The sequence below is a fragment of the Butyrivibrio sp. INlla16 genome, assembly GCF_900104155.1.
Classification (GTDB): Bacteria; Bacillota; Clostridia; order Lachnospirales; family Lachnospiraceae; genus Butyrivibrio.
Genome location: NZ_FMYB01000039.1, coordinates 1 through 42951, shown reverse-complemented (window position 1 = coordinate 42951; position 42951 = coordinate 1). Strand labels below are relative to the sequence as shown.

The window sequence follows — 42951 nt, the reverse complement described above, 5'->3', positions numbered from 1 at the left end:
TATGGCTGGTCATAAACCTTGCATCGCTTACCACATATAGGGCATTTCCATTGCTGCCCTTTGCGAGGATGAATCCTGGCTATAAGAACCTTTTCATCATAGTGGTTCTTTGAGACTTTGATATCATCAATAATCGTATCATTGACATTTAAGAGTTCCTTGAATAAAGTAGTAGCTGAAGTCATCTGGATCCTTTCCTTTTGTGTTTCTTAGTCAGCTACACTTTAAGGAAAGCCAGATGGCTTTTCAAGTATATATTGTTATGTTGTTAAGGTGCGTAGGCTTCCACACATATGCCAGAGGCCTCTTAATTTATTATATATATGGAGATATGTGCATAATTTTATCTCGTTGAAGGGAGTTTTTAATTCATGAAGTTCGTTTGTTCCAAATCAAATCTTATTGCAGGATTGCAGATTGTATCCAAGGCTGTTCCCAATAAGACAACAATGTCAATTTTGGAGTGCATTCTTGTAGATGCAACAGAGGGAGTAATTAAGTTCATCGCTAATGATATTGATCTTGGAATTCAGACAGAGCTTGATGGTAATATTATCGAGAGAGGTTATATCGCTATTGATGCAAAGATATTCTTTGATATCATCAGGAAGCTTCCTGACAGTGATGTTACCATAGAAGCTGATGCAAACGGTAAGGTTACCATAAGCTGTGAAAAGGCAAAATTCAGTATTGTAGGAAGAAATGCCGATGATTTCACCTATCTTTCCAATATAGAGAGAATAGACGGAATATCAGTATCTCAATATACTCTGAAAAATATTATTCAACAGACTATATTTTCTATTGCGGAAAACGATGCCAATAAAATGATGAGCGGAGAGCTTTTTGAGATAAATCAGGATACACTCAAACTGGTTTCTCTTGACGGACATCGTATTTCTATCCGAAAAATTAAACTTCAAAACAGTTATGAATCAAAGAAAGTAGTAGTTCCCGGTAAAACTTTGTCTGATATAAGCAAGATTATATCTGATAGCACAGAGAATAATGTTGATATCTTCTTTACAGATAAGCACATTTTGTTTGAGTTTGACAGAACTATTGTGGTTTCAAGACTTCTTGAGGGTGAGTATTTCAATATTGATCAGATGCTTTCAAGTGATTATGAGACCAAGATGACAATATCAAGAAAAGAAATGCTCGATTGCATCGACAGAGCTACTCTTCTCGTAAAAGAAGGTGATAAAAAGCCAGTTATCATCTCTATTACTGACGAAAAAATGGAATTGAAGATAAATTCAACCATTGGAAGTATGGATGAAGAGATTGATATAGAAAAACAGGGTAAAGATCTTATTATAGGCTTTAATCCCAAGTTTTTAATTGATGCCCTCAGAGCAATTGATGACGAAAGTATTGATATTTATATGGTTAATCCCAAAGCTCCCTGCTTCATAAGGGATAAGGATTCAAATTATATTTATCTTGTACTTCCTATTAACTTTACAACAGTGAGCTAAAAAAATGGAAAAGATAACAGTTAATTTAAGAGATGGAGACGAATATATAAAGCTTGGACAGGCTATGAAAAAGGCCGGTCTTGAGGAATCCGGTGTTGATGCAAAAGTTGATATTCAAAACGGTCTTGTGAAAGTAAATGGTGAAGTTGAAACAAGACGTGGACGTAAGCTTTATAGCGGAGACACCGTTGAGTACGAAGGTGTTCAGGTACAAATTGAGAAATGATAATAAAATCATTAGAACTTACAGATTTTAGAAACTACGAGAATTTAAAAATTGAATTCAGCAGCGGAACCAACATTCTTTATGGTGATAATGCTCAGGGAAAAACAAATATTCTTGAAGCAATCTTTCTTGCTGCTACTACTAAGTCTCATAAGGGAAGCAAAGACAAAGAGATAATTTCCTTCGGTAAGGAAGAGGGACACATCAGAACCATTATTGAAAGAGATGGCGCTTCGTACCGTGTGGATATGCACCTTAGAAAAAGTAAATCCAAAGCGATTGCTATAGATTCACAAAAAATTAGAAAAGCTTCCGATCTGGTAGGAAGATGCAATGTTGTATTTTTTTCTCCAGAAGATCTTAGTATCATAAAAAATGGTCCGGCAGAGAGGCGAAGATTTATGGATATGGAGCTTTGCCAGCTGGATCAAATTTATTTAGAGAATCTTGCAAAATACAATAAGCTTATAACAGAAAGAAATAAAGTATTAAAAGATATGTTTGAACATCCTGAAAACAGTGTTTTACTGGATGTTCAGGATAAGCAGCTTCTAGAATACGGATCTGTAATAATAAAATCCAGGGAAAAATTCATAAAGGATTTATGCGAAATAATAGATCCAATTCACAATAAGCTTACCGGTGGAAGAGAAAAACTGAAAATTTACTATGAACCCAATGTAACTGCTTCGGAATATGAAAATAAACTGGCTTCATCGAGACAAAAAGATATTTATCTGAAGCAGACGACAGTAGGACCTCATAAAGATGATTTTTCATTTAATGTAATTACAGAAAATGTTCCCGAAGAAATAGATATCAGAAAATACGGATCACAGGGACAACAGAGGACAGCCTCGTTGTCGCTTAAGCTCTCGGAAATTGAAATTGTAAAAAAATCAAAAAAAGAAAATCCTGTTCTCTTACTTGATGATGTTTTATCGGAGCTTGACAGCAACAGACAAAATTATCTTTTAAACACAATTGGAGATATTCAGACAATCATTACCTGTACAGGATTAGATGAATTTGTTAACAACCGTTTTGAAATAGATAAGGTATTCAGAGTTGTGAACGGAAGTATACCTGAAGAATAAGAGGATAAAAATGAGTAACGAAGGAAACAATTACGGTGCGGATCAAATACAGATACTTGAAGGACTTGAGGCAGTAAGAAAAAGACCCGGAATGTACATTGGTACAACTGCAGCAAGAGGACTTCATCATCTGGTATATGAGATTGTTGATAACTCAGTAGATGAGGCACTTGCCGGATTCTGTGATCATATTGAAGTTAATATAAATGCAGATAATACTATTACTGTCATGGATAACGGACGTGGTATTCCTGTTGATGTTAACCATAAATCAGGACTTACCGGAGTTGAAGTAGTATTTACAATTCTTCATGCCGGCGGTAAGTTCGGCGGTGGCGGTTATAAAGTATCCGGAGGACTTCATGGAGTTGGAGCTTCTGTAGTTAATGCCCTCTCCGAGTGGCTTGAAGTTGAGGTAATGAGAGGCGGCAAAATATATCAGCAGCGATATGAGAGAGGTAAAGTTTGTTTTCCTCTTAAAGAAATCGGAACAACAGAAGCAGAAAAGTCAGGAACAAAGGTATCTTTTAAACCTGATGCTCTTATTTTCAAAGAGACAACTGTCTTTGATTTTAATGTATTAAAACAGAGACTTAGAGAAATGGCGTTCCTTACAAAGGGACTCAGTATTACTTTAAGAGATTATCGCGTAGCTGAGGGAGAAGAAATTATCGAGCAGAACTTCTGCTACGAAGGCGGTATCAAGGAATTTGTGCAGTATCTCAATAAGAGTAAGACTGTTCTTTATGATCAGATTATGTATTTTGAGGGAAATAAAAACAATGTTCAGGTGGAAGTTTCTCTCCAGCATAATGATTCTTTTAATGAGAGCACATATACATTCGTTAATAATATAAATACTCCTGAGGGAGGAACTCATCTTGAGGGCTTCAAGGTTGCACTTACGAAGACCTTTAATGATTATGCAAGAGAAAAGAAGATGCTCAAGGATAATGAGGAAAATCTCACAGGTGATGATATCCGTGAGGGTCTTACCTCAATTATCAGCGTAAAAATTGAAGATCCTCAGTTTGAGGGACAGACCAAACAAAAGCTTGGAAATTCTGAGGCAAGAGGTGCAGTTAACAGTATTGTTTCTGAACAGCTTACGTATTTCCTTGAACAGAATCCTCAGGTTGCCAAGGTTATACTCGAGAAAGCTATTCTTGCTCAGCATGCAAGAGATGCTGCAAGAAAGGCAAGAGATCTTACAAGAAGAAAATCAGCCCTTGATGGACTTGGACTTCCCGGAAAGCTTGCGGATTGTTCCGATAAGGATCCCAAAAATTGTGAAATTTTCATAGTTGAGGGAGATTCCGCGGGCGGATCCGCAAAGACTGCAAGATCAAGAGCAACGCAGGCTATTCTTCCGCTCAGAGGTAAAATTCTGAACGTTGAAAAAGCAAGAATAGACAAAATATACGGAAATGCTGAAATTAAGGCAATGATCACTGCCTTTGGTACAGGTATTCATGATGATTTTGATATCGAAAAGCTTCGTTACAATAAAATCATTATTATGACTGATGCCGATGTTGACGGTGCTCATATTGCAACACTTATGCTCACTTTCCTTTACAGATTTATGCCTGAGCTTATTAAAACAGGCCATGTTTATCTTGCTCAGCCTCCGCTTTACAAGCTTGAGAAGAACAAAAAGGTCTGGTATGCATACAGTGATGAAGAATTAAATAAAATCCTCAACGATGTAGGACGAGATCAGAATAATAAGATTCAGAGATATAAGGGACTTGGAGAGATGGACCCCGAACAGCTTTGGGAGACAACCATGGATCCCGACAGACGAGTACTTCTTCGTGTAAATATTGATGAGGAAGCTGAATCTGATATTGATGTTACGTTTACAACACTTATGGGTGACAAAGTAGAACCCAGACGTGAATTTATTGAGAAAAACGCGAAATTTGTTAAAAACCTTGATATTTAAGAGGATAAAAAATGGCTGATAACAATAACAACAATAATAATGGTGAAAACCTTTCGGATGATGTATTCGATCAGGTGATCACCGACAGAATAAAGGAAGTAGATCTTCAGAAAACCATGGAGTCGGACTATATCGACTATGCCATGAGTGTTATCGCATCCCGTGCACTTCCGGATGTAAGAGACGGACTTAAGCCTGTTCAGAGAAGAATTCTCTACTCCATGATCGAACTTAACAACGGTCCCGACAAGCCTCATCGTAAATGTGCACGTATTGTCGGTGATACAATGGGTAAATTTCACCCCCATGGTGACAGCTCTATTTACGGATCTTTGGTAAATATGGCTCAGCCCTGGTCAATGAGATACTGCCTGGTCGACGGACATGGTAACTTCGGATCTGTAGATGGTGATGGCGCAGCTGCCATGCGATATACAGAGGCAAGACTTACCAAGATATCAATGGAGATGACGGCTGATATCAATAAAGATACGGTCGATTTTACACCTAACTTTGATGAGACAGAAAAAGAGCCTGCTGTACTTCCCGCAAGATTTCCGAATCTTCTTGTAAACGGAACTACAGGTATCGCTGTTGGTATGGCAACGAATATTCCACCTCACAATCTTCGTGAGGTTATTGCTGCTGTTGTAAAGATGATCGACAACAGAGTAAATGAGGATAGAGCTACAGATATAGAGGAGCTTCTTCCGATTGTTAAAGCACCCGATTTTCCTACAGGTGGTATAATTCTCGGCACCAGAGGTGCAGAGGAGGCTTATAGAACAGGAAGAGGAAAAGTAGTTGTTCGTGCGGTTACAGACATTGAGGCGATGCCCAATGGTAAGAGCAGAATCATTGTTACTGAGCTGCCTTATCTTGTTAATAAGGCCAATCTTATAGCAAAAATAGCCGAGCTTGTAAAACTTAAAAAGCTAGATGGTATCACAGCTCTTCGCGATGAATCAGACCGTGAGGGTATGAGAGTTGTTATTGAACTGCGACATGACGTAAATGCAAACGTTATGCTCAACAGACTGTTTAAGCATACACAGCTTCAGGATTCTTTTGGAATCATTATGCTTTCACTTGTAAATAATGAGCCCAAGATACTTGGACTTGTTGATATGCTTCATCACTATATCGTCCATCAGGAAGAAGTAGTGACAAGAAGAACCAGATACGATCTAAACAAGGCTGAGGAAAGAAATCATATTGTTGAAGGATTGCTCATAGCCCTTGATAATATCGATGAAGTAATCAAGATTATTCGCGGAAGCAAGACTGTTCAGATAGCAAAAGAACAGTTGATGGAACGCTTTGGATTATCTGATGCTCAGGCACAGGCTATCGTTGATATGCGTCTTCGTACTCTCACCGGCTTGGAGAGAGACAAGCTTGAGCAGGAGCACGCAGAACTCTTAAAGAGAATCGAAGAATTGAAGCTTATTCTTTCAGATAAAAAGGTTCTCCTTGGAGTAATAAGAAAAGAAATCACAGAAATTTCCGATAAATACGGTGATGATCGTAAGACACAGATCGGACATGATGATTCCGATATCAACATTGAGGACATGATTCCAAATGTTAATACGGTTATTGCTATGACAAACGTAGGCTATATCAAACGTATGTCTATTGATAACTTCCGTGCGCAAAACCGCGGAGGTAAGGGAATAAAGGGAATATCCACAATTGAGAACGATTATGTGGAAGACCTTCTTATGACTACAACTCACAATTACATTATGTTCTTTACTAACAAGGGTCGTGCATACAGACTTAAGGCTTATCAGATTCCAGAAGCATCAAGAACATCCAGGGGAACAGCTATTGTTAACTTACTCCAGCTTTCTCCCGAAGAAAAGATAACTGCGACTATTCCGATAAAGGAGTATACAGAAGAAAAGAATCTGTTTATGGTTACTAAAAAGGGAACTGTAAAGAAGACTCCTATAATGGAATTTGCAAATGTAAGAAAGAACGGCCTTACAGCAATTAATCTCGATGATGATGACGAACTTATAGAGGTTAAGACCACAAAGTCCGATTCGGAGATATTCCTTATTACCAGAAACGGAATGTGCATCAGATTTAAGGAGACAGATGTTAGACCTACCGGAAGAACATCAATGGGTGTAAGAGGAATTATGCTCGGCGACCAGGATGAGGTTGTTGGAATGCAGCTTAATTCCCAGGGTGATTCACTTCTTATAGTTTCTGAAAAAGGATTTGGAAAGAGAACCGAGCTTTCAGAATTCCACATCCAGCTTCGCGGTGGAAAAGGTGTAAAGTGCTATAAGATTACTGAGAAGACCGGTAATGTAATAGGTGTAAAGGCTGTTAAGGATGAACATGAGATCATGATGATAACTGACAGCGGAATACTTATTCAGCTTCGAATGGAGGAAATAACCATTCACGGAAGAGTGACCTCCGGTGTCAAGATGATAAATCTTGACAAGGGTGTCAGTGTAGTAGCAATTGCGAAGGTACGCGAAAAGGTATCAAACGGTGACGAAGAATTTGAAAATATCGAAGATGCCATGGAAGAGATACCCGAAGGCGAAGAAATAGTCCCGGATGATGATTTTGATGATGAAGAGATAGAAGAATCCGAATACAGTGCTGAAGATACAGATGAAGAGTAAATCTTATGAGAGTTGGACTTTTAATATCCGAATTTAAAGACAATAATACATGTAATATTTGTCTTGGAGCAGATGCGGCTGCCAGGGACTTAGGGGTAGAGCTTGTCATTTTTCCCGGTAAAGTAATGATTACTGATAAGAATTATAGCGAAGAAAGAGCTTATGATTATCAGTATCAGGCAGTTTATGACTATATCTATGAAGCCGGTTTTGATGGACTTATTGTGGATATAGAGCATATCGGAAATAAAGCTCCTATTCTCAAAAAGGAAGCATTTTTGAAGCAATTCGGTAAAAAACCGCTTCTTACTCTTTCGAATATGGAAGGCTTCGAGTGCGTATCCTATACAAAGGATACAGATTCCTATGAAAAGGGTTTTCTTGCAATTGAACAGATTATCAGGAAAATATCCGGTAATGAAGTAAAAGCAAAAAGGCAGAAAATAAACAGCCTTTCAAAGGAATCCATAATTAATATTATAGGAAAAACGGCACGTTTCTCAGAGATTGCATCACAGGCTAATTACTCTAAAGAGAATTATGATGAATCTATAAAGAAAATGGAAAAGTGCTTTGATAACATAGAAGTATTTTTCCTTGAAAATCCTCAGATATGTTCCTTAAAAAAGGGATGGAATGTGCCCAAACACTGTAAAAGAATAATAATTATCAAAGACGGAAAGGCCGGAAAAAAAGAGAAAATCAAGGATATGGAGACATCTGATATTTTTGATCTATCGGAAATAAAAGGCACTAAGGTCATTAGAAACATATTCAGAAAAGATAAGCAGTACGGATTCTTTATTATGGGATTTGATGACTCTTTCAGAATAGAGAATTACGATGATCTTATTACCGGAATTATTCTTAGCTCAATAAGAATAAATTTCCTCAAAAAATTCCTGTATGACACAGAGAAAGAGCTTACACAGTGTCAGGAAGAACTTGCAAGAGATGGTTCGGTCCTTGATCATATCGGTGATGAGGACTATCTTACAGATCTTCCGAACAGAAGAGGATTTTTTGCAAAGGCTTATGATCTTCTTAAATCCGATTTCAAAGAAGGAACCTATGCCGTAGTTGCATATATTGATATGGATTCACTTAAAAATATCAATACAATTCACGGTCATGATGAGGGAGACAATGCTGTTAAAAGGGTTGCCGAAATCCTTAAGGAAGTGTTCGGTGAAAACAGTGTTTGCGGAAGAATAAGAGGAGATGAATTCGCTGTAATAGAAGTTACGACAGAGGAAGAAAAAGCTGAAGAACTTCGTACAGAGATGGCCAGACAGAATAACAAGCTTCTTATGGATAATACTAAATATCTGAATCATCTGATTTATTCAATCTGCGAATTCGATTATGAGGAAAGCCTGTCTCTTAGAGAAATGCTGAAGGAAACGGATGACAATCTGAAGAATATGCGCCGTATGGAGACCATAGGAAAATAAAAACAGTTAAGTATATTTTTAGAATTTACAAGGTTGTGAAAATAACAAAAACAAGATAAAATGTGCTTAATTGGAGTATTACGGACAATTATTTACGAGGATAAACTATGGGAACAGATGCAAATGGATTAGATCCTGAACAGCAGGCATTATTAGCAAGCATAATGGGAAAATCTTCACAGCAAGGTGCGGGGAATTTTAGTATGCCTGCAGCTACTCCTGCAGCGGCAGCAGCTCCTCCGGATCCTGCAAACAGCAGTAAAATGCTTAGTCAGTCAGAGATAGATGCACTTATTGCGTCAATGAATAAATAATACAGGTTAAGCCTCTCTTTTTAGAGAGGCTTATTAGATATAGTGGGGAATTAATATGTCTAATCAAATACCAAATACAGAAGAACCGCATTATAAGCACCAGATAAGAAGATTCACCGGTACAATTAAATGGCTGGTGCTTGGTGTGATAGTGGGAATTATTATAGGGGCAGTCGGGGCTGCCTTTTTCCATGGAATAAGGATTGTTACGCAGTTCAGAAAAGCACATAGTTTTATGATTTTTCTCTTGCCTCTGGCAGGTCTTATAATAGTTTTTCTATACAGACTGTCAAAAGAGTATGAGGACACAGGTACAAATCTTGTTATAACTACTATCTCAGCGGGAGACCATCTTCCTAAAAGAAAGATACCTCTTATTTTTATTGCAACTATACTGACTCATCTGTGCGGTGGTAGTGCCGGAAGAGAAAGCGCTGCCTTGCAGCTTGGAGGAAGTATAGGGCACAATTTTGGTGAGCTTATCGGACTTGATGAGGATGACTGTAAAATAATTACAATGTGCGGAATGAGTGCCGCTTTTGCAGCACTTTTCGGGACACCAATGGCGGCAGCATTTCTTGCTATGGAAATTGAGGCTGTTGGAGTAATGTATTATGCAGCTCTTATTCCATGTGTATTATCTGCTCTTGTTTCCAGCAGTCTTGCTTCATATCTTGGTACAGTACCGGATGTGTTTACTGTGAGCATAGTTCCGGAGTTTACTGTGGATAATGCTGTAAAGGGATCTGTACTTGCAGTTATATGTGCACTTATAAGTATTCTGTTTTGCATAGTTATGAAAAAGAGCGGAGAACTCTACAAAAAATATTTTAAGAATCCATATCTTAGAATTTTTGTAGGTGGATGTCTCGTAGTATTATTAACACTCCTTGTAGGAAATAATAACTATAACGGTGCGGGAATGGATGTTATAGAGCTTGCAACCAAGGGAGAAGCGCCATATCCTGCATTTGCGCTTAAGATGCTATTTACGGCAGTCACTATGGGAGCCGGATATAAGGGTGGTGAGATAATTCCGGCACTTTATATAGGTGCAACCTTCGGATGCTTGTATTCTCAGATATTCGGATTTAATTCTGCACTTTGCTCAGCAATAGGGATGGGAGCACTTTTCTGCGGAATTACAAATTGCCCTATTTCATCTCTTCTTTTATGCTTTGAAATGTTTGGATATAACGGAATGCCATATTTCCTTTTAACGATAGCTCTAAGCTATACCTTTTCAGGTTATTACGGAGTTTACGGATCACAGAAAATTATGTATTCTAAGTTCCATAACAAGTATATTAATCATAAGACCAGATAAAAAATATTAGGGGTATGAGTATGTCAAAAAAATTAGTGTCCTGGAATGTAAACGGGCTTCGCGCCTGCGTATCCAAGGGAGAGTTTCAAAAGTTTATGGAAGAGGAAAAGCCTGATGTAATAGGCCTTCAGGAGACAAAGCTTCAGGAGGGACAGATAGAGCTTGACCTTCCGAGCTATCATCAGTACTGGAACTATGCTGAGAAAAAAGGATATTCCGGAACAGCCCTGTTTACAAAGGAAGAGCCGATAAACGTAACCTACGGAATAGGAATAGAAGAACATGACCATGAGGGCAGAGTAATTACTGCCGAATATCCGGACTACTATTTCATAACAGTCTATGTTCCAAATGCCAAGGATGATCTCTCAAGACTCGAATACAGATGTGTTTGGGAGGACGATTTCCTTAAATATATAAAAACTCTTGAGGAAAAAAAGCCGGTAATATACTGCGGTGATCTTAATGTTGCTCATAAGGAGATAGACCTTAAGAATCCCAAACCCAATAGAGGACATGCCGGATTTACTGATGAGGAGCGCGAGAAATTTGATAACGTTGTAGCTTCTGACTTAATTGATACTTTCAGATATTTTTATCCGGATCTGGAGGGAGCTTATTCCTGGTGGTCTTACAGATTTCAAGCAAGAGCTAAGAATGCGGGATGGCGTATAGACTATTTTGTGACATCCAAGTCGCTTGAAAACAAGCTTGCAGATGCTGTTATTTATAAAAATCAGATGGGATCGGATCATTGTCCTGTGGGATTATTACTGAAGTAATTATAATATAAACTCTGCGGAGAAATCCGCGGAGTTTTTGACCTTAAACCTAAAACACCCTATAATTATATCATGTCATTTAATTCATTTTCTTTTATTTTAATATTTTTACCCGTAGTCCTTATTATTTGGTACGGATTAAACTATTTTGAGAAACGGAAGCTGGCGGATTTATCCCTTATTGCGGCTTCTTTAGTTTTGTATGAACTTTTTTCAACTAATTTTGTCATTATTCTTTTAATATCCTGCATCGGTACATTTGGTATTACAAAGCTGATGACAAAATATGAAGGATTTTCCAAGACTTTTTTAGCTACGGGAATAATCGGAAACCTGTTACTTCTCGGATATTTTAAATATACAAACTTTTTTCTTACAAACATTTTTGCAGTATTAGGAAAAGAATTATCCGAACTGAAGATTATTTTACCTATAGGAATAAGCTTTTATGTCTTTTCTCAGATAGCTTTTCTGATAGATTCATACAGATATAGTAAAGGGACTGACAACAGAGAGTCTTTTGACATGGAATCGGTATCACTGTCAGAATACATTCTTTACATCACTTTTTTTCCAAAAATAATTCAGGGACCCATTGCCCTTCCGGGAGAAATGATATCCCAGTTCAGAGACGTCGAAAAGAGAAAGCCCTCAGCTGAAAACTTCAGAAAAGGCATAGAACTTTTTACGATAGGTCTTTCAAAAAAGGTACTGCTTGGAGATAATCTTTCTAAGATAGCGGATTATGGATTTCAGTATACCTACTACATGGATACACTGACGGGCCTTCTGGTTCTTATATCTTATTCATTGCAGTTATACTTTGACTTTTCGGGATACTGCGACATGGCAGAGGGTGTCAGTATGATGATTGGAATAGAACTTCCAAGAAATTTTAACTCACCCTATAAAGCAATAAGTGTAAGAAACCTCTGGCAGAGATGGCATATGACACTTACAAGATTTTTTGTTAGATATGTTTATATACCGCTTGGTGGTTCAAAAAAAGGAAAGCTAAGAACAGCTCTTAACGTCCTGATAGTATTCGTTTTAAGCGGCTTCTGGCACGGAGCTGGATGGACATATATATGCTGGGGACTTGTAATGGGAATTATGGTCGTCTTTGATGATCTTGGAATAATTGCCACAAAAGGAGATATAAAAAAGAATTATCTTTTACGAGAAAAGCCAATGTTTATAATACCTCAGAAAATAGGACAGATATTAACTTATATTATGTTCCTTGTATCGCTGGTATTTTTTAGATCTCAGAATATGACTTATGCCCTGCAATATTTTAAGCAGTTGTTTATACCTACCTGGCCGGGCTTTATGTATAAGACTTCGGCAGTGCTTGATATACCTGAGAATTATCTTGCGACAACAGCGACGAACCTGTATGCAAAAAACATGACAAATATGGTTTATCTGGTGAGCTGGATCATCCTTCTTATAATTTCATTTATCGTTATAAGAAGCAAAAATGCGAAAGAAATTGTGGATAGCGGAGCACCATCAAAGAGATTTACAGCGTTTCTTGTAATACTTTTTGTCTGGTCCTTTATTTCTTTATCACAGGTTAGCACTTTTATATACTTCCAATTCTGAGTGCGAGCTGATTTTATCGAGTAATAACATGAACAAAAACAAAGATGTAAACTTCATAAAAAACTTTATAAGAACTGTTATTATCATTATCTTATTGATAGGAGTAATGGTTTTTCTTATAGATCCCTTTTTTCATTATCATAAGCCGTGGTTTGGCATGAAGGCTGTTCTCAATGATAAGGAATATCAATGCATAGGAACACTGAGGCATTTTGATTATGATGCACTTATTGTAGGATCATCGGTTGCCGAGAACAATGACAACAGCTGGTATGACGAAGCCTTTAATTGTAAATCCATAAAGGCGATACGTTCGTACGGTGCGACAGCGGATCTGTGTTATCTTTTGGATGAAGCCTTTTCATCAGGTAATGACATAAAGAAAATATTTTATAATATAGACCCTTCATCACTTAATGCGGAGGCAGCTCCGACCTTCGAATCTACGGGATGTCCGATGTATCTATATGATAAAAATCCCTTAAATGACATCAGATATTTATATAACAAGGGTGTCATTTTTGAGAAGATACCATATATGCTGGTTAATTCATATCTTGTGGATTACGATGAAAATCTCTCATATAACTGGGCTAAGTGGAAAAACTTTGGAAGTGAGAGTGCCCTTGGTTTATATTTCAGGCCAAAGGAAAAAAAGTCCATGATGGATGAAACCGTTTATGATGATAAACTATCGGGTAATATTGAACTACTTACAAACGAAGTGAAAAATCATCCTGATACGGAGTTTTATTTCTTTTTCCCGGCTTACTCTATGCTCTGGTGGGACGGAATATACAGAACCGGAGAAAGAGATGCGTTTATCCACTGTGAAAAGGAGATGGTTAAAGCTCTTTTAAAATATGAAAATGTAAGAGTTTTCTGTTTTCAGGATGAGGAAGAGATAATAACAAATCTGGATAATTATATGGATTCCATCCACTTTTCACCGGAAATCAATAAATATATGCTGGATAAGATGGTAGAGGATGAAAATAGGATGACAGAGGCAAATTATGAAGATATACTTGATAATATGAAAAACCTGTCAGACAGAATAGTTAATGAACTCATAGTACCTTATGAGGAAAACGGCCAGATTACTTACGAGCAATGATAGCAGAGACTAAATTATCGAATTTAATAAAATGGGGGAAAGCTGTAGTGCTATTATGCACTATGGCTTTTCTGTGCTCTTGTGCAAATTTTGGCGGTGATGATGACAGAGCACAGAAAACCGGTGCGGATGTTTATGTCTATGATTTTGAGGACCTGGGAATAGAACTTTTAAAAAACAATGAGTATATATCCCTGAATTACGACAGCAGCGGGATTTACGGGTTAAAGAAAAGCAACAATGACGGTCACATTAATTACAGTTTTTCCCGTATAAAGAATGGACAAACAAGAGCGGAAGAAATTCTTATAGGCTCGGGTAATACCAGATTTGATTATCTTTGCACGGATAATAATGATAATTTCTTTGTTTTAAGGACTATTTATCCCGATAAAAAGGGCGTTGATAATATTATTGATGACTATGAGTATAGCGGAAAAGGAGAAAAGAAACTTGTAAAGTATTCTCCTTCGGGTGATCAAATCTGGGCAGCAGCGTTAACTACCCAGGATGCTGAGGGTTACATCAGAGATATGGCTTATGTCAAAGAAATAGGAATACTTACCTGTTCCACAGAAGGTTTATCTTTGTATGATGAGATGACAGGAGAAGGGAAAACTATTGTTTCCAAAGATAAAGGAGATATACATGGTGACCGTGAACTACTTATAGCACCGGACGGAACAGTATTCGCAGTTGAAACTGACAGCAGCTGGAAATATATAGTTTATGAATTTGATACCAAGAAAATGAATCTTGGGAAAAAGAGCAGTATTCCCAAGGAAGTTCCTTTGGGAACATCGTTTTTTACAGGAACTGATAATGACTTTTATTATGTAGATAAAAACTGTATATATGCCTTTAATAAAGGGGATGAAAAAACAAGAAAAATATGTGACCTGATTGATTCCGGATTTTATGCGGATAATATCGTTCTTTTATTTGAAAAAAATAATGATGAATATGAAATTATTGCAGATTATAACACGGCAAGCAGTCGTGCATTTTCAATGAGGAAAAAAGATATTCTGAGCGATGAAAAAAAATCCATTACAATCGGAATTACCACCAGCGATTCTTTTGTAAGACAGCAGGTTAATATATTCAATCAGGAAAACAGAGAGTTCAATATCATACTGACAGATTATACAGAAAACAGTCTTCTTGGCTACCATTCCGCATACGGAAGATTACTGGAGGATATGCAAAAAGGAAGCGGTCCGGATATTCTGATTCTTAGTTCATATTCGGATATGTGCGACCTTCGTTCAAAAGGATTTCTTGAGCCCATAGATTCTTATTTAAAAAATGATCCGGATATTTCTTCAAGAAAGTATATTGATAATATTACAAGGGCTATTAAAGAAAATGGGAAGCAGTTTGCAATAATGCCATATTTCTCAATTAATACATGTGCTGCTTCAAGTGAATTTCTTGCAGGAGAGACGGTCAGTCTGTCTAACTATAGAAATCTGTGCAACAAGCACAACGTCAAAATTCAGAATGTAATGGGAACCATGAATTTTGCAGGCTCTGATATCTTATATGAAACATCGGGATTCGACTTCATAGATATAAAAGAAAAAACCTGTGATTTTCAGAATTATAATTTCATCAATCTTATAAGTCTTATAAGAGAAGTAAAAAGAGCAGAGGATAGCGAGAATTACAAGCCTCTTGATTCAAACTGCTATATTGAAAACAAATCAATGTTGCTTCCCTATAATATTTCAAGCTTTGAGGACTATCGTATAATTCGTGACGGATATTTTGGATCTGACATATTTTTCAACGGATATCCTTCAATAGGTGGAGGAATTTCGTATATTGAACCGGGAATGATGCTTTCCATAAACAGTAGGAGCGAGTATAAGGAAAAAGCGTATGAATTCATAAGATATTTCCTGCTTGATGAGTATCAGTACAGCGTAGAATGGGGTTTTCCGGTATACGAAAAGGCTCTGGACCAGCTTATGGATAAATCTATCAGAGCCCGTTATTACATAGATGATTCTGGAAAAAGAGTTGATACAAACAGTACAATAACAATTGGAAAAAAAGAATTTGTTATAACTCCGCTTACATCTAATGAGGCATTCTATATGAAAAATTTCATTTATTCCCTGAACAAGCTTCAATACAGAAACCCCGAGATAGTAAGCCTTATGTCAGAATCGTTAAAGCCCTACTACATCGGGGATATAAACGCAGAAAAAGCATCATCGCTTGTTCAGCACAGGATAGAAAAATATTTGAAAGAATAAGTATTAGTAAGATCCCATATCATGGAACAGATCGTAGGAATCTTGCAGATGCTGTCTTATATTGGCAAAATCCTTGTTAGCAACTGCCGTATACAGAGTATCAACAAGGAAAAGCTGAGCAAATCTTGAGCTTGTGACACCACTTTTTTTATCGATTTCAGGTGATGTTGTAAAGAGTACATGATTGCATCCCTGAGCCAAAGGGCTGTTGCCGAGCTTTGTGATGGCAACAGTCTCGGAATGTTTGTCATTCGCAATTTTCAGAAGCTGCATGATCGCATCACTTTTTCCGGAATCGCAAAAGAAGATAGCGACATCATCTTCCTGGAGCTGTGCTGCGTTCATAAGACTGTTATGATAATCTTCGTTGTATGTCACATTGTAGGATAGCCTCTGGAATTTGGTGAAAAGATCGGAGGCTGCAAGAGAACTGCTTCCAACTCCGAATATTCTGATCATTCTTGCACCGACTATGGCATTTACAGCTCCTTCAAAGGACTGGGTATCAAACAGCCTGTAGGTTGTCTGAATAGCCTGAGAGCTTGTAGCACAGATATTATCAGCAATTGCCTGCATGGAGGTATACTGGTTGATATCCTTGAATTCAATATGAGGTCCTGCTTTTTCAGCTTTTTTGGCATCTGAGAAAATTTCTCTTTTCAGACCTTTAAGACCTGAATATCCAAGGGATTTGGAAAATCTGCTCCAGGTTGCCTGTGTTGTACCTGAAGCTTCTGCAAGCTCGGCAACGGTATTGTTATATATACTTGAATCATTTTTTAAACAGTAATCGGCTGCTTTTCGCTCTTCTCGCGTAAGATTTGCATAAACACTTTTAATTCTTTCTTCTAATAATGACATAGTCGATCTCCATTCCTGTAGACGTGAGACTAACATAATTAACCATCTATAGTATATCGCAAAAACAGTAATTACATTATTAAATAACAATAATATATTTCTGTATTTATTAAAATTTTATAAACGATAAAATGTATAGGATTTATTTGTTATACTAAATATCAGTAAGGATGAATTTTTCATGATAACTAAGTTAATTAGGCATAAGAATTGAATATCTTATGCGAAAAGAAAGGAGATTATATAGTATGAAATGGGTATGTGCAGTATGCGGTTATGTTCACGAAGGAGATCAGCCCCCGGCAGAATGTCCTATATGTCATGCACCTGCTGACAAGTTCACAAAGCAGGAAGGCGAGTTAACATGGGCAGCTGAGCATGTTGTAGGAGTTGCTAAGGGTGCTCCGGAAGATATTATGGAGGATCTTCGTTCAAACTTTAACGCCGAGTGTTCAGAGGTTGGTATGTATCTTGCAATGAGTCGTCAGGCTTACAGAGAGGGTTATCCTGAGGTAGGCGATTACTATGCTAAGGCTGCCTGGGAAGAGGCAGAGCATGCTGCTAAGTTTGCAGAGCTCCTGGGAGAGGTTCTTACAGATTCAACAAAGAAGAATCTTGAGATGAGAGTTGATGCAGAAAACGGCGCAACAGCAGGGAAGGTAGATCTTGCTAAGCGTGCCAAGGCGCTTGATCTTGACGCTATCCACGACACCGTACATGAAATGGCGCGCGATGAGGCGAGACACGGAAAAGCGTTCAAGGGACTTCTTGACAGATATTTTAAGTAAGATAAAATTAGGAATTTATAGGAAAAATTATAAGAGAGAATCAATGTCAGTCTACGTTGATTCTCTCTTTTTATGTACTTTCATATTGAAAATTTGTTATTTTTCGGATTATTCAGGAATTCTTTTTCAAAATATTAGCACGGGCACGTCCAAGCATACCGGTAGCTATGCTGTAATCAATTCCTTTGCAGGAAGAAGGAGACTTATGAAAATGCCTTTTAAAAGCCTTGGAAAAAGTAAAGGTATCGGTGTAGCCGACAGCTTCTGCAATTTCAGATATGCTAAGTCTGCTTTCGGATAAAAGTCTTATTGCCATCTTCATTCTGTAGGTCAACAGATATTCCTGAAGAGAGTAGCCGGTTGCTTCCTTGAATAATCTTGTGAGATAACTTCTGTTCAGACCAAGGGAGATAGCAATGTTCTCAATCTTCACATGTTCGGAATACTTAAGCTGAATATATGAAATTACGTTCTTAACATAAAGAAGCGAGTTTTCATAATTATCCTCCGGCTTATTTTGCGAATTCTCGATCATATAATCACATATTTTATAGAGTGTACCTACGCAATAATACTGCCTTGCATAGTTATCCAGCATATCTTTTGCAAGAGCTTCAATCTTGTCTGCGCATGCTATGGGAGTATATACCGGGTGAGATGCATTTAGTCCGGCTTCTTTTAGAATTTGCGGAATTTTCGGACCACCGATATGGAACCAAATGTATTCCCAGGGATCATCTTTATCAGCTTGATAAAATGTTCTGGTATCCTGAGGAATAAGAAAAATCTGATGAGGGCCAACATCGTATTGTTTTCCGCCAAGCCTTATTATTCCTTTGCCGTTTAGTACAAAATGGATAATAATGCGGTTTTTTACGAGATGTTCGTAAGAATATAAGGGCTCACACTTGTTGGTACCCATCTCATAAAGGTAGAAATCATCTGAATCTTCATAGTTAACGAATTTACAAAAATCACATCCAACAAGCTCTTCAGCCATACCATTCCTCCCATGTCAAAATGTTACTTAAAAGTATATAGTAAAAGTCAAATTTTGACATCAAAAAATCAAAAAATGCCATTAGTTTTTTTGAACATCGATAATAAACTAAAGGTGTCTTTATCTGATTGCGGATGTAGTTTATCAACTGACTTAAAGAAAGGCTTTACGAATGAATATTATTTGTAATAAATCATCCGGGCATTTTCATTTGTATAACGACAGAATCAGCTATATCATTGCCGTTGCCCCATCCGGGGAACTTACCAACATTTATTTCGGAAAAAGGATTCATGACAGGGATAATTTCTCATATGTAATTTTTCAGATGGGAATGCCCAATATTGCGGTGGATGCTGATACAGAGAGCTATTCGATGGAACTTAACCGTCAGGAGTATCCATCCTTCGGAACAACAGATTTCGGAATGCCTGCCTTTGAGGTAGAGACCGAAAACGGATCAAGAATCAGTTCTTTTGTATACAAGAGCCACAGCATTTACAAAGGTAAAAAAGAGTTAACAGGACTTCCCGCAACATATGCCAATGAGGAAAAGGAAGCCATGACTCTTGAGGTACTTCTTGAGGACGAGCAGGCCAAAATTGTACTTACGCTCTTCTATACTATTTTTGATAACTATCCGGTTGTAGCAAGACATGCGGAATTTAGAAACGAAGGAAAAGATACGGTCAAGCTGACAAAAGCACTTTCCTGCTGCTTGGACCTTCCCGACCAGAACTACGAGATGATGCAGTTCACCGGTGCGTGGGCAAGAGAGAGAATACCTGAGGTCAGAAAACTGACAAACGGAATAACAGCTGTCGAATCCAAAAGAGGGACTTCCAGCGCCAATTTTAATCCTTTTGTAATCATGAAAAGGCCTAAGACCGACGATTTTTCGGGAGAAGCTTTTGGATTTTCATTTGTTTACAGCGGAAATTTTATTGCGGCAGCTGAAGGCAGCACATACGGGAGACTCAGAATTGTAATGGGTATAAATCCCGAGAGATTCACATGGATACTTGAAAGCGAAGAAAGCTTTGTAACTCCCGAAGTTGTTATAGCACATACGGATCTAGGCCTTAATGATTTAAGCAGGACATATCACAGACTTTATAACAACAATCTGGTAAGAGGAAAATGGAAAAACAGGCCGCGTCCTATCCTGAATAACAACTGGGAAGCAACCTATATGGACTTCACGGAGGAAAGTATTCTGAATATCGCTTCCAAAGCAAAGCAGGCAGGTGTTGAGTTATTCGTGTTAGATGATGGTTGGTTCGGAGAAAGAGACGACGATTTTGCAGGTCTCGGAGACTGGGTAGAGAATCCCAAAAAGCTTCCCCAGGGGATGGCAGGACTTTCCAGAAAAATCAATGCTATGGGACTTGATTTCGGCTTTTGGATCGAACCGGAGATGGTAAATCCAAACAGCAATCTGTACAGAAGACATCCTGAGTGGGTGCTTGCCGTACCGGGAAGAAAGCCCTCACTTGGAAGACATCAGCTTGTGCTGGATTTTTCAAGAAAAGAGGTAGTTGATTACATATACAACATGCTTTACAAGGTAATAAGCGGAGCATCCATAAGCTATATTAAGTGGGATATGAACCGGCCGTTAACGGAAGTGTTTAGCATGGACAGTCCACCGGAAAAACAGGGAATGATCTATCACAAATATGTTTTAGGAGTATACAGTCTTTATACTAGGCTGATAGAGACATTTCCTGACATATTGTTTGAATCCTGTTCATCCGGCGGAAACAGATTTGATGCGGGTATGCTCTATTATGCGCCGCAGGCATGGTGCTCTGATAATACAGATGCTATAGACAGACTTCGGATCCAGTATGGTTCATCTTATGGATATCCGATAGTTTCGATAGGCTCCCATGTATCGAATGTCCCGAATCAGCAGACAGGGAGGAGTACTTCCATAGCGACAAGGGCAAATGTTGCATATTTTGGTACCTACGGATATGAACTTGATCTTAACGAGATAAGTTCCAAGGATTTCGAAGAGGTCAAAGAACAGATTGAGTTTATGAAAAAATACAGAGAACTTATCCAGTTTGGCGACTTTTACAGACTCAGATCGCCCTTTGAGACAGATCAGACAGCATGGATGGTGGTATCAAAGGATAAGAAAAAAGCCATCGTAGGGTTCTACTGTATGAAATCCAATGTCAATACTCTCCCGGGATTTCTCAGACTTGCAGGACTTGATGAAGAAACCCTTTACAAGATGGAAGACAGAGAATATTACGGCGATGAACTAATGAATATGGGTATAACACTTTCAGAGTTCTATAACAAAGGTTTTACAATTTCAGAGGACTATTCATCCTTTGTAAGCGTTATTGAAGCAGTATGAGTAAATCGATATCACAAAATGACATCAAAACTGCACAAAAGAACATCCACATTAAATGCCTTATTGTTTATGATTGAATTGCAATCAGGAGAAGGCTATTTAAGGTATTGGCAGATTAAAACTATTGTATTAGGAGGAAAAAAGTAATGAAAAAGAAAGCACTCGCTATTTTGCTAACTGCTGTTACTGTAGTTTCAATGATGGGTTGCGGAAGTTCATCTCCTGCGACAACAGAAGAAGCACCTGCAACAACGCAGGAAGCATCTGCAGCAAATGAAGAAGCTCCTGCAGATACTACCGAGGATGAAGCTGAGCCTGAAAGTATCGGAAGTAGTGTTGAGGGTGAATTATCAATTACCATATGGGATGAAGGACAAAGACCCGGCCTTCAGGAGATTGTAGATGACTGGAGTGCTCAGTCAGGAGTTAAAGCAACTATACAGGTTGTTGACTGGAATAATTATTGGACACTTCTTGAAGCAGGCGCTACAGGAGGGGAACTTCCTGATGTATTCTGGATGCACTCAAACGTAGCACAGAAATACATGGAGAATGATCAGCTTCTTGATCTTACAGACAAGATCGCAGCCAGCGATAAGATAGATATGGCTAACTATTACGAAGGTATCGTAAAGCTTTATCAGTCAAACGGAAAGCAGTATGCGGTACCGAAGGATATAGATACAATTGCTCTTTGGTATAACAAGACAATCTTTGATGAGATGGGTGTTCCTTATCCCGATGACACCTGGACCTGGGCAGATTTTGCTGAAAACGCAAAGAAGCTTACAAATGATGAACACTGGGGATATGCAATTGCTCCGGGTAACAACCAGGAGGGTTACTACAATACCATTTATTCATACGGCGGATATGTAATCAGTGATGATAAGAAGACCTCAGGAATGGATGATCCCAAGACTATAGAGGCAGTCAAGCTCTTTACGGATATGATAGCTGAGGGTTCATGCCCTGATCTTGCAACAGTATCCGAGACAGCTCCCAATGAGCTTCTTCAGGCAGACAAGGTTGCAATGTCAATCAACGGTTCCTGGATGCTTGCAGGTTATCGTGACAACGAATACACATCACAGAACTGTGACGTAGCAGTTCTACCTTACACAAATTCACCTGATGACCGCGTTTCCATCTATAACGGACTTGGATGGGCAGCAGCAGCTAATACAAAGAATCCTGATGCTGCATGGTCACTTATCGAGTACCTCGGTTCCAAGGAAGCACAGATCAAACAGGCAGAACTTGGCGTAACAATGTCTGCATACATAGGAACATCCGATGCATGGGTTAATTCCGTACCGGCATTCGATCTTAACGGACATATGAAGATGCTTGATGCTAAGCTCGTATTCAGACCTTATTCAAGAGATACAACTACCTGGGAAGATATGATGATCGAGAAGCTTCAGGATGCATGGACAGGAGAGAAGCCTGTAGATGAAGTATGTAAGGACATCGCTGCTGAGATGAACGCAGATCTTGCAGAGGAGTAATGTATATCTGAGCTCTTAAAGAGAGATAGAAAAAGGGGCGCGCTCGGGGAAAAGCCCCGGGCGCATCTTTATTTGTAACAGCCATGGTATTACTAATAACGTATTTTGAGGAGAAAGCTGTGAATAAGAAGTTTACTTCAAGACAGAAAAGTGAGTTTATATGGGGATGGTTATTTATTCTTCCTACAATGCTTGGATTGTTTATTCTGAATATCTATCCGATGATTGATACTATAAAGCAGAGTTTTTATAAAACGGGAGATTTCGGAAAAGGCAACAAATTTGTCGGACTTGCGAATTACCAGAAGGTCTTGGGAGACAGTGAAATCTGGCAGACTTTATGGAATACAGCAAAGTATGCAATTGTGGAAGTTCCTCTATCACTTGTTATAGCTCTTTTGCTGGCGGTTTTACTAAATAAAAAGCTCAAGGGAAGAGATGTCTTCAGAACAATATTTTTCCTTCCCATGGTAGTTGCTCCGGCAGCGATAGCAATGGTATGGAAGTGGCTCTACAACTCCAACTTTGGACTTATAAATAATGTATTCCATATAAAAGTCAATTGGATTTCGGACCCGAATATCGCAATTTATTCGATTGCTGCAATCGGTATATGGTCAGTTATAGGATACAGCATGGTACTTTTCCTTGCAGGGTTGCAGGAGGTTCCAAGTGACTACTACGAGGCGGCATCTCTTGACGGTGCAAATGGATGGCAGCAGCTTATAAACATTACGATTCCGCTTATATCTCCGACGATTTTCTTTGTACTCGTCACAAGAATTATCGGGGCAATGCAGGTCTTTGACCTAATATATATGATGATCGATCTGAATAATCCTGCGTGGAAAAAGACGCAATCACTTGTATTTTTGTTCTACAAGTATTCTTTCGAGCAGAGTAAAAAGGGATATGGTGCAACCGTTATAGTTGTCCTTCTGGCAGTTATACTGGTCCTTACAGTGATTCAGCTGATTGGTCAGAAGAAATGGGTTCACTACGAATAAGAAGGAGACAGCAATGAAAAGAACACTGACAAATATAGCTATTTATTTAGTTCTGACAATTGTATCAATCACCATGCTGGTACCCTTCTTGTGGATGTTTCTGACAGCTTTCAAGACTACTGCGGAAACAATGCAGGTGGATCCTTTTATAATTGTTCCAAGGGTATGGCAGACTCAGAATTTTAACAACGTAGTATATGCTATGGATTTTGTAAAGCTATATATCAATACACTTTCCATGGTTGCTCTTCGTATTCTTTTTGCTGTTGTTACAGCGAGCCTCAGCGGCTATGCTTTTGCGAGACTTAATTTCAAGGGCAAAAATATTATGTTTGCGCTGGTACTTTTGCAGATGATGATACCTGTACAGATTTTTATCATTCCCCAGTACGTAATGGTGAGTAAACTTCATTTAACCAACTCGGTAATGGGACTTGTTTTTCCGGGAATTGTATCTGCATTCGGAACATTTCTGTTAAGACAGGCTTATATGCAGCTTCCGAGAGATCTAGAAGAAGCTGCAAGGCTTGATGGGTGTAATATTCCTCAGACATTTTTATATATAATGTCTCCGCTTACAAAGTCGGCAATGGTAGCACTTGGAATATTTACTGCGGTATTTGCATATAAGGACCTTATGTGGCCTATGATAGTTTGTCCTGATAACAGAGCAACCACACTTGCAAGTGCACTCGCAAAGATGAACGGTCAATATTCACAAAAATACCCTGAACTTATGATGGCGGCTCTTATTTCCTGTGTGCCGATGATCCTGATCTACATTATTTTCCAGAAACAGTTCATAGAGGGTATAGCAACTTCAGGCGGTAAATTGTGATGAGTGATAAACAACTTAAGATTGTATCCATAAATGATATGGATGCGGTATATATAGTATCTGCAAAGGGACAGGTTTCTTTTTCGGTAGTGCCAAAAAACTATAAGAACCCCGCATGGGAAAAAGGAGGACCTGATCCCCTTGTACAGATTTCCTGTCTGGGCGATTCGACCTCTCTTGGATTTGCTGCTGGGATGACCAGACATAATTCGGGTATGACCATGTCGTTTAAATTCGTATCGCAGGAATGTGCAGAAGAAAGTGATCATACAAAAATCGTGACCACCATGACATCAGCCGAAGGTATAAAACTACAGCATATTGTTATAGGCAGTAAAAAGTCACGGGCACTTCGTGTTTATACGAAGGTGATTAATGATACCAATGAAGATATCACTTTAGAGGCATTGTCATCAATGTGCCTTTCCGGGATCACTCCTTATGCAGATGATGAAGCTACGGGAAGGCTTGTTCTTCACAGGTTCAGAAGCAGATGGAGCGCAGAAGGACGTCACGTTCAGGATTCGATTGAGGATCTTATGCTCGAGCCGTCATGGGCAAGATTCGGTGTCAGATGTGAAAAGTTTGGAACTACAGGATCAATGCCTGTCAGAGGTTTTTTCCCATTTGCAGCAGTAGAAGATAAGGAAGCCGGAGTGATATGGGGAGCCACTCTCGCCTGCTCCTGTTCATGGCAGATAGAAGCTGTCCGTATGGATGAGAATTTAAGCCTAACCTGCGGACTTGCAGATTATGAATTTGGTCACTGGAGAAAGATTATAAAATCCGGAGATACTTTTATTACTCCGGAGTGTTACTTAACAGTATCTTCCGACAACTTTGAAACGGTATGCGACAGACTTCTGGATGTGCAAAAGGATAAACTTTCAGACGAGCAGAGAGTATCGAAACTCCCTCTTGTTTTCAATGAGTATTGCACCACATGGGGAGAGCCAAGCGAAGAGAACATTGAAAAAATCCTATCGGTTATAAAAGGAAGGGGCTATGACTATTTTGTTATAGATGCAGGCTGGTATGCTGATTCTGTCAAAGGCTGGCAGGACAATATGGGAGACTGGAGGGTTGCGGATGACCTTTTCCCCGGAGGAATTAAAAGAGTAGTAGAGAAGATAAACGATGCAGGCATGAAGGCAGGCATATGGTTTGAACTTGAGGTAGTAGGTAAGGATTCGGATTCGGTATCGGATGAAGAGCATCTGCTTACGAGAGACGGAAAGATCATAATTTCCGGAACCAGAAAATTCTGGGATATGAGAAACAAGTGGGTGGATGATTATCTCACAGCTAAAGTAATAGACTTTTTAAATGAAAACGGATTCAAATATATCAAAATTGATTATAACGACACAATAGGTATAGGCTGTGACGGAAGCGATAGCTACGGCGAAGGCTTAAGAGAATGCATAGAAGGGACCAAGAGATTCTATAAAAAGATACGTGAAAATGTTCCGGGTATCGCCATTGAGGTCTGCTCATCAGGAGGGCACAGACTAGAACCCGGATTCATGGAACTGGCAGATTATCTATCTTTCTCGGATGCCCATGAGGAAAAAGAAATACCGGTTATTGCAGCTGATCTTCAAAAGCTTATTTTGCCATCAAAAAGTCAGATATGGTCTGTGCTTCGAAAAACGGACGAACCAAAGAGAATCGCATATTCGATATGTGCCGGGATGTACGGAGTACTCTGCATCTCCGGAGACGTATTTGAACTAAGCAAGGAGCAATGGGAACTGACCGACAGGGGCACAAATTTCTATAAAAAGACAACACCGGTTATCGCAAAGGGTGTCACTCAAATGTTTGGACCTTTTCAAAAATCGAACCGGGCACTCAAGGATTATCAGGCATCACTGAGATATGGAGAAAGCGGAGAAGCCCTTGCTATTGCTCATGCCTTTGAACATAAGGACAGATTATTAGTTGAGATTCCTTTGAAAGAAGGCTATGAGATCACGGAGATTTATGAAAGTGGTGATCACAAGATAAGGATGCAGGATTCCCGCCTGTTAATAGAGTTTGAAGAAAATTTTGATGCTGTAGCAGTACTTTTGAAAAAAGAAAAATAAAGAATCATCCCAATATAAGGAGGACACAGATGCTTAAAGGAATTCCGCCTATTTTGTCCCCGGAACTACTAAAGGTTCTATGTGAGATGGGACATACAGATGAGATAACAATAGCTGACGGCAATTTTCCGGGTCATACCTTTGAAAAACCGGTGATAAGACTTGACGGACATGGAGTTCCGGAGATACTTGATGCAATTCTTCAGGTGTTTCCGCTTGATACCTATCCGGATCAAAACGGACAACAGATTGCACCATGTATGCTGATGTCCCTTGAGCCAGGTGATGTAGGAAAACTGGATACACCTATATGGGATGAATATAAGAATATAGTTTCAAAATATGATAAGCGAGGGGCACAGGCCTTTGAAGAAATCAATAAGTGGAAATTCTATGACAGGACAAGAGAGAAATCCTGCTGTGTGGTAATGACTTCGGAGAAGGCGCTGTATGCGAACATTATTCTGAGAAAAGGAGTTGTATAGGGAGGTAAAAAATGGCTGTAAAGATGAGAATGAAAGGAGCAATTCTGCCCGGTAATTCGACTGTGGAACTTAAGGAGTTTGATGTTCCAAAGCCCGGGTACGGACAGGTTGTTATTAAGACAAAGGCAACAACAATTTGCGGAAGCGATATCCGCTGCATTTACAGAGAACATACCGGTAAAGGTGCTGAAGGCTACATTCCCGGAATGATAGCAGGACATGAGCCTTGCGGTCTTATAGTGGAAGAGGGAGAAGGACTGAGAAGATTTAAGAAAGGTGACCGCGTTATTGTCTACCACATCTCCGGCTGCGGAGTATGCAATGACTGCAGAAGAGGTTATTACATCTCCTGCACAAGTAAGTTTCGTGCTGCTTATGGCTGGCAGAGGAACGGAGGAATGGGAGAATACATCCTTGCAGATGAGAAGGATCTTATTGCTCTTCCGGATGAGTTAAGTTACAAAGATGGTGCCCAGGTTGCCTGTGGATTTGGAACCGTATATGAGGCTATAGAGAAAATAGGCATAAGCGGAAATGATGCGGTTCTCGTTACGGGTCTTGGACCTGTTGGACTCGCCACACTTATGTTGTGCAAGGCTTTAGGAGCCAATCAGCTTATCGGTGTTGAGATGAATGATTACAGAATCGAACTTGCCAAAAAGCTGGGTCTTGTAACAGAAGTATTTAAGCCGGGTGACGACACTCTTGATAAGATTATTGAGGCTACAGGCGGAAGGGGAGTAGAGAAAGCAATCGACTGCTCAGCATCTGATCCCGGAAGACAGCTTGCGATACGTGCAACACATTCTTATGGGAAAATAGCTTTTGTCGGAGAAGGAGGTACATGTAGCTTTAATCCCAGTCCTGATATAATTCACGGACAAAAAACAATATACGGATCCTGGGTGACATCGCTGTGGAGAATGGAAGAACTTGTTGACAGGCTGGTTCGTTGGAAGATACATCCGGATGAACTGATAACCCATGAGTTTTCCATAGATGATGCAGGTGAGGCTTATGCGCTTATGGCCTCCGGACAGTGCGGTAAGGTTGCAGTAATTTTTGGTGATCAGGACGAAAAGTAAAGGAGTACCGGCATGAGTGAAAAAATAGATATAGAAAAGGTACCCTTCAGAAAGCTATATACCGGAGCGGTTATGCCTGCTATGGGACTTGGTACTTTCGGCTCTGATAAATATTCTCCGGATCAGATATCGGAAGCAGTATACGGCGCAGTAAAAGCAGGCTACAGGATGCTTGATTGTGCATCGGTATATCAGAATGAGAGTCAGATAGGAGAAGTTCTCGAGCGCCTGTTTTCAGAAAAAATCGTAAGCCGCAAGGAGATGTTTATTACATCAAAGGTATGGAATGACCAGCATAGGGAAGTTAAGAAAGCATGCTCAAAAAGTCTGAGTGACCTTAAGCTGTCATATATCGATTTATATTTTGTGCATTGGCCGTTCCCGAATTATCATGCGCCGGGTTGCGACGGGGATTCCAGAAATCCGGATTCAAAGCCCTTTTCCGTAGAAGAATTCATGGATACCTGGAAGCAATGTGAGGAGCTTGTGGATGCAGGAATTGTCCGTGCCATAGGAATGTCCAATATGACTGTTTCAAAGCTTGAAAAGGTTCTTCCATTATGCAGAATAAAGCCGGCTGCTCTTGAAATGGAATGTCATCCTTCATTCCAGCAGCAGGAACTGTTTGATTATGCAGTGTCACATGAAATAATACCCATAGGCTTTTGCCCCATAGGGTCACCAAGCAGACCTGAAAGAGACAGAACATCAGAAGATGTTGCCGACACAGAGCTGGAAGAGGTTTTGACTGTAGCCAAAAACCATGATATACATCCTGCTGTAGTATGCCTAAAGTGGGCTGTGCAAAGAGGAATGTGCCCCATTCCGTTTTCAGTTAAACAGCCTCAGTACATCTCAAATCTGAAATGCACGACGCAGGATCCGCTTACTGATGAGGAGATGGAATTACTAAAGAAGGCAGAAAGAAACTGTCGATTGGTTAAGGGACAGGTATTTTTGTGGCCGGGAGCCGAGGATTGGACACAGCTGTGGGAATGAAATAAATATAATGATTCAAGAAGGTGCGGAAATGTTTTTCTGTGCCTTTTTTTGTATGCGTTGTCACAGATGGCGGAAGATGATAAATTTAGATTAGTATTACTGCATAAAAAATAAGCATGATGAAACATAGGAGCAGAGTAGAAAGAGGGCAGAATTATGAGTTATAAAATCGGAATAATCGGTGCAATGGAAATAGAGGTCGAAAGCCTGAAAAAGAAAATGACGGTGTCAAGAACACTGACTAAAGCAAACATGGAGTTTAATGAAGGAAAAATCGGAAATACCGAAGTAATCGTTGTAAAAAGCGGAATCTGTAAGGTGAATGCGGCTCTGTGCGTACAGATTCTTGTGGATGACTTTAAGGTAACCCATGTGATTAATACAGGGGCAGCAGGCTCACTTGATGCAAAAATAGATATCGGTGATTTCGTTGTATCAACAGATGCAGTTTATCATGATGTGGATGCCACAATTTTCGGATATAAGAAGGGTGAGATTCCTCAGACAGGATGTCTGGCATTTCAGGCTGATGCATGGATGGTGGAGAATATCAGGAAGGCAGCAGATACTGCAAACATTACAGGAAAACTGTGGGATGGAAGAGTTTGCTCGGGAGATCAGTTTATTTCGGATAATTCCGTTAAGGATACGATTAAGAAGGAATTCGATGGCCTTTGCTGTGAGATGGAGGGCTGCGGAATTGCTCAGGCCTGCTTCCTCAACAAGATACCTTTTGTAATACTTCGTGCTATATCGGACAAGGCAGATGGCAGCGATATAATGGATTATCCTGAGTTTGAAAAGAAGGCAGCAAAGGACAGTGCTGCACTTACCGAAGCTTTTATTATGGCTATTTAACCATAGAATAAATGCATTTTTACAGTCTATACTGACTGGGAGTACAGCCCAGTTCTCTTTTGAAATATCGATTGAAGTGATATATGTTGGTAAAGCCGCATTGCTCGGCGACATCCGACACACGAAGTTCTTTGTTGGTAAGGAGATGCTTGGCCTTATCAATTCTGGCTGTGATGAGATCATCCTTGGGACTTGTGAAGAAAAAGGTCTTGTAATAATGATAGAGCTGACTTCTCCCAAGGTGTGTCTCTTTGCAGATTTTTTCTATATTCCATTCCTCTGAACATCTTTGAAGCATATTGATTCTGAAGGCTGAGAGAAATGAGTATATTCCGCCACCTTCCTCTAAAGGCGCGGGACTAAATATACTTCGCTCCGCAGATATTAGTAGTTCCATGATAAGAAGATCTATCATACGTTCTTTTCTCGACTGCTTTGAAAGGTATTCAAATTGGATACGCCGCAGGCAGTCGATGATAGCTTCGTCATCATTCGGGTGGAAAAGCGTGTTCATCGGTATCTGAAGACCGCGGATTTCTTCTGGATCACAGGTAAAGTGGACAAAGGAGTTCGAAAAAGAAGACACGGCCTGATAGTACTGCGGATGTCCCGGAGTAAATAATATACAATCACCTGATACCGCAGACTTCTGGACAAGCCTTAGACCGTCTCTTTCAACTGTTTCATATCCTGCATTATGCCTATTTTCTGAGCCTGCAGGAAAATAAAAGGTCATAGGCGAAGTCAGATGTAAAAACAAATAATCGCCGCTGCCGTCAGGTCTGTATATTATATCTTTGTCGGGATTGCGGTAATTATAACCGCAGTAATCAGTTCTAAACATAAATCCAATGCCTCACGAATAGAAAGTATTAAAATCTATATCAATAATTCTAAATTTACACCGGACAAAAAGTCAATAAAAATGGATTAAATAACATTTAAATATGGCTTAGTGTCTGTAATAATGAAAATTACCAAGAACAAAAAATCAATAGATTGTATTTTGGAGGATATAAAATGGCTAAGAAATTACAGAAGGCTCAGCTTTGCATAGACAGAGACTTTGAGATCAGCAAGATAGATGAGAGAATTTTCGGTTCCTTCCTTGAGCATCTCGGAAGAGCGGTTTATGAGGGTATTTATCAGCCCGGAAATAAGAATGCGGACAAGGACGGATATCGCAAAGATGTACTTAAGCTCATAAATGAGATACATGTACCGATAGTAAGATATCCGGGAGGTAACTTCGTATCCGGCTTTAACTGGGAGGACAGCGTAGGTCCCCAAAAGGATCGTCCCCGCAGAATAGAGCTCGCATGGAACGTTGTGGAGACCAACCAGTTTGGACTCAACGAGTTCATGGAGTGGTGTAAAAAGGCAAATACAAAGCCCATGATGGCAGTTAACCTCGGAACAAGAGATATAGATGCGGCAAAGAATATTGTAGAGTACTGCAACATCAAGAGCGGCACATATTACAGTGATCTTCGTATTAAGCATGGTGTGAAAAATCCGCACGACATTAAGCTTTGGTGCCTCGGAAATGAGATGGACGGCCCCTGGCAGATCGGCCATATGACGGCACAGGAATACGGCATGAAGGCAGGAAGAGCAGGCCACATAATGAAGCTTGTTGATCCTTCAATAGAGACTGTTGTTTGCGGATCTTCATCACTTTACATGGATACCTTTGGAGAGTGGGAAAAGACAGTGCTTGAATGCAGCTATGATTCTGCTGATTATTTATCACTTCATACCTATTATGGTAATCCCGAGGATGATACACCAAACTTCCTTGCAAGTAATGTGGCAATGGATAAATTTATTTCACAGGTAATCTCTATTTGTGATTATGTAAAGGCAGTTAAGAGAAAGAACAAGACTATCAATCTTTCCTTCGATGAGTGGAACGTATGGTATCACAGCAACGAGCAGGATAAGAAGCTTGAGAAATGGGTTGAGCATCCGCATCAGCTTGAGGATGTATACAACTTTGAGGATGCCCTCCTTGTGGGCTCAATGCTCATAACACTTCTTCGTCACGCAGACAGAGTAAAGATTGCATGCCTTGCACAGCTTGTAAATGTTATTGCACCCATTATGACAAGTGATACAGGCGCATGGAGACAGACCATTTTTTATCCATATATGCACGCAAGCCTCTACGGAAGAGGAACGGTTCTCAACACAGTTGTTAAGTCTCCTTCCTACGAGAGTAAGCACGGCGATGCTCCTTATATCGATAGTGTTGTTACTGCTGATGATGAAAATGAGACAATCACAATTTTTGCAGTAAACAAGAATCTTGGAGAAGATTTCGAGCTTACATGTGATCTCAGACAGTATGCAGGCTACAAGCTAGTTGATCATATCGTACTTACAAATGATGATCTCAAGGCTGTAAATACTGAAAAGAAGCCCAATGCCGTTGCTCCCACAGAGGGTAAGAACACTAAGGTTGAGAAGGGTATCCTTACAACGGTTCTTCCTTCAAAGAGCTGGAACGTTATCAGACTGGCTAAATAATCCTATTATTCAAGATTGTAATCTCTTTAACCTTCCCTAAAAGAGATGTACAAAAAAGCCGGCTCATTTCTGAGCCGGCCATAGAAGCTATATAGCAGAGATGGAACCTGTAGAGAATTACTTAGCGGTAATTGCAGGTTCTGTTTTTTATTAGTTTACGTTTGACCAGATCTTATATCTCTGATTGGGATTTACTCCCTTCTTCTGGAACAGTTCGCTTAATGTTACAAGTGTGTAACCCTGTTTCTGAAGACCCTCGATGATCTGAGGAAGAGCCTGTACAGTCTGGTTATTGCCCTGGAAATCATGGAGAAGGATGATCTGTCCGTCTCTTGCGCCGCTGAGTACAGAATTTACTCTCTGCTGTACAGAGGTGCTGTTTTCCCAGTCATTATGTGTAGAACCCTGAATGAAGGTTGCATTGATGTTCTCATGCATTGTGTTGCTTGTTGAAAGGTAAGGTGCTCTGAAGAACTTAACGTCAACACCTACAGCATTCTTGATTGCTGAAGCAGTCCACTCCTGCTGATTGCGGCAATCCTGAGCGCTCATTCTGGACATGTCCTGATGAGTATATGAGTGGCTTGCAAGTTCACATCCCATTTTTACCTGTCTCTGCATGATGCTGAGAGTATCCATGCTGATATTCTGTCCGATAAGGAAGAATGTAGCTTTTGCACCGTATTTCTCCAGCGCATCAAGTACACCGTTTGTTGTGCTTGAAGGACCGTCATCGAAGGTAAGGGCGATATACTTGCCTGTATCCTTCTGTGTCTGGTTTCCTGTCTGAGCAGGTGCAGGTGTCTCAGTTGCTCCGGTAGCCTGTCCACTCTCTTCACCCCATCTGAGGGAATCAAGATAAGCATCCCAGTTGCCGTCATCTGCTGTAACAACAAGTTCAATCTTCTGATTGCCTGTACCGTGATTTACATTCTTGATAGTGTATTCAGCAGTATTAGCATCGCCGTAGTAGAAAGTACCCTTGTATTCGCCACCGATCTTAAGATCAACTCTTGCCATGTTGTTATTGTTTGAAGCGCCGCGAAGAGTGAAATCATGAGTGCCGTATGCAAAATACTGAGTGAAGCTTACGCTGTCGTTGTTAGCATATAATGCTACGCCATTGAAAGGACTGCTGATGCTTCCTGTATACTGACCTGACTTTGTCATGTCCTCACACTGTTTGGAAGTGTTGCCCTGAGCAGGTGTGCTGCTCTGGTTACCGTCCTGGCTCTGGTTTCCACCCTGATTTCCGCCCTGGTTACCGGTGGAAGGTGTTGCAGACTGACCTGAACCACCACTCCACTTAAGTGAATCTATGAATGCATCCCAGTTACCGTCATCTGCTGTAACAACAAGCTCAACCTTCTGATTACCGGTCTTATGATTTACATTTTCGATCGTGTACTCAGCGGGATAAGAACCACCATAGTAGAAAGTTCCCTTGTACTCGCCGCCGATCTTGAGATCAACTCTTGCCATGTTATCGTTGTTTGAAGCACCGCGAAGAGTGAAATCGTGAGTTCCGGAAGTGAAGTTCTGAGTAAAGCTTACACTGTCATTATTAGCGTATAATGCTACACCGCTGAACGGACTGTTGATATTGCCTGTGTACTGACCGGACTTGGTCATCTGCTCGCACTGCATGGAAGTTCCGGTCTGAACAGTAGTGCTGCCCTGATTGCCACCCTGGTTTCCGCCTTGGTTTCCACCCTGATTACCTGAAGAGGAACCACCGATTGTCATAACGTTCTTATAAACGTTAGCGTAGCCGCTACTCTGGTAACCTTCGATGTTAAGAGCTGCCTCGGTAAGTCTTCCGAGTCTGATACCCATTCTCTCCCAAGCCTTGAAATGCTCGGTTACGCTGATGGTACCGCTTTCCTTCTTACTGGTACGTACGCTGAAAATCTGGGTAAAGTTTGTATCTCCAATGATTGAAGGCGCGTTATAACGATTTGTTACATATACGTCATATGTACCGCCATCTACCTGGATCTGACCTCTCGGAGATCCCCCCGGCGGACGCCATGAACCCCAACTGTCTACAATGTAATACTCAATAAGTGGATCAAGAGTCCAACCATATACACACAGATATGAATTTCCATTCGGTCTGTAATCAACACCATAATCGAATGATATATTTCCGATCTGCTGATAGGTCTTAGTCTGATCGAATTTTCTGCCCTTTCTGAAAAGAGCGTTTCCGATGTTGCTCCATTGACAAGTGAATGCCCCCCCTGCATCCAGCGTCATACTGGTAGTTCCGTAATCTTTCCACAGCTCATAATCGTAGCCGTCCTGATTGCCGGTCTTATTATCGTACAGCGTTGTAGCTGCCTTGGCCTGCAAGGAAGGTACTAAGAGCTGCGCGCACATGAGAGTAGTCACGAGCGCAGATGTCAAAACTTTCTTCAACACTTTCTTCTTTCCTCCTATTATTATATTGTCTGCTATATAACATGGCTGTATTATATACGAAGATAAAAAAACATGTATTACAGAATTTAGTGCGTAAAATTGTTCAATATGTCAAAAAATCAATCATATTTATGCAAAATAATGAATATAGTTTTGAGTATACAATTTTATATATATTTAAGCACTTAGATATTGCGCCACTTCTCAAGTTTTGCTAAACTTTAACGCGAAAGTAATACTATTTTTTTACCATTTTTTTGAGTTTTATATGGCGGTTTATTACCGTATCAAATTTTAGGAGGATTCTACAAAATGGTTGAATGGAAAAACCTTGATAAGTTAAGTTCATTCGATGAGCTTAAGAAGGTAAAACGTGTTGATCTCGTATCTGCTATGACAGGTGAGAACGGCGCTAAGAGAGTTAAGGAATATTCCGTAGATATGGCTGAGGGCCTTACCTACAATTATGCCGCTAAGGAAATCGATGATGACGTTCTTGCAGCACTTGATAAGCTCTCTAAGGAAGCACAGCTTTCTGAGAAATTTGAAGCCCTCTATAACGGCGAAGTAATAAATACCGGTGAGAAGAGAATGGTTCTTCACCAGCTCACAAGAGGTCAGCTTGGAAATGATGTTATGGCTGACGGAGTTAACAAGCGTGAGTTCTATGTGAAGGAACAAAAGAGAATTGCAGATTTCGCAAACAAGGTTCACTCCGGAGAAATCGTAAATGAAAAAGGTGAGAAATTCACAACAGTAGTTCAGATCGGTATCGGCGGATCTGATCTCGGCCCCAGAGCTATGTATCTTGCTCTTGAAAACTGGGCACACAGAACAGGCAACTTTAAGATGGAAGCTAAGTTCATCAGTAACGTAGATCCTGATGATGCATCTGCGGTTCTTAATTCTGTAGATGTTGCTCATTCTATTTTCATTCTTGTATCAAAATCAGGAACAACTCTTGAGACTCTTACAAACCAGAGCTTTGTAATGGATGCTCTTAAGAAAGCAGGACTTGATTCATCCAAGCACATGATAGCCGTTACTTCTGAGACATCTCCTCTTGCAAAGAGCGATGATTTCATTGAAGCCTTCTATATGGATGATTATATCGGAGGACGCTATTCTTCAACCTCAGGCGTAGGCGGAGCAGTTCTTTCACTTGCTTTCGGCCCTGATGTATTTGCACAGTTCCTTGATGGTGCTGCAGCAGAGGATAAGCTTGCAGCTAATAAGGACATGATGAAGAATCCCGCAATGCTTGATGCCATGATCGGATTCTATGAGAGAAACGTACTCGGATATCCTTCAACAGCAGTCCTTCCTTACTCACAGGGACTTAGCAGATTCCCTGCACACCTGCAGCAGCTCGACATGGAGTCAAACGGTAAGAGCGTAAACCGCTTCGGAGAGCCTATAGATTATGTAACAGGTCCCGTAATCTTCGGTGAGCCCGGTACAAACGGACAGCACTCCTTCTATCAGCTTCTCCATCAGGGTACAGATGTTATCCCGATGCAGTTTATCGGCTTTAAGAACAGCCAGCTTCAGAACGATGTTGATATCCAGGGCAGCACAAGCCAGCAGAAGCTCTGCGCTAACGTGGCAGCTCAGATTGTAGCATTTGCCTGTGGTAAAAAGGATGAGAACCTTAACAAGAACTTCAAGGGTGGACGTCCTTCAAGTATTATCATCGGTGATGAACTGAATCCGAAGTCTCTCGGTGCACTTCTTTCTCACTTCGAGAACAAGGTTATGTTCCAGGGCTTTGTATGGAACTTAAACAGCTTCGATCAGGAAGGTGTACAGCTCGGAAAAGTACTTGCAAAGAAGGTTCTCGCACACGAGACAGATGGAGCCCTTGCAGTATACAGCAATCTGTTGAATATTTAACAAATTAGAATAATATGCCCCCACGTATACTATATTTGATTTCAATCTCGTTGCAAAAAACGCATAATAGATTGAACTCAAATATAGTATGCGTGGGGGCTTAGTTTTTTCAAAAATATAAAAAATTATACAAGCAGAATATTAGGCGAGGAGTGATATTGTTATTGTGCTACTGCATCCTCGATAATATTTAAAATTGTCTCTGTGGCGCCGGACTGGTTTGATTCTTTCATCTTTTCGATATATTTTTCACGGTGTTCATAAACATCAAAGATGCTCTCTACTAGAATGTCCTCATCAAGTTCCTCATTGTCTATAACAACGGAAAAACCCTGCTTTTCAAAGGAACGGGCATTTATTATCTGATCGCCTCTGCTGCTTTTGGCAGAAAGAGGAACGAGAACATTGGGCTTACGCAGAGCTGCAAGCTCACAGATAGCGTTGGCACCTGCTCTTGATACCACTACATCTGCCATGGCAAAGATGTCCTTCATCTCGTTCTTGACATATTCGAACTGCTTGTAGCCTTCCATATTGAGCTTTAGGTTATCCATTTTATCCTTACCACACAGATGCACAATATTAAAGTGAGGAAGGAGCCTTGGAAGTGCATAGCGTATTGTTTCGTTTATGCTCTGAGCACCGAGGCTTCCTCCGGTAACCATGATAACCGGCTTATCATCTTTAAAGCCGCATATCTTCTTACCCATCTCACGTGAGCCCTTCAAAAGCTCTTTTCTTATGGGAGTTCCGGTTAAAACAGCTTTATTTGCGGGAAGGAGTTCAAGTGTCTCCGGGAAGTTACAGCAAATAGTCTTGGCCGATGAAAAGCTGAGCTTATTGGCGAGACCGGGGGTCATATCAGATTCATGGAGTATGCAGGGAATGCCAAGGGTTGAAGCTGCCCTTATTACAGGAACGGAAACAAAGCCTCCCTTGGAAAAAATAACATCCGGTTTAATCTTCTTTAATAGCTGTCTCGCTTCAACAAAGCCCTTCATAACTCTGAAAGGATCAGAGAAATTCTTTGGATCGAAATATCTTCGAAGTTTACCTGTTGAAATGGAATAATATGGAATATGGAAATCAGCTATGAGCTTTTTTTCGATTCCTGTATGCGAGCCAATATAGCAGATCTCGTAGCCTTTTTCCTTAAGCTCGGGAATAAGAGCCATATTCGGTGTAACGTGGCCGGCAGTGCCGCCACCGGTTAAAACAATTTTCTTAGACATTTATTAATAAGCCTCCTTAATTATAAGAGTACCACAGATTTTTAAAGACCGCACACTTAAGAGAAGTATAGGACTATTGAATGAATCAGGGCAATTCATACAGTATGTAGCTATCCTGTTTAGCCCTTATTTTTGACTTTCCGATAAGAGGCATGATCTTTTCCTTTAACTCGGGATTCTTAGCTGCAGTATCGGTATCAATAAGAAGCAGTTTTACTGCATTACTGTCAAGATCAGGGAACTTAGTATCAATCTCATCTGCGCTATCAACAAGGTAAACTCTCTCGTGAGAGATTGTAAGATCCATTGGCGGTTCGTAGTGTATCTCGTTTGTAAATGAAAAACACACATCATTATAATCAGTATTCCTGTAGAGGAATTCATCAAGGGTATAATCCGCATCACCGTCTCTTGATACTATGTACTTCGAAGTAGATGTGGGAACACCCGTTATAAGTATCATGATAAAGAGGGCGATAGCAAAAGCAGGTATGAGAGGAGCAATCCTTCTTCCGAGAAAAAAGGTGCCGCCTTCCGCATCCTTTCCAGCCGTAACGGCTCTTTCGTACGCAACTGCAGCAATTGGAGCTGTCATTGCAACGCACCATCCGGCTTTCATCATGGAAAACTCATGGACGGCGGAGTGATTCTTAAGCAAAAGTATCTGAAAGGCTACAGCGATATAGCTTGCTATTACAAGTGAAATATCGGTATTTGTGAAAAGTGATTTTATGCGAGCACCCTTTTTCAATGTAAGGAATGCAATAACTACGGTTACAAACTGGAACAGGAAAAGATAAAACATGAAGCTTCGCTGTTCCTGAGTAAAGGCGGAGGTAAAGTTTTCAATAAGTCTTGAAACAATCGCGGAAAGACTGTCGTCACCGCCGGTTCTGAATTTGAGCTTGTATTTTAAGGTATCGAGCCAGCCATCGACAAAACTTAGCTGTACAAGGAAAGTGATGAGTGCAAGCACTACAGGAACGGCATAGGAAAGACCACATGCCACAATATCCCGCAGGGATTTTTTATCAAGAATATGGCCGATTATCCTCATCACAAATACAAAAAATGCAAGGATCCAGAAATAGTAGTCCGTGAGGATTCCGAGATATATTGTCACAAAATGAAGTATTTTTATGAAAATCATCAGAGGCTTTTTCGCCCGGAGTTCCGGCATGTATAAAAGCTCTTCCAGAAACAGGAACATCATGACATACAATAAAACGCTCTGATCAGTGAAAAATACATTTGGAAGATACCAGGCGTTTACCGGAAGAAGCATCCATAAAGCCACTGTGGATACGGAGATAAGAATTCTAGAAAGGCTCGCGCCTATGCGGTGCTTCCAAAAAAGAACAAAAATAAAACTTGAAAAAAGTAGGGATTCAATTGCGAAAAGAATCATCTGGAGATGCTTTACGAAAGAAATATTTATAAAGCTTCTGCCGGACAAAACGGCACACAGCCACACAAGAACAATATGTCCGCTGGGATAGCTTATGAAAGGGACTCTGTCATTGAAGCTCTGGAACTCAATGGAGCGATAATTTTCGCAGGCAGTAAAGTGCATCTTTGCAGCACCTTCTTCGAGCCATATATTTACATACTTAACGGTGGAGGCAGACTGCCAGATATTGTCTCCGCCCATGTTCTCGTATCTGATAGGATATTTAAAATTGAAAACAGCTAAAAAAATCAGCAATGTAAACAGATTAACAAGAAAAAAACCAAAAAATGTATTCTGAAATTTGCTCATTGTGGCACATCCTCTTAAAACTTATCGTCTGTTCATACTACCATATTTTTTGCTATAATTAAATTCACTTCTAACTAAGAATTAAGCTTCGGAGGACAGTAAGAAAATGCCGGATTTTCTTAAAAAGATTTGGGTAAAGCTTCCCATAACACATAGATTCTGCTTTTTTATAAGTCTTATGACAGGACTTCTTGTTCATTTCTTCATGATTTCAAACAAGATTACAAATCTGGATGATATTGTATGCGTACCGGGAGTAGGCGGAGGAAAAGTTCTGGGAAGATGGCTCCAGGATCCCATTCACGATATTTTTTCACCCTGGTCTGCGCCGGCTCTTAACGGCATCATGGCGATAATTTTTCTCTCGGCAGCAGCCTGCGTAATAGTTTCCGTATTGAAAATTGAGAGTATAACAGGCGCTGTTCTTGTAGGTGTTATGATGATGACACTTCCCAGCACCGCAAGTAACATGTATTACATGTATCTGGCTCCGATCTTTGCGCTTTCTATTCTTGCAAGTGTTCTGAATGTGTATCTTACATCCAAGTACACCTATGGTTTTATTTTAGGTATTGTTTTGCAGTTCCTTAGTATGGCTTGCTATCAGGCATACTTTGGTCTTTCTGCCTCACTTTTTGTACTTGCATATTTTCTCATGCTGATGGACGGAGCAAAGGTAAGTCTTGTCATAAAGAAGGGACTTAGAAGTCTCCTTGGTCTTGCGGTGGCAATGGCGGGATATCTTATAAGTCTTAAGTTTGTTGATCTTAGCGAGTATAAGGGACTTAGCAGCATTGGACATACCTCATCGGCGGACCTTGTATTGTCGATACTTAGGGCATACCACAGAGTTGTTCAGTATTTTGTTACGGCGCCGGAGAGCTTTATGAAAGGCGCTCCCACACTATTCAACAGAGTGCTGGTTGTATTTTTGATAATTCTTGTGGTCCTTCTTTTTATATGGAAAAAAGCCTTTTCAGAGATTTCAAGAGGAGTAATATGCCTTATTCTCCTTGCAATTTTTCCTCTGGCACTTGGACTTGTGTATGTGATGGCGCCAGAGCTTTCTCATGCATCCACAGTTATGATCTATTCCTACAGCGTGTTCTATTTCTTCCTCATAGCTGGAATGGAGAGAATAATGAGAGGCGCAGAAGGTACTAAGAAAAAAGCATCGGTATTTCTTGCATCACTCATTTTCATAGGGCTTATTCTCGAAGCTTATGCCGGCGCGAGAGTAATAAATAACTCATATTACAGAAGCTATGTTGCCCAGAACCGTGTAATGCAGTATTACAACAGAATAATCTCAAAGTTGGAGGATGGAGGATATAAGTACGGTGAGCCAATGGCAATCCTTGGAGGTTTTTATCCGGATCCTCTTCCGGTGGCAGCCCACAGTATGCACGGGGCTATTCTTGCGGATTTCGAAGGTGCTACACTCGAAGAGCACTTATTCCTTCCGACTCACAGGGACAGATTTATTCAGATATGGTTTGGAATTGATACAGGGGACATTACCTCTGAGAAAAAAGAAAAGCTCATGAAAACAGCCGAATTCAAGGAAATGTCTAATTACCCTGAAGACGGCTGTGTAAAACAAATCGATGGTGTGTGGGTTGTGAAGCTAAATGAGGACGATGGTTAAAAGTCGGTCTTTTCCATAAGGCCTTCGATTTTGTTCCAATATTTCTTGGGATCTACGTCGACTCCTTCAACATGGTCGGAGCCGAGTATCAGGCAATACTGCTTGGGCGCGCTGCACTTTTCATAGAGGCGTGCGCTCATATGAGGATCTATAACCTTATCCTCATCGCCGTGAATAAACAGAGTGGGTGTCTTTGACTTTTCAACAGCTGAAAGCACATCCACCTTTTTTATGTCATAACCACAGCGGATAAGTACCAGCAGACGAATAATGAAAAATGAAACCGGGAAAGGAATCAGGTGCTTGCCCTGTTTATAGATGTCTGCAAACTCTTCATAAACGGTGGTATAGCTGCTGTCAGCAACAGCAAGTATTACGTTATCCGGCAGGCTTTCACCGGTGGTCATAAGGGTTATCGCAGCACCCATACTTACACCATGTATGAGAATATGCGCATCCTTGTCCTTTTTAATTATGTGATAAATCCACTCTAAAATATCAAGTCTGTCAAAATATCCGTAGCCGGTGTAGTTACCTTCACTTTGGCCAAAGCCTCTGTTGTCGGGAAGGAGCACGTTTATGCCCATTTTGTGGTAATGCTCGGCAAAGATACCCATATATTCGCCGTCACTTCTGACACCGTGAATAACAATGGCATATTTGTGACTTTCTTCTTCTGCCTTAATGTAATGTGCGTGAAGCTTTAACTCATCAATGGAATCGACATAGACATCTTCTCTGAAAGGATTATTTCTTACCCACCTGATTGCCTTTGAATCCATTGGGTTATTGTCTATTTCTTTCTGTGTTTTCTTTTTCGGAACAACTGCCATATCATAGAAAATCGATGCAGCTGCGGCTCCACCTCCGAAGAGAGCTGTAAAAAGACCAAATAATACGAAATTTCGCTTTTTGCTCATGGGAACCTCCTTTGCAAGTAATGTATAAAAATTTTAGCAAATACTAATAAAATGTGCAATTGGTGTAGGGTTGTTTCATGAAGCAAAATAAATATAGGGTCTTTTAGCGATGAAACTTAGAGGGAAAAGCATTATACAAAAGTGCTTTTCCCTCTTCCTTTTTCTGCTCTGTAGAGGTATAATATACCTAAAGTATAGGTATACGCCACCTATACGAAAGGAGGAAGGTATGAAGACTGAAAAAGTATATCCAGAATGGGTTCAGGCACAACGCGTTAAGGGGACTACCATCAAGAAAAAAGGTGATTCATATTACCTGTACAAGCGTACATCGAAAAGGGTTCCGGGGAAAAAATACCCCCAGCCTGTGGATACCTA

Annotated in this window: 33 protein-coding genes; 25 read left to right on the top strand and 8 right to left on the bottom strand. The window is 40.1% G+C overall.

Going from position 1 to position 42951, the window contains the following annotated elements; translation table 11 throughout:
• A partial coding sequence (locus tag BLR42_RS22395; RefSeq protein ID WP_207648554.1) for a hypothetical protein occupies positions 1-185 on the bottom strand: 185 nt, incomplete at its 3' end.
• Positions 186-371: 186 nt separating this feature from the next.
• Between BLR42_RS22395 and dnaN the strand changes: the two genes are divergently transcribed.
• The 12 genes from dnaN to BLR42_RS15965 all read left to right on the top strand — a co-directional run bounded on the left by dnaN (position 372) and on the right by BLR42_RS15965 (position 16269).
• The gene (gene dnaN, locus BLR42_RS16020) at positions 372-1481 is read left to right on the top strand and encodes a DNA polymerase III subunit beta (RefSeq protein ID WP_091871221.1); all 1110 of its coding nucleotides are present in this window, start codon (positions 372-374) and stop codon (positions 1479-1481) included.
• Positions 1482-1485: 4 nt separating this feature from the next.
• Positions 1486-1707 carry an RNA-binding S4 domain-containing protein gene (locus BLR42_RS16015; protein ID WP_091871218.1) on the top strand — a complete coding sequence of 74 codons (222 nt, stop codon included), beginning with the start codon at positions 1486-1488 and terminating at the stop codon, positions 1705-1707.
• A complete protein-coding gene (recF, locus tag BLR42_RS16010; RefSeq protein WP_091871216.1) occupies positions 1704-2804 on the top strand; it encodes a DNA replication/repair protein RecF in 1101 nt (366 codons plus the stop codon). Before BLR42_RS16015 ends, recF begins: the two co-directional genes overlap by 4 nt.
• 10 nt (positions 2805-2814) lie before the next feature.
• Positions 2815-4752, top strand: coding sequence for a DNA topoisomerase (ATP-hydrolyzing) subunit B (gyrB, locus tag BLR42_RS16005; protein WP_026498413.1), 1938 nt, complete (start codon positions 2815-2817; stop codon positions 4750-4752).
• Between the two features lie 11 nt (positions 4753-4763).
• Positions 4764-7403: a DNA gyrase subunit A gene (gene gyrA / locus BLR42_RS16000; RefSeq protein WP_091871213.1), complete on the top strand. Its 2640-nt coding sequence runs from the start codon at positions 4764-4766 to the stop codon at positions 7401-7403.
• Between the two features lie 5 nt (positions 7404-7408).
• Positions 7409-8857 (top strand): GGDEF domain-containing protein, encoded by a 1449-nt coding sequence (locus BLR42_RS15995; RefSeq protein ID WP_091871210.1) that lies wholly within the window; start codon positions 7409-7411, stop codon positions 8855-8857.
• A gap of 107 nt (positions 8858-8964) precedes the next feature.
• A complete protein-coding gene (locus BLR42_RS15990) occupies positions 8965-9171 on the top strand; it encodes a hypothetical protein (RefSeq protein WP_022761787.1) in 207 nt (68 codons plus the stop codon).
• 55 nt (positions 9172-9226) lie between these two features.
• On the top strand, positions 9227-10498 hold the full coding sequence (locus BLR42_RS15985; RefSeq protein WP_091871207.1) for a chloride channel protein: 1272 nt from the start codon (positions 9227-9229) through the stop codon (positions 10496-10498).
• Between the two features lie 20 nt (positions 10499-10518).
• Positions 10519-11280, top strand: a complete 762-nt coding sequence (locus tag BLR42_RS15980; protein ID WP_091871205.1) for an exodeoxyribonuclease III — start codon at positions 10519-10521, stop codon at positions 11278-11280.
• A 72-nt stretch (positions 11281-11352) separates the two neighbouring features.
• Positions 11353-12888: an MBOAT family O-acyltransferase gene (locus BLR42_RS15975; RefSeq protein WP_091871202.1), complete on the top strand. Its 1536-nt coding sequence runs from the start codon at positions 11353-11355 to the stop codon at positions 12886-12888.
• Between the two features lie 28 nt (positions 12889-12916).
• Positions 12917-14005 (top strand): hypothetical protein, encoded by a 1089-nt coding sequence (locus BLR42_RS15970; protein ID WP_091871200.1) that lies wholly within the window; start codon positions 12917-12919, stop codon positions 14003-14005.
• A 47-nt stretch (positions 14006-14052) separates the two neighbouring features.
• A complete protein-coding gene (locus BLR42_RS15965) occupies positions 14053-16269 on the top strand; it encodes a type 2 periplasmic-binding domain-containing protein (protein ID WP_207648561.1) in 2217 nt (738 codons plus the stop codon).
• A 3-nt stretch (positions 16270-16272) separates the two neighbouring features.
• Here the strand turns inward: BLR42_RS15965 and BLR42_RS15960 are convergent, their stop codons facing one another.
• The gene (locus BLR42_RS15960; RefSeq protein ID WP_170832828.1) at positions 16273-17130 is read right to left on the bottom strand and encodes a MurR/RpiR family transcriptional regulator; all 858 of its coding nucleotides are present in this window, start codon (positions 17128-17130) and stop codon (positions 16273-16275) included.
• Positions 17131-17378: 248 nt separating this feature from the next.
• On the opposite strand from BLR42_RS15960, the gene BLR42_RS15955 reads away from it, so the two are divergent.
• A complete protein-coding gene (locus BLR42_RS15955; RefSeq protein WP_091871192.1) occupies positions 17379-17918 on the top strand; it encodes an NADH peroxidase in 540 nt (179 codons plus the stop codon).
• Positions 17919-18030: 112 nt separating this feature from the next.
• On the opposite strand, the gene BLR42_RS15950 is transcribed toward BLR42_RS15955, so the two are convergent.
• On the bottom strand, positions 18031-18918 hold the full coding sequence (locus tag BLR42_RS15950; protein WP_091871189.1) for an AraC family transcriptional regulator: 888 nt from the start codon (positions 18916-18918) through the stop codon (positions 18031-18033).
• 172 nt (positions 18919-19090) lie between these two features.
• Between BLR42_RS15950 and BLR42_RS15945 the strand changes: the two genes are divergently transcribed.
• From BLR42_RS15945 to BLR42_RS15905, 9 genes are all read left to right on the top strand, one after another.
• A complete protein-coding gene (locus BLR42_RS15945) occupies positions 19091-21292 on the top strand; it encodes an alpha-galactosidase (RefSeq protein WP_091871186.1) in 2202 nt (733 codons plus the stop codon).
• Positions 21293-21438: 146 nt separating this feature from the next.
• Positions 21439-22803, top strand: coding sequence for an ABC transporter substrate-binding protein (locus tag BLR42_RS15940; RefSeq protein WP_091871183.1), 1365 nt, complete (start codon positions 21439-21441; stop codon positions 22801-22803).
• Between the two features lie 119 nt (positions 22804-22922).
• Complete coding sequence (locus BLR42_RS15935) at positions 22923-23810, top strand: carbohydrate ABC transporter permease (protein ID WP_242879377.1); 888 nt, start codon at positions 22923-22925, stop codon at positions 23808-23810.
• A gap of 13 nt (positions 23811-23823) precedes the next feature.
• On the top strand, positions 23824-24648 hold the full coding sequence (locus tag BLR42_RS15930) for a carbohydrate ABC transporter permease (RefSeq protein ID WP_091871177.1): 825 nt from the start codon (positions 23824-23826) through the stop codon (positions 24646-24648).
• On the top strand, positions 24648-26738 hold the full coding sequence (locus BLR42_RS15925) for an alpha-galactosidase (protein WP_091871173.1): 2091 nt from the start codon (positions 24648-24650) through the stop codon (positions 26736-26738). The genes BLR42_RS15930 and BLR42_RS15925 overlap by 1 nt, the downstream gene beginning before the upstream one ends.
• Before the next feature lie 29 nt (positions 26739-26767).
• Complete coding sequence (locus BLR42_RS15920) at positions 26768-27223, top strand: RbsD/FucU family protein (protein WP_091871171.1); 456 nt, start codon at positions 26768-26770, stop codon at positions 27221-27223.
• Positions 27224-27234: 11 nt separating this feature from the next.
• The gene (locus BLR42_RS15915; RefSeq protein WP_091871168.1) at positions 27235-28308 is read left to right on the top strand and encodes a zinc-dependent alcohol dehydrogenase family protein; all 1074 of its coding nucleotides are present in this window, start codon (positions 27235-27237) and stop codon (positions 28306-28308) included.
• Between the two features lie 12 nt (positions 28309-28320).
• Positions 28321-29307: an aldo/keto reductase family protein gene (locus BLR42_RS15910; RefSeq protein WP_091871167.1), complete on the top strand. Its 987-nt coding sequence runs from the start codon at positions 28321-28323 to the stop codon at positions 29305-29307.
• A gap of 159 nt (positions 29308-29466) precedes the next feature.
• On the top strand, positions 29467-30168 hold the full coding sequence (locus BLR42_RS15905) for a 5'-methylthioadenosine/adenosylhomocysteine nucleosidase (protein WP_091871164.1): 702 nt from the start codon (positions 29467-29469) through the stop codon (positions 30166-30168).
• Positions 30169-30187: 19 nt separating this feature from the next.
• On the opposite strand, the gene BLR42_RS15900 is transcribed toward BLR42_RS15905, so the two are convergent.
• Positions 30188-31012 carry a helix-turn-helix transcriptional regulator gene (locus BLR42_RS15900; protein WP_091871161.1) on the bottom strand — a complete coding sequence of 275 codons (825 nt, stop codon included), beginning with the start codon at positions 31010-31012 and terminating at the stop codon, positions 30188-30190.
• 176 nt (positions 31013-31188) lie between these two features.
• Between BLR42_RS15900 and BLR42_RS15895 the strand changes: the two genes are divergently transcribed.
• Entirely contained in the window at positions 31189-32697 is a 1509-nt protein-coding gene (locus tag BLR42_RS15895) for an arabinosylfuranosidase ArfA (RefSeq protein WP_091871159.1), read from the top strand.
• Between the two features lie 150 nt (positions 32698-32847).
• Here the strand turns inward: BLR42_RS15895 and BLR42_RS22895 are convergent, their stop codons facing one another.
• The gene (locus BLR42_RS22895; protein WP_091871156.1) at positions 32848-35121 is read right to left on the bottom strand and encodes a glycoside hydrolase family 11 protein; all 2274 of its coding nucleotides are present in this window, start codon (positions 35119-35121) and stop codon (positions 32848-32850) included.
• Between the two features lie 312 nt (positions 35122-35433).
• Between BLR42_RS22895 and BLR42_RS15885 the strand changes: the two genes are divergently transcribed.
• Positions 35434-37014 (top strand): glucose-6-phosphate isomerase, encoded by a 1581-nt coding sequence (locus BLR42_RS15885; protein WP_091871153.1) that lies wholly within the window; start codon positions 35434-35436, stop codon positions 37012-37014.
• A gap of 161 nt (positions 37015-37175) precedes the next feature.
• Here the strand turns inward: BLR42_RS15885 and BLR42_RS15880 are convergent, their stop codons facing one another.
• Positions 37176-38246 (bottom strand): undecaprenyldiphospho-muramoylpentapeptide beta-N-acetylglucosaminyltransferase, encoded by a 1071-nt coding sequence (locus BLR42_RS15880; RefSeq protein ID WP_091871150.1) that lies wholly within the window; start codon positions 38244-38246, stop codon positions 37176-37178.
• 85 nt (positions 38247-38331) lie between these two features.
• Positions 38332-40005 (bottom strand): hypothetical protein, encoded by a 1674-nt coding sequence (locus tag BLR42_RS15875; protein WP_091871146.1) that lies wholly within the window; start codon positions 40003-40005, stop codon positions 38332-38334.
• Positions 40006-40111: 106 nt separating this feature from the next.
• Between BLR42_RS15875 and BLR42_RS15870 the strand changes: the two genes are divergently transcribed.
• Positions 40112-41653: a glucosyltransferase domain-containing protein gene (locus BLR42_RS15870; protein ID WP_091871143.1), complete on the top strand. Its 1542-nt coding sequence runs from the start codon at positions 40112-40114 to the stop codon at positions 41651-41653.
• On the opposite strand, the gene BLR42_RS15865 is transcribed toward BLR42_RS15870, so the two are convergent.
• The gene (locus BLR42_RS15865; protein WP_091871140.1) at positions 41650-42573 is read right to left on the bottom strand and encodes an alpha/beta hydrolase; all 924 of its coding nucleotides are present in this window, start codon (positions 42571-42573) and stop codon (positions 41650-41652) included. The genes BLR42_RS15870 and BLR42_RS15865 overlap by 4 nt on opposite strands.
• Between the last annotated feature and the right edge of the window lie 378 nt (positions 42574-42951).

Bases quoted from the DNA above. Each gene is read 5' to 3' on its own strand.
- dnaN (WP_091871221.1), top strand. From the start codon at position 372: ATGAAGTTCGTTTGTTCCAAATCAAATCTTATTGCAGGATTGCAGATT.
- BLR42_RS16015 (WP_091871218.1), top strand. From the start codon at position 1,486: ATGGAAAAGATAACAGTTAATTTAAGAGATGGAGACGAATATATAAAG.
- recF (WP_091871216.1), top strand. From the start codon at position 1,704: ATGATAATAAAATCATTAGAACTTACAGATTTTAGAAACTACGAGAAT.
- gyrB (WP_026498413.1), top strand. From the start codon at position 2,815: ATGAGTAACGAAGGAAACAATTACGGTGCGGATCAAATACAGATACTT.
- gyrA (WP_091871213.1), top strand. From the start codon at position 4,764: ATGGCTGATAACAATAACAACAATAATAATGGTGAAAACCTTTCGGAT.
- BLR42_RS15995 (WP_091871210.1), top strand. From the start codon at position 7,409: ATGAGAGTTGGACTTTTAATATCCGAATTTAAAGACAATAATACATGT.
- BLR42_RS15990 (WP_022761787.1), top strand. From the start codon at position 8,965: ATGGGAACAGATGCAAATGGATTAGATCCTGAACAGCAGGCATTATTA.
- BLR42_RS15985 (WP_091871207.1), top strand. From the start codon at position 9,227: ATGTCTAATCAAATACCAAATACAGAAGAACCGCATTATAAGCACCAG.
- BLR42_RS15980 (WP_091871205.1), top strand. From the start codon at position 10,519: ATGTCAAAAAAATTAGTGTCCTGGAATGTAAACGGGCTTCGCGCCTGC.
- BLR42_RS15975 (WP_091871202.1), top strand. From the start codon at position 11,353: ATGTCATTTAATTCATTTTCTTTTATTTTAATATTTTTACCCGTAGTC.
- BLR42_RS15970 (WP_091871200.1), top strand. From the start codon at position 12,917: ATGAACAAAAACAAAGATGTAAACTTCATAAAAAACTTTATAAGAACT.
- BLR42_RS15960 (WP_170832828.1), bottom strand. From the start codon at position 17,130: ATGTCATTATTAGAAGAAAGAATTAAAAGTGTTTATGCAAATCTTACG.
- BLR42_RS15955 (WP_091871192.1), top strand. From the start codon at position 17,379: ATGAAATGGGTATGTGCAGTATGCGGTTATGTTCACGAAGGAGATCAG.
- BLR42_RS15950 (WP_091871189.1), bottom strand. From the start codon at position 18,918: ATGGCTGAAGAGCTTGTTGGATGTGATTTTTGTAAATTCGTTAACTAT.
- BLR42_RS15945 (WP_091871186.1), top strand. From the start codon at position 19,091: ATGAATATTATTTGTAATAAATCATCCGGGCATTTTCATTTGTATAAC.
- BLR42_RS15940 (WP_091871183.1), top strand. From the start codon at position 21,439: ATGAAAAAGAAAGCACTCGCTATTTTGCTAACTGCTGTTACTGTAGTT.
- BLR42_RS15930 (WP_091871177.1), top strand. From the start codon at position 23,824: ATGAAAAGAACACTGACAAATATAGCTATTTATTTAGTTCTGACAATT.
- BLR42_RS15925 (WP_091871173.1), top strand. From the start codon at position 24,648: ATGAGTGATAAACAACTTAAGATTGTATCCATAAATGATATGGATGCG.
- BLR42_RS15920 (WP_091871171.1), top strand. From the start codon at position 26,768: ATGCTTAAAGGAATTCCGCCTATTTTGTCCCCGGAACTACTAAAGGTT.
- BLR42_RS15915 (WP_091871168.1), top strand. From the start codon at position 27,235: ATGGCTGTAAAGATGAGAATGAAAGGAGCAATTCTGCCCGGTAATTCG.
- BLR42_RS15910 (WP_091871167.1), top strand. From the start codon at position 28,321: ATGAGTGAAAAAATAGATATAGAAAAGGTACCCTTCAGAAAGCTATAT.
- BLR42_RS15905 (WP_091871164.1), top strand. From the start codon at position 29,467: ATGAGTTATAAAATCGGAATAATCGGTGCAATGGAAATAGAGGTCGAA.
- BLR42_RS15900 (WP_091871161.1), bottom strand. From the start codon at position 31,012: ATGTTTAGAACTGATTACTGCGGTTATAATTACCGCAATCCCGACAAA.
- BLR42_RS15895 (WP_091871159.1), top strand. From the start codon at position 31,189: ATGGCTAAGAAATTACAGAAGGCTCAGCTTTGCATAGACAGAGACTTT.
- BLR42_RS15885 (WP_091871153.1), top strand. From the start codon at position 35,434: ATGGTTGAATGGAAAAACCTTGATAAGTTAAGTTCATTCGATGAGCTT.
- BLR42_RS15880 (WP_091871150.1), bottom strand. From the start codon at position 38,246: ATGTCTAAGAAAATTGTTTTAACCGGTGGCGGCACTGCCGGCCACGTT.
- BLR42_RS15875 (WP_091871146.1), bottom strand. From the start codon at position 40,005: ATGAGCAAATTTCAGAATACATTTTTTGGTTTTTTTCTTGTTAATCTG.
- BLR42_RS15870 (WP_091871143.1), top strand. From the start codon at position 40,112: ATGCCGGATTTTCTTAAAAAGATTTGGGTAAAGCTTCCCATAACACAT.
- BLR42_RS15865 (WP_091871140.1), bottom strand. From the start codon at position 42,573: ATGAGCAAAAAGCGAAATTTCGTATTATTTGGTCTTTTTACAGCTCTC.